The following is a 57,671-nucleotide window of genomic DNA, read 5'->3' as shown; positions in this document are numbered from 1 at the left end:
TAAAGAATTCCATAAAAAATATGGTCCTCGTGGTGTTATCCATTCATTTGCTGATGGAAAAATTGAAAATACGGGTTCTCTAACACGTAAACGCATGGAAACAGCTGATGAAGAATTTATCGCTGGTACTTTGAAGTTTATTGATAAAGCACACAAAGCTAAAAAGCCTTTCTTTATTTGGCATAGTGCTACCCGTATGCATGTATGGACACGCTTACAAGAAAAATATCGAGGTAAATCAGGCGTAGGTATAACTGCTGATGGTATGTTAGAGCATGATGATCAAGTAGGTATTTTACTCGATAAATTAGATGAATTAAAAATTGCTGACAATACAATCGTTATCTATTCTACCGATAATGGCGCAGAAAAGTTTACTTGGCCTGATGGTGGTTCATCACCTTTTAGAGGCGAAAAAGGAACGACAACAGAAGGCGGTATGCGTGTACCACAACTCGTTCGCTGGCCTGGTACTATTAAAGCCGGTAGTCGATTCAACAACTTAATGTCTCATGAAGATTGGATGCCTACGTTATTAGCTGCAGCAGGAGAGCCAAATTTAGTTAACAAACTTAAAAAAGGTTATAAAGCTAACGGTACAACATGGAAAATCCATGCGGATGGTCATAACTTCTTACCTTTCTTTAAAGGCCAAGAAAAAGCTTCTCCACGTACGAGTAAGTTGTACTTCAATGCTGCAGGTGACTTAAATGCTGTACGTTGGAATGAATGGAAAATTGCCTTTGCAGAAGAAGAAGGTGGTATCAGCACGGCATATCGTAAAGTTCCTGCATGGCCAACCATTACCAACTTACATGCTGACCCTTTTGAAACGGCTGCACAAGAGTCTGGAATGTACTTACGTTGGTATGCAGATAACATGTGGTTATTCGTCCCTGCTCAACAACAAGTTGCAGAATTCATGGCAACTATAGATAAATTTCCTTTCCAAGAAGGTAGTAGTTTAAGTGCTAGTAGCATTGGTTATAAAAGTATTAGAACTCAAGCTGCACTTAAAAAAATACAACAAATAAGTCCTAACCGATAATTGCGATTTTCTTAACGTTTTGTCAATAATGGCTAAAGCCCAATAATTATTGGGCTTTTTTATTTTCAATAACTATTGTAATAAACAATAAAAAACAACATAAATTCACATTACACATATTATTAAATCAAGTGAACTAAATAACTAAATAACTAAATAACTAAATACTACGTATAAGTTACTGTTAAATTATTGCATTTATTATGAAATAACATCATATTAATAACGTAATTCTACTAATTTATACGGACATTGTTATTTTTGCAGATTAAAAATCACATGTTTCTTTGGTGACCAAAAGGAAGACAAAATGATTAAAAATAAATTAAAAATGCTGATGATGGGTGCAAGCTTAATAGCGACTGCATCCGCAACAGCAGCGGAAAAGCCAAATATTTTATTTTTCTGGGGCGATGATATAGGACGTACAAACATCAGTGCCTACAGCCACGGTATAATGGGGTTTAAAACGCCTAACATCGATCGCATAGCTAAAGAAGGCATGATGTTCACCGATTATTATGCAGATCAAAGCTGTACCGCTGGTCGTTCAACCTTTATCACTGGACAATCAGGTTTACGTACCGGTATGACAAAAGTTGGTTTACCCGGCGCTAAAGAAGGCATTCAAGATAGAGACATTACCATTGCAGAGATGTTAAAAGCCAAAGGATATACCACAGGTCAATTTGGTAAAAACCACTTAGGTGACAAAGATGAACATTTACCCTCTAACCATGGTTTTGATGAGTTTTTTGGTAACCTTTACCATTTAAATGCAGAAGAAGAGCCAGAAGATCCAGATTACCCTAAAGATCCTGCTTTTAAGAAGAAATTTGGACCACGAGGTGTTATTCACTCTTATGCATATGGTAAAATTGAAGATACCGGCCCTTTAACTAAAAATCGCATGGAAACCGCTGATGATGAATTTGTCGCTGCAGCCATGAAATTCGTCGATAAAGCAGTGAAAGCTAAAAAGCCTTTCTTTGTTTGGGTTAATACCGCAGGCATGCACTTTAGAACACATATCAACCCTAAGCATGTGGGTCTTTCAGGTCAAGGATTCTATAACGATGTGATGGTCGCTCACGATAATCATGTTGGTTTGATGTTAGATCAACTGGATAAGTTGAAAATTACTGACAGTACCATTGTCATGTACTCTACCGATAATGGCGTGCATTACAATACTTGGCCAGACGCCGGTATTACTCCGTTTGATGGTGAAAAAAATAGCGAAAAAGAAGGAGCTTACCGTGTTCCTATGATGGTGCGCTGGCCGGGTAAAATTAAAGCGGGTGAAATTTCAAACGAAATGATGGCTCATTTAGATTGGATGCCAACTTTAGCTGCCGCTGCCGGTGATACTAAACTTAAAGAAGACATGCTTAAAGGCAAACGTCGTTTTGGTAATAAGCAATCAAAAATTCATCTTGATGGCTATAATATGTTACCCCACCTTACGGGTAAAACAGAAAAAAGCCCACGTAACATTTATCATTATTTAAATGATGAAGGTTTCCCTGTTGCCATTCGTGTTGGTGATTGGAAAATGGTTTATGCGGAAAACCGTGGTAAAACCTTGGCACTTTGGACTGAACCTTTCACTATGTTAAGAATGCCTAAAATCCTAAATTTACGTCGTGACCCATGGAGTAGAGCTGAAGAAAATTCTAATTCTTATTACGATTGGATGATCGATAAAGCGCCTTATATCTATTTAGGTTTATCAGAAACAGCTAAGTTTTTATCAACCTTTAAAGACTATCCACCTAGCCAACCTACTGGTTCTTGGTCAGTTGAAGTGGTATATGATACTTTTTTGAAAAAATCTGAAGGTAAATAACACACTCTTTATCTATACTTAAAGCCCAACTTTTGTTGGGCTTTTATATGTTTAAAATTACTTTTTGTTTTTATATAAAAAATTCAACAAACAATAATAAAAACAACTACTACGGATAAAAAACCTCTCTCATTAACAATAGATTTATCAAAAAATTTGTGTAATATTAGAAATGATACTAATTCGCATATTGCTCATTAAACGTTGAACAATATACTTATCCATTGTGAAAAGGAAAAGACATGGTAACTCAAAATAAGTTAAAGAAACTGGTTTTAGGTTTAGGATTAATAGCTGCATCAAGCGCTGTAATGGCAACGACTGATACCGCTAAACCTAATATTCTCGCAATCTGGGGCGATGATATCGGCCCATTTAACATCAGCGCTTATAACCGCGGCATTATGGGTTATAAAACACCTAATATTGACCGTATTGCTAATGAAGGGATTATTTTCACTGATTCGTACGGAGACCAAAGTTGTACCGCAGGTCGCGCTGGTTTTATTACCGGACAACATCCTATGCGTACAGGTTTAACTAAAGTAGGTTTACCTGGTGCAAAAGAAGGGCTTAATAAAAAAGATCCTACCATTGCCGAATTACTTAAACCTCATGGTTACATGACCGGCCAATTTGGTAAGAACCATTTAGGTGACCAAGATGAGCATTTACCGACTAACCATGGTTTTGATGAGTTTTTCGGTAACCTTTATCACTTAAATGCAGAAGATGAACCAGAGCATCCAGATTACCCTAAAGACCCAGCCTTTAAAAAGAGTTTCGGTCCTCGTGGTGCTATCCATTCCTTTGCCGATGGTAAAATTACCGATACCGGCCCTGTGACTAAAAAACGTATGGAAACTATCGATGAAGAGTTTTTAGGCGCCGCACTTAAGTTTATCGATAAAGCTCACGCCACTAAAAAACCATTCTTTGTCTGGTTCAACTCTACCCGTATGCATGTTTGGACACGCTTAAAGCCTGCCTCTGATGGTGTTACTGGCCAAGGTTTATATGCTGACGGCATGGTTGAACATGACGGTCATGTAGGTCAATTACTGGATAAAATTGATAAACTAGGTATCGCAGAAAACACTATTATTATGTACACCACAGATAATGGCGCTGAATTAGCCTTATGGCCTGACGGTGGTTACACCCCCTTTAGAGGTGAAAAAAACACCAATTGGGAAGGCGGTTACCGTGTTCCTATGATGGTTAAATGGGCGGGTAAAATTAAGCCTAACCAAGTATCTAATGAAATGATTTCATTAATCGATTGGATGCCGACTATATTAGCTGTTGCTGGTGATACAAACATCAAAAGTAAACTTAAGAAAGGCACGAACGTTGGTGGCACTAAATTCAAAGTCCATCTTGATGGCTATAACTTTTTACCGCACTTCTTAGATACAAGCAAAGAAGGTCCTCGTAAAGAGTTTATCTATTCTTCAGATACTGGTGACATTGTTGGATTACGATATGAAGATTATAAATTCGTTTTTAAAGAACAACGAGCACATGGTTTAGAAGTGTGGCAAAACCCATGGACTACCTTACGTGCACCTAAGATATTCAATTTAAGAATGGACCCTTATGAACGTATGGATCATGAGTCTGAAGGGTATGGTCAATGGTGGGCTGAGCACATGTTTTTAATGGCCCCTGCTATGATGAAAGTTGCTCAATTTAAAGCAACTTTTAAAGAGTTTCCTCAGCGTCAAAAACCAGGAAGCTTCGTGCCATAAGCTGTTTGGCAACTAAATGATTTTTTAAACACTTAGTTATATTAAAGTCCGCAGAGCAAAGCCATCGAATATTTTGATGGCTTTAATTTTCTTACTTTATAGCTGTTCACTGACTGTTATAAAGTAAGACTTTTTTCATTAAAATAAATAATTTCTCATCCACTTTACTAAGTAAGATTTCACTGCTGTTATGAATAAACCTTATAAATTTTCACAGCCTTCACTGCGCGCTTTGTTACAGTTATCCATCATTACTAGCTTGTTCTCTGTAAGCTTACTCGGTCATTCAAAAACCATAGAAGCGTTAATAAAATCACCTGTGGCTAAAGTGGAAAATGTAGATAAAAAACAACGAGTATTTTCTTTATCTAAGCCAATGATTGATGAGTTGATGAATAACATGGTACTGGTTGAAGCAGGCACGTTTGCGATGGGCTCTAACTCACCTTTAGCGAGAAACCGTGAAAAACCTGTCAGGCAAGTCAGTCTTGATGCTTTTTACATTGGTAAATATGAATTAACTCAAGATGTTTTCGTGCAAATTATGGGGTGGAACAATAGCTTCTTCGCCTGTGATAAGTGTCCGGTAAATAACGTGAGTTGGTTTAATATGGTTTTATTTATTGAACGATTAAATAGTGCTACCGGTAAAGAGTTTAGTTTGCCTACAGAAGCTCAATGGGCATATGCTGCAAAAGGTGGCAATAAGTCTCAAGACTATAAATACAGTGGTTCTAATGATATTAATGACGTTGCTTGGTTTGCTGACAACGCAAAAAATAAAAGCCACCCTGTTGGGCTCAAAAAGCCTAACGAGCTGGGTTTATACGATATGACGGGGAACTTATGGGAATTTTGTCTTGATGACATGAGCCGACAAGCTTATACCTTCACAGAGAGCCATAACCCTTTTATGGGTGATAAAGAAAACCTTAAACGTAAAGCGATGAAAGTTATTCGCGGTGGCGGTTATGAGTTTTCCGCGACTGAAAACTTAGTTTTTATGCGTGATGGTGCGACCAACAATGTACGTATGGCAGACATCGGGTTTAGATTAGTCATGAGTAAAAAATAAATGTTAAATATTTTCCTGGAGCAATATTACCACATGACAAAATCACCAAAAAACATCTATTTAGGACTACTTTTTTTAGTACTTAATACTTTTATAGGTCAAAGTTTTGCTCAAAGTTTTGTCGGTTCAAAAGCCTGTATCAGCTGTCATGAAAAAGCCTACCAAGACTGGCAAGGCTCTCATCATGATATGTCAATGAAACATGCTGATAGCAAAAGTGTTTTAGGTGACTTTAATAACGCCACATTAGCTTATCAAGATAAAACCTCTGAAAAACTGAGTACCTTTTTTAAAAAAGGTACTCAGTTCTGGGCCAATATCAAAGGTGATGATGGTAAGTTTCACGACTATCAGATTAAATATACCTTTGGTTATGAGCCACTGCAGCAATATATGGTTGAGTTTGATGATGGTCGAGTTCAGCTGATACCTTTCGCTTGGGACTCTCGTGCCAAAGAAGAAGGAGGACAACGATGGTTTAACCTCTACCCTGATATGACTGAAAAGCATCAAGAATTCTTCTGGACCAATACCGGTCAAAACTGGAACTACATGTGTGCTGACTGTCATTCAACCAATGTAGATAAAAACTTTGATATTAAAACAGACACCTACAACACTACTTTTAGTGAAATCAATGTCGCTTGTGAGAGTTGCCATGGGGCCGCCAGTGAACATTTAATTTGGGCTAAAGAATCTAAAAACAAATCTGAAAAAACTAATAAAAGCATGCCATTGAATGACAAAGGTTTTACCCGAGATTTATCAAAATCGGTACAAAACTGGCAAGTAAAAGACAACAACAAAACCTTAACACCAAAAAGTATTGAGCATAGCCAACAAGTATTAGTGTGCGCGCAATGTCATAGCAGACGAACTCAGGTAAGTAATAACGATCATGTTAAAGGTAATGCCTTTGGTGAGCGTTATTTACTTGATTTAATTTCAAGCACGAATTATCACCCTGACGGACAAGTTTACAACGAAGATTTTGTTTATGGCTCATTTTTGCAATCTAAAATGTATAAAAATGGCGTGGTATGTACTGATTGTCATAATCCGCACACTGCTGAATTAAAACTGCCAATAGAAACACTTTGTTTGCAGTGTCATCAAAGTGATAACTACGCATCAACACAACATCATAAACATCCTGAAAACTCTACGGGCGCACAATGTGTTAATTGCCATATGCCAGAGACTACTTATATGAAAATTGATGCGAGGCGTGATCATGGCTTTCATATACCAACGCCTAACTTAACGCAAAAATTAGGAACACCTGATACCTGTTTAAGTTGTCATGATGATAAAGATAGCCAATGGAGTTCGAGCAAGGTTAATGCTTGGTATCCAAATTCATCAGTTGAAGCGGAAAAGGATTTTGTCGCAGTTTTTTCAGCTATTAACTTGGCATTAAATGAACAACAACTACAAGGTGTTTCTTCTGAGTTATCTCGCATTGCACAAACTACCAGTTATGCTGGCATTATCCGCGCCTCTGCATTAACTAAGATGGCTAGCATATCTAACACCAATACTATTATCGCTATTGCCAGAGCCGTTAAAAATCCAGATGAGAACATTCGATTAGGTGCAATTGAAGGTGCTCAAAATATGGCAGGCGCTGAAAAGTGGCGTATTTTATCACCTTTATTAAAAGATAAAGTCTTAGCAGTAAGGGTCAATGCTGCTTTTGCCTTAACCAGTTTGTGGCAAAACTTATCAGCACCACAAAAAGAACAATTAACGCCCGCCCTTAATGAATATATCGCGAGTCAGCAATTTAATAATGACCGTAGTTTTTCTCATTCTAATCGAGGAATTATTGCCGCCTATCAGGGACAATACGATCAAGCCATTAAAGCCTTCAAACAAGGCATAGCAATAGAAAAACATTTTGCACGAACTTACCTCAATTTGAGTCAAGTTTATTATCAACGAGGCGAAAACCAAAAAAGTATTGAAATATTGCAGCAAGGAAAATCAGCAAATCCTGATGATGCTAGCCTGCCCTATAATTTAGGACTCGCCTATATTAGAGTGAAAGACAAAGTAAAAGCAGCACAAGCATTAGCTATTGCCACACAACTTGCACCACAAAACAGCCATTATTTTTATGTTTATGGTTTAAGTTTAGAGCAGCATAAACCAAGTGCAGCTTATGGAGCTTTGTATCAAGCATTTCAACTGAGTAATAACCCGCAACATTTATACGCGCTATGTGACATGCAAGTCCGCCATAAAAGTGGCTTAGCAAAACAATGTTTCGCACAACTTGCCCCGTTAGTGCCCAGTAATGTGATTCAAACGCTTAGGCAACAGCTAAATCAATAACGTATCAGTTAAGTAAAACAGTTAGTTATCTATTACCTAACTGTTAGAAATGAGCTAATTAAAGTTAAAATAAAAAAGGATTGTTTTATGAGTAACAAAATGAATGACCAAGTGAGTGATAAGTCTAATGCGCTAGCGCAGTTAAAATTATTAAAAGCACAAATTGAGCAATCGGTTATTGGTCAGTCACATGTTGTAGACTCGCTGCTCATTGCCCTTTTAACTAATGGTAATATTTTATTAGAAGGCTTACCCGGCACGGCAAAAACCCGCTCAATTAAAACCTTAGCTCGCTCTCTTGCCGTAGATCTTGGTCGGGTACAATTCACGCCCGATTTATTACCCTCTGATGTCACGGGTACAGAGGTTTACCAAGAGGTTAACGGCAAACCCGTGCTTACTTTTCAACAAGGTCCTATTTTTAATAACCTGTTACTTGCTGATGAAATCAATAGATCGCCTGCAAAGGTACAAGCTGCGCTCTTAGAGGCGATGGAAGAAAGACAAATCACCGTTGCTGGTAAAACCTACAAATTACCTGAATTATTTATGGTATTAGCAACCCAGAACCCCATTGAACAAGAAGGCACTTACCCGTTACCTGAAGCACAAATGGATCGATTCATCATGAAAATCAATCTTGATTACCCTGATGATGCTGCTGAGGGTGAAATCATCAAATTAGTACGCAGCGAAGAAAAGAGCGTACAAGCTGTTGAGAATATTAGTCCTGATCATATTTTCACTGCCCGAGATGAAATTCATACAATTCATGCTAGCCAAGCCATCATCGATTACATTGTTGCCATCGTTATGGCAACGAGAAAGCCTGAACGATATCCTGATTCACCATTGCAACAATGGTTAACAGTTGGCTCAAGTCCAAGAGCGAGTATCGCCATTGATAAATGTGCCCGTGCGCAAGCCTGGCTAAACGGAAAAGACTTCGTTGACCCTGACGATGTTCGCTCTGTGGCACATTCCGTTCTACGCCATCGTCTAGTACTCAGTTACGACGCTTTAGCTGACGGTATTACTGCTGATGCGGTAATAGATGAAATACTTAAACAGGTGGCTGTAGCCTAAGGGGTTCATATGAGCACCAACACACCTGCTAATAAAAATAAGTCTGAAGATGGCTCTAAAGATAAGTCAGCGATTTACGTTGACCTCAATGAATTACGTCGGCTAAAGTATTTAGATAAAGGTTTTTCGTTTACACCCAATCAGCCAGCAAACAGTGCCTTAAGTGGTAAAAATGTCTCTAAACTTCGTGGTCGAGGGCTCAATTTTGAAGAGCTGCGCCATTATCGCCCAGGCGACGATATTCGCTCTATGGATTGGAAAGTCACGCAAAGAACCGGAAAACCCCATATCAAGGTGTTCACCGAAGAGCGAGAGCGCAATGTGTTTTTAGCCATAGATCAACGTATGACGATGTTCTTTGGTAGCTCAAATAAAATGAAATCAGTGATTGCCGCTGAACTTTCCGCGTTAATTGCTTGGCAAATAAGTGATAGTGGTGATCGCATTGGCGCAGTTATTTATAATGATCAACAAACTAAAGTAATACCCGCTAAACGTGGCAGACAACATGTTGTCAATTTACTCGCGGAAGTATTGAAGAAAAACCACGAGCTATCCATCGACAATAACGATCATCTACACACTGATGATAGTGAGTCCTATAACAAAATGTTGGCTACCTTAAATAAAGTCTCAAGCCATAATGGTTTAATTATTTTAATTGGTGATGGTCATGGCTTTAACGATAAAAGCACCGATTTTGTTAAGCAATTAAGGCAACATAATGAAGTTATTGCCTGCCACATTTTTGATCCCTTAGAGCAGACCTTACCCAAAATGTCACAAATGATTGTCAGTGATGGTGTGCAACAGATCCAGTTTTCTTCAGAGAAAAAGCACGTTCAAAAAAATTATGAAGCTGAAATAGCTCGTCAGTTAGAGAGTTATGTCAAAGCGGCTAAAAAGTATCGTATTCCGTTAATTGAAATAGACACTATTTCCCCTGTCGAGCAGCAATTGCGCAAAGCCCTTGGTCACAAAGCAGGAAGTAAAACTGGTGCTAAAGCAGGACATAGCACAGGAATTAAGTCATGAGTTTTGAAAAACCTTGGGGTAATTATTTACTCGAGGCCATTGTCGAAACAAAAGCACCTGACATGATTAGCTTTTGGCCTCAAACAATTGCTTGGCAACTACTTTTTATATTTATGATAATGCTTATTCTCAAAAAAATTTATCAATCATGGAAAAATTATCAAGCTAATGCCTATCGCCGCGAAGCCCTTGTTTGGCTTGCTCAATGCTCTCTTTCTAATGAAGAAGATATTAGGCAATTACCTGCATTAGTTAGAAAAACGGCTATCCTCGCCAATAATCGCCAATTGAAAGAGAGTAACTATTCTTCTAATAACAAGAATAATGGCGTAAATAAAAGTAGTGATAATATTGGCGAGAATAGTAATGAATTTTTTGCGATAAAATGCAGACAAGAAATTACCGAGTTAAGGGGAATAGCTTGGGTGAAATGGCTCGACCAACATTGTAATAAATGTCATTTTCATGAACAAGATGCACCGTATTCCTCAGACTATTACTCTTGTGAAAGGTTATTGGCTCAACTTCCCTATATGGCCAAAATAGACCTTAACAATGCTCCGTTTAATAAAGGGCTAATACAACTGCGCCAACAAATCGAGTTATGGATAAAGCATCATGAATTGCCCGTTGAGACTAAGTTAGCAGCAGGTAGTAATGGTACAGATGGAGTTGCAACATGATCGAGTTCGTTTATCCCTGGGCGTTTGTATTACTCATAGTCCCTTTTGTTGTAACCCTGTTTGCACCTGCTTATAAAGAACGAAAATCATCAATTAAGGTGCCCTACTTTGCTCGTCTGGTTGATGTAACCGGTGAAAAACCACAAAGTGGTGCGGTATTACTTAATCGCAATAACCTACAACGATTCATTGTTGCTTTCTCATGGCTGTGTATTATCACTGCTATCGCTAAACCCGAAATGATTGGTGCACCGATTAATCAAGAAAAGTCCGCGCGTGACTTAATGATAGCAGTCGATTTATCCGGCTCTATGTCAGTCGAAGATTTTACCTTACCTAACACTGCCAATGTGTTAACGAATAACACAACAAATGACACTGATACTAGTGCAACAAAAAGCAATACAAACGCCATAGCCAAAGGTGAGCAAGTTAATCGATTAGTGGCGGTTAAACATGTACTCAATGCCTTTGTTAAAAGTCGCGAACATGACAGATTAGGACTTATCCTTTTTGGTGATGCCCCATATCTGCAAGCCCCTTTTACTGATGACATAGCTACTTGGCAAGCTTTGCTTAACGAAAGCGATATCGGCATGGCTGGTCAAAGTACCGCTTTTGGTGATGCCATTGGTCTAGCCATCAGTGTTTTCCAACAATCTGACACCCAAAATCGTGTGTTAATTGTATTAACTGATGGCAATGATACTGCTTCAAAAGTTCCGCCAGTAGAAGCCGCCAAAGTTGCTGCAGCACAAGATATTAAGATATATACCATCGCCATTGGCGATCCAAGTGCTGTTGGTGAAGAAAAGGTAGATTTAGAGGTTTTAGAAGCTATGGCAGATATTACCAAAGGTAAAAGTTTTCAAGCATTAAATAGTGATGAATTATTAGAGGTTTATGCTGAGATTGATAGACTTGAACCACAGCAGTTTGACTCACTATCATTTAGGCCAAGAGTCAGTATACATCATTACCCTATCGTATTATTTGTCAGTATTTATCTGCTGGCTTTATTTATTGTCAATATTCGAATCCGCCTACAGTTAGCCAAACAACAAAGAGCTAAATTATGATTGACGATATCTCACTATTTTTTGATAACATGCAGCACTTTCACTTTCTGCGCCCTTATTGGTTACTAGCATTCATCATAATTGTTTACATTATTCGTGCCTTTTCATTACGCGATGATAGTTTAGCGCAATGGCGGTCTTTAATGTCTGCTCAAGTATTGTCGCACTTAACGGTGAGCGGTAATAATAACAACTGGTTGTCTCCACAAAAAATGTCCTTAATCCTAGCGATCCCGCTTTGTATTGTGCTAATGGGACCGACTTGGCAACAACAATCCTCACCTTTTAGTGAGAATAATGCACCACTTATCATTGCGCTTGATGTATCTAAAACCATGGAACAAGGTGACGTACAACCATCAAGGTTATTACGCGCAAAACAAAAAATCATCGAGTTACTCGAACTCAGGGGCGATAGTAAAACGGCTCTCATTGCCTTTGCTGGCAGTGCGCATGTAGTAATGCCAATAACCAATGACAGAGAAATGATCCGCCACTTTCTTGATGCATTAGATGAAAAGGTTATGCCTGTTTCCGGCAAGTTACCTGAAACTATTATCCCTTTAGCCGATAATTTATTAGCTACTTCTAGCGTGCCCGGCACGGTTTTATTAATAGGTGATGGCGCAACCAGTAATACAGTAAATAGCTTTAAAAAGTTTTTTGACAAACAAGGGGCGCAGTTGCTTGTTTGGGGCATAGGTAAATCAGCACAATCAGAGGAAGGGTCAGCCGCATTAACTACTGATATCATTCCTTTGCAACTTGAGCAGTTAAAGGCATTAACGAATGAGAGTAATGGTCGTCTGATATTAATGAGTAATGACAACAGTGATGTTAACAGGGTTAATAACTACATTAAGCACAATCTTGTCATTGTTGATGACAATAGTAGACCATGGCATGACTCGGGTTACCCTATGGTATTTGTTGTGGCGGGTATTTTCTTGTTCTGGTTTAGAAAAGGATGGACTCTGCAATGGTAAAATTAATAACAACACGGTGGTTTAACTTTTCCGCACAAACCAATCAACGAAGTTATCTTAATAAACGCTACGTTAATAAAAGTATGTTAATTAGCATAGTTGTCATCGGAAGTTGCCTTTTCGCCTACGTGAAACCACAGCAATTTGCTGACTTTTGGCTTACCCGTGATCAACGTGGACAAGTGCTGTTTAACTTGGGACATTATCAGCAGGCTAGTAACACATTTAAAAACACTCAATGGCAAGCCTATAGCAGTTATGGCGCAGAGCAATATAAAAATTCAGTTAACCTTTATGGTCAATTTACTGATGTCGAAAGTCAAATAGCCAAAGCTAATGCCCTAGCCCATGGCCGTGAATACATAAGTGCACGCAACTTATATCAACAGATATTAACAATTGAGCCACAAAACCTAGCCGCTAGCACTAACATAAAAATCGTTCAGGCCATCATTGATGAGGTAAACCGTTTATCTGCTAGTCAAGCACAAGAAGACGGAGAGTCAATAAAAGAGTTAGGTGACGAACCTCAAACAGGGGATGGCGCTGAACGTGAAGTAGCTCCCAAAGAGCAAGAAATAGAACAGCTCAGCGCAGAACAACTTCTTCTCGACCCTAGTCTAAATGATATGTGGTTGAGACAGGTACAAAAAAATCCAGCGTATTTTTTATCTCAAAAATTTTATATGCAACAAGAGATTGTTAATCAAGAAAAGAATAAAAAAATAACAACTGATAAAGATAATAGTAAAGATGGGAACAAAGGAGTTAATGATGAATAAAAAGTTTATTTCCCTACTCACATTTATTGTTCTAATTTGTCAGCTAACGGTAATACCAACCGCGACAGCGGCACAAAATATAGAGGATTTAGTTACTCAAGGTAAGTTAACGATTAACTTGCAGGTCAATCAAAAAGAGCAACAAATAGTCGGACAAGCTCTAATACTGGCTATCGAAGTATCAACAGACCGATGGTTTGCTACAGGTAGTCAAATTCAGCATTTCACCTTAAAAAATGTCGTAATGCAGGCAAACAATATTACAACAATAAATGGTAGCAAACGCATCAATGGTCAAACGTGGGCAACACAAACCCATGAAATTACACTATATCCTACCGTATCCGGCGCTTATCAAATTGATCCAATTAATGTCGATATCTCCGTTAATACAGAACACCATGGCATAGTCAGCGGCGAACTTAGTACCCAAGAAAGTAATTTTACTATTGAATTACCTAAAGCGCTTGAAGGTATTGAAAATTTCATCGTGTCGCCACAGGTAACACTAACCGTTGACGGGCAGTTCGATGAAGATAAAAACTATGCGATAGGCGAAGCCATCACGCAGACTATAACAATTACCGCCGATGACACACCGGCAATGATGATAAAGCCAATTAACTTCGTAGCGAATAATTTAGTGACGGCGAGCCTAACAGCTAATGATAAACCAGCGGATAATAAGGTGGATAATGAGAAGGTAACGTTAGATGGAGTCAGTATTTATCACAAACCCGCACAAGTCTTTGATAAGTCTAATCGTGGTACGTTATTAGGTACTCGCGTAGAGTCTTTTACTTATATTTTTGAAAAATCTGGACGTTATGTAATCGATGAGCAAGTTATCTACTGGTGGAATAGTCAAACCAACACACTTGAGCGTTTGTTGATTCCGTCATCCACATGGACAGTTTCTGACGGGGGCTTAAGCAAAATTAGTACAGCTAGTTCTTTAAAGTCGTTTAACTTCACTATTAAATCAGTAATAAACTCAATCATCGTCATAGTGTTACTAATACTTATCTCGCTAGGCTTCATAAACCGTCATTATTTATCCGCTTTATATAACAAACTCACTAAGCGAGAACAAAGGTTACTGCGTAGTGAATTTATAAATGCAGTAACCAGTAAGAATTACTTAATTGCAACGCAATACCTCTATCAATATGCCTTATTAAAAAATAAGCAAGCTTACACAGCAGGCTGCTCGCAATCTGCTACATTAAATCAATTGGCTTTCAATGAAAGTAACACAGAAAACATACCGTTAAGCTTTTCTGTAAGCGATGCTAAGGTATTAATTAGTAAAATTGATGCTAGTACATCTAAAAAAGAGGATACAGCTAATTTTACTCCTAAAGAGCGTATTAATCTTAACAGTGATTAAAGGCGTTAATAAATCATAGTGAATTAATTAACGAGTGGTGCTCCACCTTTTAGCTTTATTTTATCCATAAAAAACCCGTATTAGCTTCCACTAATACGGGTTTTATTATTTTATTTCAGCAAGTACTGGATCACCTACAGAATAAGGAAGTAAAAATGAATAATAAAATTATTCAGCTTAAATTAGCGAAATTAACATTCCTTATTTTAGTCGCTATATTTATTTAGTCACTATTTCCGTCTTCTACACGGCTTTTCAGTTTTTGGCCTGGTCTAAAGGTAACCACTTTACGGGCAGAGATTGGAATATCTTCACCCGTTTTAGGATTACGTCCAGGACGCTCGCTTTTTAAACGTAGGTCGAAATTGCCAAAACCTGAAAGCTTAACTTGATCACCGCTTTCTAAAGTTTCGCGAATTTCTTCAAAGAAGATTTCAACCATGTCTTTTGCGTCGCGCTTGCTCAGCCCAACTTTTTCAAATAAATGTTCTGCTACTTCTGCTTTGGTAAGCGCCATTGCTTAGTCCCTCAGTGATGCATTTAGTTCTGTTTTTAATGTTGCAACAACTCTATCAATGACATCAGTGATGTCTTTTTCTTCAAGAGTTTTACTGGTATCTTGTAATACTAGGGCGATAGCTAGACTTTTAAAACCGTCATCAATGCCTTGACCTTTGTATACATCAAATAAGTTTAGATCAATTAAATAATTTCCGCCAACCTTTTCAATAAGTTGTAACACATTTTTTGCATCAACATCCTCTTTTACTACTATCGCTAGGTCGCGGCGATTGGCAGGAAAGCGAGATATATCGCTGGCTTCAGGGATTTTTTGCACTAAGACTTCAGACAATAATAGTTCGAAAATTAATGTTCGACCGTTTAATCCTAATTTTCTTTCTAATTCAGGATGTAAGGTTCCAACACAACCGACAAAAACGCCATTTTTAGTGATTTGTGCCGTTTGACCCGGATGTAAAGCATCAACCTCAGCTTTTGAAAACTCATAACCTTGTGCGTCACAAGTCAGTGCCAATAAAGCTTCAACATCACCTTTAATATCATAAAAGTCAGTTGCCGCTTTTTCCATGCTCCAATGTTCATCAACACGAAGACCACTAATAACACCGGCGATCATATTTTGCTGACGAACACCGTTTTCTGCATTTTCATCTGGAACAAAACGCAAGCCAGTCTCAAATAAACGAATTCGACCTTGCTGACGATTTTGATTGTAAACCATCGACTGTAACAAACCGGTCCATAAACTTAGACGCATTACCGACATTTCAGAAGAGATTGGATGTGGTAACGTCATCACCTCTTGTCCTGGATGCAATAAGGCTTGTACTTTCGGATCAACAAAACTGTAGGTGATCGCTTCTTGGTAATCACGATTAACTAAAGCTTGTTTCAGATTTGATAAAGAAAGATTAGCTTCTTTTTGCTCACACATTTTCAAGGTAGCTTTTGGTGCAATATTTGGAATATTGTTATAACCAAAAATACGGGCAACTTCTTCAATTAAATCAACTTCGATTTTAATATCAAAACGGTAAGCTGGCACAATTACTTGCCATACTTTAGCTAGGCTTTCACCTGTAGTAGTTACAGTAAAACCAAGACGCGTAAGAATTTCACTCACTTGTGCATCTTCAATGTGATGACCAATTCGACTATCTAACATTTTACGACGTAAGTTTACGTCTTTTGTTTGTGGAATATCTGCATCAGATTTAGCTTCAACAACTGGACCTGCTTGACCACCAACAATTGTAAGTAATAATTCAGTCGCTCGCTCCATTGCATCATGCTGTAACGTTGGGTCAATACCACGTTCATAACGATGTGAAGAGTCTGTATGTAAGCCGTATTGACGTGCTTTACCTAAGATAGCTAACGGTGCAAAAAATGCACTTTCTAAAAAGATATCAGTGGTGTTATTGGTAACACCTGATTCTAGACCACCAAAGATACCTGCCATGGCTAATGCTTTGTTCTCATCAGCAATAACTAAAGTACCTTCTTTTAACGTCACTTCGTTTTCATCTAATAACGTTAATTTTTCGTCTTTATTAGCGAAACGTACGTTAATGCCACCTTCTAGCTTTGCTAAATCGAAAGCATGCATCGGATGACCCAATTCAAGTAAAATGTAGTTAGTTACATCAACAACGGGGTCTATTGAACGAGTGCCACAACGACGAAGCTTTTCTACCATCCAAAGTGGCGTCGTTGCTTTAGAGTTAATACCCTTGATAACACGACCCAAGTAACGAGGACATGCTTCGTTTGCGTCAATATTAATCGTAATAGCATCATCAATTGTTGGCGTTGCTGCAGTAATTGTTGGCTCGGTAACTTCTAAAGAGTTCAACACACCTACTTCACGAGCTAAACCTTTAAGGCCTAGACAATCACCACGGTTAGCCGTTAAATCAACGTCAATAGTCACGTCATTTAAATCTAAATATTCACGGACACATTGACCTAATGGCGCATCATTGGCTAATTCCATAATGCCATCTGAGTCATCGGCTAAACCAATTTCAGATTCACTACACAACATACCAAAAGATGGAACACCACGTAATTTTGCTTTCTTAATTTTAAAGTCGCCGGGTAATACTGCGCCGACTGTTGCAACCGCAACTTTTAAACCTAGACGACAGTTTTTAGCACCACAAACGATAGTAACTAATTCGCCTTTTTCTACCGTAGTAGAACTGTAATCGCCTAAACTAATTTTTGTTACTTGCAACTTATCAGCATCAGGATGTGGTCCACATTCAACCACTTCACCAATAACAACGCCACTAAACTCGCCTGCTACCGGATCAACACCGTCAACCTCTAAGCCAGCCATTGTTATTTGATGCGCTAAATCATCAGAAGAAAGTGCAGGATTAACCCATTCACGTAACCAAGATTCACTAAATTTCATTATGAGTTTTCCTACTTGAACTGTTTTAAGAAGCGAAGATCATTTTCAAAGAATGCACGTAAATCATTTACGCCATAACGCAGCATAGTTAAGCGTTCAACGCCCATACCAAAAGCAAAGCCTGTATAAACTTCTGGGTCTATACCAACACTACGTAAAACATTTGGGTGAACCATGCCACAGCCTAATACTTCTAACCACTTACCATTTTTACCCATGATATCTACTTCAGCAGAAGGTTCAGTGAATGGGAAGTAAGAAGGACGGAAACGAATTTCTACTTCTTCTTCAAAGAAATGATGCAAGAAGTCATGCAAAATACCTTTAAGGTGAGTAAAACTAACGTCTTTATCTACCATCAAGCCTTCAACTTGATGAAACATCGGCGTATGCGTTTGGTCATAATCGTTACGGTATACTTTACCAGGAGAGATAATGCGCAATGGCGGCTGTTCAACTTCCATAGTACGAATTTGAACACCAGATGTTTGAGTACGTAATACTAATTTAGGATTAAAGTAGAAAGTATCATGGTCTTGGCGTGCTGGATGATGCTCAGGAATATTCAACGCATCAAAGTTATGATAATCATCTTCTACTTCTGGGCCGGCTTTAACTTCAAAACCTAAATCACCAAAGAAACTTTCAATGCGCTCAATAGTGCGAGTTACTGGATGCAAACCACCAATTTGTGTGCCACGTCCAGGTAGAGTGACATCAATAGACTCCGCCGCTAATTTTTCTTTAATCTCTTGTGCACGTAATAATTCACCACGCTCGGTCAGTAATTTTTGTACCGCTTGTTTAGCAATATTAATTACTTGTCCCATTTTAGGTTTTTCTTCTTTCGGTAATTTACCTAAACCTTTCATTTGCTCGGTGAATAAACCTTTTTTCCCTAAAAAGTTAACACGCACTTGATCAAGTGCTGTTGGGTCTGATGCTTGTGCAATGGCAACTTCAGCCTGCGCTACAATGCTATCTATCGTGGTGGTGTCTAAGTTCATGATTTCCTCTAAAACGGGGTAAATAAACGACTTTAATTAGCTTTTCTTATGAAAAAAGGCCAGCTGGTTAAGCCATTTACCAATAGACTAAGTTAAATAATAAAAATGCGATTGATTTTACACGAAAACTTAGCTTTAGGTAGCAGTAATAACGGCTTTTTTAATGATATATAGTCAAACTACATAAGGATGGAGGTTTCAACAGGAATTATAAACGCTTTTAGATAGGAGTTGATTGAAGATATGCTCGAAATCGGCACACAAACGCAGTATGACCTTTAGTATGCCTTTAACAAAATGTCTTCATACAGAATAAATAAAGAGGTATTAATTATTACGTTCTCTTTATTGATTTTTTGCTTCGCTTTCACGTTTAACTAAAAGAAAGGTCAGATACATTTTTGTCGGTAAGGAAAATACCAAGCCAAAGGCAATACACATAGCACTAATAATAATGCCTGTTACGCCGAGTGACTCCATATAACCACTAAATGAGTGTAAGTAAATTCCTAACAGAATCAGAGATATTCCAATGCAAATAGAAGTTTTTAATAATAGAACTAAGCGTTTTTCTGTCATAAATTACTCTGTAAAAATTAAAAATAATAAAAATTTAATACAAAGATAATATATCAACATTAAACATCATCACTTATTGAGCAAGATCATTGTCTTGTACAATAAGTGACTAACTTTACTTTTACCCTTACTTTTAGCTTAAAGAATCCAATATAGCTTCTACAGGATGTCTGGCTTTCAAATCACTAAAACGCTTCACTTGTGAACGACAAGAAAAGCCAGTTGCCAATACTTGTTCGCTCGCTAGAGTTTCTAGCTTTGCCTGCCAGCTCAATTCAAATAAACCTTTAGAATTATCTACATTCGTTTTTTCATGTCCGTAAGTGCCTGCCATTCCGCAACAACCGACACTCACTTTTTCTAAGGCTAAACCGAAGTGGTCAAAAATAGATTGCCATTCATTTTCACTATTTACTAAAGCAGTTTTTTCTGTGCAATGTGAGAAGAGTTTGAAGACCTTCCCTTTTGGATGTTCTGTTAAGGCCAATGTCCCCTTAAAAGCAGTATCTTCTTTAATAAAAGTTAATAACCATTCATGGGCAAGCAATACCGAAAAGTTACCGCGTTTTTCTTGCAACGTTTTAGCGTACTCATCGCGGTAACACAGCACCATTGAGGCATCCATTCCCAACATAGGAATTTCAAGTGCCGCTAGTTGATTTAAAAAATCACTGCTTGATTTTGCTGTTTTAGCGAAACGTGCTAAAAAGCCTTTAACATGTTGCGCTTTACCATTTGGCTTGAAGGGCAATAAAATAGGCTCTAAACCCAACTTTTTAATCAGGCTCATCATACTTTCTACCGTGGTAGCATCATAAAACGAGGTGAAAGGGTCTTGTACTATCAGTACATAACCTTTGCGTTGTTGCGTGGTTAATCCCTGTAATTTACTTAAATCAAAACCAGAAAAACCCGCTTTTTTCACTTGTTTTTTTAAGGTAGGTACAGATAGTAAAGGCGTATTAACATAACCAATCGTTTTGGCTGATAGCTTGTCATAGATCTTAGTGTTAAGGACCGCATTAACAATTTTAGGCGCTTTAGCCATTAATGGCGCAAGTATCTCCACGTTAGCGACAAGGTGATCTTTTAACGGTCTGGCATAACGAGAGTAATATATATTGATAAAGCGTGACCTAAAATCAGGCACATCTACTTTGATAGGACATTGGCTCGCACATGCTTTACACGCTAAACAACCTTGCATTGCATCCATTACTTCATGAGAGAAATCACCATTACCATTTTCATCTTGTTGCGGTTTACTAATAAAATTAATGCGAAGTTTATCAGCGGCATTCGTTAATATCTCTTTAACCGACCAAATGCTTTTAGATGCATTAATGTTATCTTCTAGTTTAAGAATATCAACACCCTGTTTCTCTAATAAACGTAACCATTCACGCATTAATCCAGCACGACCTTTGGGAGAGTGACGTCTATCACGGGTAATTTTGCTCGATGGGCACATTGGGCTATCAGCATCATAGTTAAAGCACAAACCGTTGCCGTTACAATCCATTGCGGCAGTAAATGACTCTTTAACCGTCACAGGGATTTGTCTATCGTAATAACCGCGCTTGGTATCATCAACGCTTACTAATTGCTCACTTGAGTCAATTGGCGTACAAATTTTACCAGGGTTCATTTTATTAAGCGGGTCAAACACCGCTTTTATTTTTCTAAGTTCGTTAAACAGGTGCTCACCAAAAAACTCAGGGCCATATTCACTGCGATAGCCCTTACCGTGTTCACCCCACATAAGACCACCGTATTTAGCCGTTAGTTTAACGACCTCATCAGAAATGGTGCGTAATAATTTTTCTTGCTCAGGATCGCACATATCAAGTGCTGGGCGTACATGTAACACCCCAGCATCGACATGACCAAACATGCCATAATTTAATTCATAACCATCTAATAGTGCACGAAACTCAGCAATAAAATCAGCAAGATTTTCTGGCGGTACCGCTGTATCTTCAGCAAAGGCTAGCGGTTTTTGACTACCTTCCGCTTTACCTAACAGACCAACCGCTTTTTTACGCATGGCATAAATTTTGTTAATACTGGCAAGATCTGAAGTCACTTGATAACCAATGACGCCACGACTTTCTGATGACTTATCTAATGAACCATCTTTGCTAATTAAAACATCAAGGCCTGAGGTGAGTTCTGCAACCTGAGCAGCTAAACCTTCAATGCTATCGCCGTTATATTCAACAACGTTAATGCCATCCATCACTTTTCCTGGCACATCAGTGATTAAATCACTGACACTGTGCCAAACAATATCTTGCTTCGCGAGATTTAATACCCTTGAATCTATGGTTTCTACTGACGTTGCTTTGGCTTCAACCAACGCAGGGGAATGACGCAGTGCAGAGTCAAAACTATCGTATTTGATATTAATCAGTGTTTTAGCAACACGAATAGGATTAATGTTTAACTTTGCTTCGCATACAAACGCTAATGAGCCTTCAGAGCCAGTGATCAAGCGTGATAAATCAACGCCAATAATGTCACCATCATCGTTTGCTTTTAATACGTTCTCTAAATCATAACCCGTTAAAAAACGATTTAATCGTGGAAATGTCTTTAACACTAATTCGCGATTTTCAATACATGAGTCAATTACTTGCGCCATAATCCTTGCATGAGAAGTTGAATGAGAGCTTGCAGCAGTGTCTCCATGATTATTGCCCTCAATAGTACTTTGCTCAGCTAAGTCCTTTGCTTGCGCTAAAGTCATTGGCTCTGTATTCAATACTTCACCATTAACAAGTACCGACTCTAAGGCTAAAACATGGTTAGACGTTTTTCCATAAACTAACGAGCCTTGTCCAGAAGCATCAGTATTGATCATACCGCCAACAGTGGCTCGGTTCGAGGTAGATAGATCTGGGGCAAAGAAAAAACCATGAGGGCGTAAATAATCATTGAGTTGATCTTTAATCACACCGGCTTCGACACGTACCCACTTTTGCTCAACATTGATCTCTAATACTTTATTCATGTATTTAGATAAATCAATCACAACACCCGGTGTTAAGCTCTGTCCGTTAGTACCGGTACCACCACCACGTGCGCTGAATTTTATACTAAGATATTGCGCATTACTGGCTGTTTTAGCCAGTAACACAATATCGGCTTTAGAACGTGGATGAATAACCAATTGCGGCAACTGCTGATAAATGCTGTTGTCGGTTGCGACTGATAGTCTCGCACTGTAACTGGCATTAATATCACCAGTAAAGTTTTTGTCTTTTAATGAACTAACAAAATCGTCATATAAAGGAGGAAGATGATTTTTATGGCTAATATGGGGAAGCATAACGACTTAACTTTTTTTAAAACAGGACAGTATTTCGAGTATATCATGTTGAAAATGAATTTTTACTCCATTTAGACGCTGATATTCAATAATATTAATGAAAAATGAATATTTATTTGAAAAACCAACTCGACACTTCTTTAATGCAGCAATGTCCATTATTCAACAAATTATTACACCAACCGTTAACTATGAGTAGAGCAAAGAGGTAATTTTCAATCACCCTTTGCTATGTCTCGTGAAAATGTACAACAACTTCTGGTAAAAAACTGATCTTAAAGTAGATATTTTAATAGCTAATAATAATATTTTCTCTGAAATAACTTACTTATATAGGAACTTTATTTGTAAATAAATCGTGCTTTTATTCTTAGTAACAAACAACTCTGATTTGAGTATTATTCAATTAATTGAATTCATATCACAAAAAAATAAAAAAAATGAAAGATAAAGGCATAAACGGCTATCTATATGCTTAATCGTTAATATTAAAAATTTAAGAGAAACTTAACATGAGTTTGATCATTAGAAATCTTACAGCCTTTACCTTTATCAGTTGTTTGTTGTTATTTACCACAAGTGCCCATGCTGAATCTGAAATATATACCGAATATTTCAGTGACCTTGCTGTTTCGGGTTACGACGCTGTCGCTTATTTCAAACAAGGTAAGCCGGTTAAAGGCGATAACGACTATAGCTTTGAATATAAAAAAGCAACTTGGCAGTTTAGTTCTCAAGCTCATTTAGCACTTTTTAAAGCTAATCCAGAAAAGTATGCACCACAATACGGTGGTTATTGCGCTTGGGCTGCCGCAGATGGCCGTACCGCGAGTGGTGATCCTCTTCAGTGGACCATAATCGATAATAAACTTTACTTAAACTATAACGCTGCAGTTAAAGAGGATTGGTTAAAAGACGCTGAACAATTCATTATTGATGCCGACAAACAATGGCCTGGTATTTTAAAATAATCACATCATAGCTACTTAATTGAAGTAGAAGATACAGAGAGAAATTATGAAAAATCGTATTATCCCCATTTTTAGTTGGGTAGTTGTTGCATGGACTTGTAAGGTGTTTTTATCATCATTGCCTTATAAATTTTCTGGTCACCCTGATACCCAGCATATATTCGGCACTATTGGTGTTTGGATGCAAGAAACGATAGCTCCTGGCCTTGGTCAGTGGTTTGTAGAACATGGCGCCGTTGCCGTTGGTATGTTCGAACTGTTCGCATCGTTATTACTGTTATCACCGATTGCCTTTTGGGCAGTAAAAAAGCTCAACCTAGTGAACAAAGTACCATCACGTGAATTAGTTCATACCCTTGGTGGTTTGTTATCAGCTGGCGTAATGGCTGGCGCGATGTTTTTTCACTTAGTAACACCATTAGGCATTGAAGTATTACATAACGGCGTAAGCGACGGTGGTTCACTGTTTTACGCAGCAGTATCAATATTTATTTTAGGGCTTGTTTTAGCGGCAGTTAATGGCGCAATTGTTCGTCGTCAACACAATGAAAATAACCACTAACATTCACAAATAATATTCACTAATAAATAGGGGCCATAATTAGATGTTCATCCGAATCTTACTTATTTTAAGCTATGTCGTGTCATGTATTCGATTGTGCGTTAAACCCTGGTATTACTTTCGATTAAACGCCCCTTACTTCAATGAAAATAAAGGGCTGTTTTCTAAATTAGATATCGATAGGCTAATCCCTAATCAGTGGCGCGTGGAGCAATGGGTGGATGACGGCACGAGGGAGCCGACCGAGTTTCCTGTATTTGTTAAACCTGAATGGGGACAAAATTCGCGGGGGATTTCTCGTGCTGACAACTTGATGCAAATTCAACAATTACGTCTACAGCGCAAAACGAGCAACATGCGTTATTTAGTTCAAGAGGCGGCGCGTGGTGCGATTGAATTTGAAATATTCACTATTGCCAGTCATCATGATTTAGCCAAACACGCCGTGTTATCTGTTACTCAGGTTAATAATAGCAGTTCAGATAAATTCCCCATCAACGGGATTTACAACAAAACAACGCAATACCACGACATTACGCCAGAATTGTCTCGCGAGCAGCTTGAAAAAATATCTCTACACGCCAGCGCTATTGGGAAATTTAAAATTTCTCGGTTGGGTGTTCGAGCAGACTCAATAGCAGCGTTAGTGGCCGGGAAATTTGAGGTAATAGAAATTAACTTATTTGTGCCCATGCCACTTGTCTTATTGTGTCAGCAGCGCCGAACAATTGATAACATACGTTTTGTTTTTAACGCTATGTATTCTCTGGCTAATGTCACTAAACGAATTCCTAAAAACCAGCCTCATAAGGCAATATTTTTTAGAAAACTAGGGTTGATGCGTCAACATACGATAAAAGAAAATGAGGTTGGCAATGAAAGCCATTAAGAAAATTATATACGCGTGGATCAGTCAAAAATTCATGGGTGGATGCAGTAGTTACAATTCGTTAGAAACACGCAAGGGCTGTCGCTCGAAAGAACAAGCGCGCGATGTTTTTTCAAAAGGTAGTATTCCTCATGCCCAAGGTAAAATATTCTTTAACCCTTGGGTCGCTCATCAATTTGCTAAAGAACATGGATTTCCATTAGTTATTAAACCCAATGTAAGTGGTTTTTCGCGCGGTAGTCATTTTCCTATTACTAACTTTAGACAATTATATAAGGCCATATTTTTGGCGAAACTGTGGTGGCCATCGACGGTTGTTGAACAATATTTACAAGGGAAGAACTATCGCGTCGTGGTCATTAAAGGCCAAGTGATGTCGGTGATTGAACGTTTCGCCCCCTTTGTAATGGGCGACGGAAAAATGACAATCCATGAGCTCATTGATCAAGAAAATGTTGTGCGTGAATCGATGGAATTATTTCCGTGTATTTCACCTCTTAAAAAAAATGCCACAACGGTTAATTTTTTAAAGAAGCAAAATTTAACTATGGATGACATTCCCGCTGAAGGTGATGTGATCACTTTATTTTATCGGATTTCATTAGCACCAGGTGGTGTTGTTAAAACGATCGATAAAACAACTATATCGATGAAAAATACAGCGTTATTTTTAAAAGTATTAGACTTGTTTGACGCGAATATATTAGGTATTGATGTTATTTTTGAACAAGACATTACCAAAGATTATACCGAGCAAAAATGCATATTTTTAGAAGTGAATTCACGTCCTTATTTAAAAATGCATGATTACCCTCGCTTTGGTAAGAAAGAAGATTTAACACCCTATTTCAGACAGCTTGAACAGCTTGATATTAGTCAGGCAGATATTTTTTAATGAAGGGAATTGCTCGACTATTTTATCGCTTTGCTGGCATTCATTCACTATTAATAGGTTTGTTACCGTTTTTCATTCCCGTTTTGTTATGGCAGCAAGGTTATCGATTAACTGAAGTTAGTTTATTTATTGCCCTGACGGGTGTTGGTTTTATGATAGCTCTAGCAGGCTGGAAAGCACTATATGATCGCCGCCATTGGCGCGCTATTTTAATTGCTTCTTTTATCGCTGAATTAGCATTGGTTGCTAGTTTAATTCTTGCAACACTTTTGTTTGAACGCAGCGTGACACTATTTATCTTGGCTGCTTTGCTTAATGGTATTTACAATTGTTTTTATTGGATTACGCAACGCACCTTATTTAGCGCAATGACCCAAGCTCAAACCGGTAATCAAACATAGAACAAAACAGGAAAGCAATTCGGTAACTTTCAAATTGTTATCGTTATATTTTTAAAAATAGGCATATTAATGGGCGGGTATTTTCTCGCACAGCAACAAGCACTGTGGTTGTTGGTGATTAGTACTTTACTCTCTGTAGCAGCGTATTTTGGCTTATGTAGACAGGCTAACTATAACGAGAGTCAGCTAACGCCAATTGACAAAGCAGCCATAATCGATTGGCGGCAAAAATTGGTCTTTACAATCGATGGTGTTTTTCTGTTTTGTGAGAGTTATTTTTGGGTATTAACGCTATTTTTTATCACCAATAATAACGTGATGGATCTGGGTTTGTTAGTGGTTGGATTAACGGTCGTACTAAGCATCATTTTTTGGGGAATTAAAAACACCATAGATAAGTTAAATCAACGCTACGTGTTCTACTCCGCCATCGTATTATATGCCGTATCCTGGGTTATTAGGGGCAGTGTTACCAGCCAGACCGAACACTATATTTTGTTGGCTAGCATTATTGTTATTGCCTTTTTAACTACTTTTTTTAGGTTAAGTTTTAATAAACAGTTTTTTGATGATGCTAATGCACAGCAACCCTTAGCATTTATCATAAGGAAAAGTTATTTGTCCCAACGGGGGCTTGTGGTGTTTTTTGCGTTGTTATCATTGGCTTTAATGATAATGGGTGAATCAGCTAACACATTACCTTTATTTTATTGGTGTTTAGCGCCAATAGCAGTGTTGTATGGAATATATCCCTTACGACATCAAACACATTTGCAGTCGGAATTGAACAATGAATAAAATTATTAACGGTAGCATCGAATCATTAGAGCAAATGATAGATTTTATCACTGGCCTCAGTGATGAAGCATATATGATGGCGCCTAAACCATTATTTAATAGCTCTATTGGCCAACATTTACGTCATATTCTCGACGTTTATCTGGCATTAATGAACAGTGATAATCTAGAAAAAATTAATTACGACATCCGCCGAAGAGGGCTAGCGCTTGAGACTGTTCGCAGTGAAGGCCTTATCGAATTAAATGTAATACACCAGTGGCTTGTGACATTTGATATAGATTTGCTCACCCTGCCAACTACCGTTCAAAGTGAGGTATCGGTGTGTAGTGAGCAATCAGCACAAATGGCGTCATCTATGGGACGTGAATTATGTTTTGCTTCAAGTCATTTAACACATCATTTAGCGCTGATGGCAGCTATTGCTAAGTTTTTGGGGCATCAAGTTAACGATGAATTAGGCGTGGCACCTACCACTGCCACTTTTTTACGTAGCCAACAGCAAAAGAGTGATACATGTGCACCGTAAGTTGGCTAGTTGAGAACAATGATTATCATGTATTTTTTAACCGCGACGAACAACGAACTCGCAGCTTGGCCATAGCACCCCAGTCAATCACCATAAATAGTAGCACAGCCTTAATGCCGATTGATCCCGATGGAAACGGCACTTGGATAAGCACTAATGAGTTTGGCTTGAGTTTATGCCTGTTAAATTACTATCAAGGCATTAAACCTCGCGGGACTTTGGTCAGTCGTGGCTTATTAGTTAAAGCATTGTCAGCGAAAAAAACGGTACAAGAGGCGCATCAACAACTGCTGCAATCAACACTTAATGATTATGCATCATTTAGCTTATTAGCCTTTGGTTACGACGCTAGTGGCCAATTTGTGCAACAAACATGGCAGTGGAGCGGAGAACAGTTAACGCAAAAACAACTGAACAGTCCTTTTACTTCATCATCGGTTAAATTTGAACAAGTCAGTGCATCTCGTCATGCCCTTGCAAACCGCATGAAAATGAACAATGTGGCTGATCTAGCACGTTATCATCAAAGTCATCAACCTGACAAAAGTCACTTGTCTGCTTGCATGCACCGCACTGATGCCAAAAGCGTTAGTGTTAGCCATATCCATGTCAGTGAAGAGAAGAGCTTTTTTCATTATAAAAATGCATCACCCTGTTCTAATCAACCGTTTGTGACAACTGAACTAGAACGTTAAAAAACGTAAAGTACCAAGTCATTGAAATAACCATTGACCATTTTCACTAAGCTCAATGACAACAATGGATAGGTGGCAGAACCCAAACGATACAATACCGTTCCCAAGCCACTGAATACACAGCCCATAAACTATCGACGTAAAAAAACACGTTATCTCCAAAGAGGCTAACGTGTTTTTAATGTACTCGAGAAACAATATGACTATTGCTTCTCTTATTGAGTTTTACTGCTTATTTAAGCTAAGTGCTAACTAAGCTTTCTTTGCTAATTGCTCAGCAAGGTATAACCATGTTGGTAATACTGTATCTGGGTTTAACGAGACGCTATCAATGCCCTGCTCTACTAACCAAGCAGCAAAGTCTTCATGATCTGAAGGTCCTTGACCACAAATACCCACGTATTTACCACGTGCTTTACAGGCTTTTATCGCCATCGCTAATAATATTTTTATCGCAGGATCTCGTTCATCAAATAAATGCGCGATTAAACCTGAGTCTCTATCTAAACCAAGCGTTAGCTGAGTTAAATCATTTGAGCCAATAGAGAAACCATCAAAGTAATCAAGGAACTGATCAGCCAATAGCGCATTTGATGGTAATTCACACATCATAATAATGCGTAAACCATTTTCGCCACGTTTCAAGCCATGCTCAGCTAAAATATCAATAACTGCTGCTGCTTCACCTAAGGTACGAACAAACGGTATCATTACTTCAACATTGGTTAAATCCATGTCGTTACGAACACGTTTTATCGCTTCACATTCAAGGGCAAAACAATCTCTGAAATCTTTAGAGATATAACGCGCTGCACCACGATAACCAATCATAGGGTTTTCTTCGTGCGGTTCATACGCTTCGCCGCCAACAAGGTTAGCGTACTCATTTGATTTAAAATCAGACATGCGCACAATCACTTTCTCTGGTGAGTATGCTGCAGCTAACGTTGAAATACCTTCAGTTAGCTTAGCAATATAAAACTCAACAGGGCTTTCGTAACCCACGATAATATCATTAATTTCGTCTTGTAATTCAGCAGGCTGAGTATCGAAATTAAGTAGTGCTTTAGGGTGAATACCAATCATTTTATTGATGATAAACTCTAAGCGCGCTAAACCAATACCAGCATGAGGTAAACGGGCAAAAGCAAAAGCTCTGTCTTGGTTACCAACATTCATCATGATTTTAAGTGGCAACTCTGGCATATCATTAATTTCAGAAGTCTTCACTTCGTAATCTAACTTACCACGGTAAATAAAACCGGTATCACCTTCAGCGCACGAAACGGTTACGTTATCGCCAGCGTTAATAAGCTCAGTAGCATTACCACAACCAACAACAGCAGGAATACCCATTTCACGTGCAATAATAGCAGCATGACAGGTTCTTCCACCGCGATTAGTCACAATCGCTGAAGCGCGTTTCATGATAGGTTCCCAATCAGGGTCTGTCATATCAGTAACTAATACATCGCCAGGCAGGATTTTATCCATTTCAGATAGTGACGATAAAACCTTCGCTTCACCACTACCTATTTTGTGACCAATTGAACGCCCTTCACAAACAACTGTTAGGTTATCGTTAGTTTGTAGTTGGAACTGCTCCATAACATTGGCATTCTCACGACTTCGAACTGTTTCAGGTCGTGCTTGAACAATATATAACTTGCCATCTAAGCCATCTTTTGCCCATTCAATATCCATTGGATGACCATAATGTTTTTCAATAATTACCGCTTGTTTAGCTAGTTCTTCAACTTCGCTATCGGTTAATGAAAAACGGTTAGAATCAGCTTCATCAATATCAACAATCTCAACTTGCTTAGAATGTTCTTGGCTATCTGAGTACACCATTTTAATAGCTTTGCTACCAATATTACGACGTACTACAGCAGGTTTGCCTTTAGCTAGTGTTGGTTTGTGAACATAAAACTCATCAGGGTTTACCGCGCCCTGTACCACCATTTCACCTAAACCAAAGCTTGACGTGATGAAAACAACTTGGTCAAAACCAGACTCAGTATCAATAGAGAACATAACACCTGAAGCAGAAATATCACTTCGTACCATTTGCTGAATGCCAGCAGATAGTGCAACACCACGATGGTCATAGCCTTGATGAACACGGTATGAAATAGCTCTGTCATTAAAAAGCGATGCAAATACATGCTTAATAGCAACCATCACTGAATCAAAACCGCGCACGTTTAAAAAAGTTTCTTGTTGGCCAGCAAAAGAGGCATCAGGCATATCTTCTGCTGTGGCAGAAGAACGTACCGCAAAAGAAGCATCTTCTGAAAAGTCACCGGCAAGTTTTGCGTAAGCAGCTTCAATATCAGTCTGCATTTGAGGGAGAAATGGGGTGTCAATTATCCATTGACGGATAATAGCACCACATTTACCAAGCGCACTAATATCGTCTACGTCTAAATCATCGAGGAGTTGGTAAATTTTTTCATTAATGCCGCTTTGCTCTAAAAATTCATTAAAGGCAAACGACGTGGTAGCAAACCCAGTAGGTACTTGCACGCCAACATTCGCTAAGTTAGAAATCATTTCACCAAGCGATGCATTTTTACCGCCTACGCGGTCTACATCGTTCATGCCTAAGCTTTGATACCAAAGAACATTTTCTTGCACGTCACTTCTCCAATTAAAAAATAAATTTGATTATTTGTTTATCTATTTATTTGTCGCTAAATACATTCTACACTGCCAGTTGTACAAACTAAAAGACTAAATAAAATATAACTTAAAAGTTTTCATTATACCCATCACCAATCAAGATGTAGGTTTCAGAGTGCTTGAGCTATTTCAATTCGAGGCGCTGGGAATGGCAATGGGATATAACTTTCAAAACGACACTAACATTTATAAATAACGATTCAATAAGAAGAATTAATTATGCGATCAGCTTTTTACATTTCCGATGGTACCGCCATAACTTCAGAAGTTTTTGGTCACGCACTACTATCACTTTTCCCTACTGAATTTGAGCACCATACCATTTCGTTTGTTGAAACCACCGAGAAAGCGCTTGCTACAAAAGAGCGGATTAACAAAGCAACCAGCCGCGGTGGTAAACCTGCATTAGTTTTTCATACCTTTGTAAATAATGAGGTTCGAGAAATCATTGAGAGCTGTGATGCCGTGCTTTATAACTTTTTAGAACCCTTTGTTGCTCCACTTGAAAAAGAGTTAGCGATACAAGCCAAACCTAAAACGCATAGAACCCATAGCATTCATGAAAACAGCTATGATTACCGAATTGAAGCAGTGAACTATGCCTTAAACAATGACGATGGCTCAAACGTCACTAACTATGAAGAGGCAGATGTTATCTTAGTCGGTGTTTCACGTTCAGGAAAAACGCCCAGTGCGCTTTATTTAGCACTTCAATATGGCATAAAAGCGGCAAATTACCCTTTTACAGATGATGATATGGAAGAACTTAAAATTCCTAGTTTCTTGAAACCTTTTCATAAAAAGCTGTTCGGTTTAACCATAGATGCACAACGCCTAATCGATATCAGGGATGGCCGAATGGCAAACAGTAAATATTCCTCAGCAAGACAATGTCGTATGGAAGTTAGAGAAGTAGAAAAACTCTATAAAAATGAGAAGATACCTTTCATCAATACCACCAAGCTTTCTGTAGAAGAAATCACTGCTAAGATACTGACTGAAACAGGCTTACAGCGTTACAAATATTAAATTAAATAACGAATAACAGTCTTAAATCAATTTATCAGTGAGTTATTCAGCTTTTATTACTTCGAATGAGTAATAACAGTTCACATTAGCGACTAATTTAGCTATGTTATCGCGCATAAATTACTTTATGTATGCGCGATATGCGCGGCCTTCTGTTAGCCCATAAAGAAGCCAAAATAAACCAAACTTAATCTAACGATATATTAGAATTTCATGACAATTAAAACTGATGAATTACGCACCACGCTAATTGAAAATTTAGTCTCCCCTGCACAGCTTGCTGAAGAAATTCCTTTAAGTACGGCAACTGCAGATTTTATTATGCAAAGCCGCAAAGAAATTGAAGCGGTCATTAGTGGTGAAGACAAACGTTTATTAGTCATTATCGGCCCTTGTTCTATTCACGATCCCACCGCTGCAATTGATTACGCTAAAAAACTCACCGTATTACGTGATAAGTATAAAAATGAATTACTCATTGTTATGCGCGTTTACTTTGAAAAACCACGTACTACCGTTGGTTGGAAAGGCTTAATTAGCGACCCTGATTTAGACAAGTCATTTCATGTTGCCAAGGGATTAAAACTTGCCCGTAACTTATTAGTCGAAATTAATGACTTAGGACTACCTGCAGGTACTGAATTTTTAGATATGGTTACCGGTCAGTATATTTCTGATTTAATCAGCTGGGGCGCTATTGGCGCACGTACTACTGAGAGCCAAGTTCACCGTGAATTAGCTTCTGCCCTGTCTTGCCCTGTTGGTTTTAAAAATGGCACTGACGGTAATGTTAAAATTGCCCTTGACGCTATTCAAGCATCAAGCGTTCCGCATGTATTATATTCACCAGATAAAAGTGGTCAAATGTGTATTTACCAAACCCATGGTAATCCATTTGCTCACGTAATTTTACGTGGCGGTAAAGTACCTAATTACCATGCTGCAGATATTAAAGATACGCGACAGCGACTTGAAAAAGCGTCATTACCACAAAGTATTATGGTTGATTGTAGCCATGGTAATAGCTATAAAGATCACAATAAACAAATTGATGTTGCACGCTCTATTGCTGATCAGATCAGCCAAGGTGAAGACAGTCTTTTTGGTGTAATGATTGAAAGCTTTATCGAAGAAGGTAATCAAGCAGTTAAAGCTGGCACACCGTTAACCTACGGAAAAAGCATTACCGATGCTTGTATTGACTTAACCGTCAGTGAAGATATTTTAGCGTTGTTGGCTGATTCAGTAAAAACACGCTTCGAATAAATTTAAGTTTATTCAAATAAAAAACCTTAGCCAAAAGCTAAGGTTTTTTTATTTCGATGATATGTGGTGATAAGAGATCGTGCGCAGATTTATATTTTTTCTAATAAACCATCACTTGCTGCTTCAACTAAATCAAGTACATAATCAAAACCTTTAGCGCCGCCATAATACGGATCTGGTACCTGATCTTCTTCATGTTCGGTAGCAAAATCTAGCATTAAATGTATTTTGTCTTGCATTGCTGGTGGCGCTACTTTTTTTAGCTCTTCAATGTTGTCATAGTCCATTGCTAGAATGAGATCAAAGTCGGTAAAATCTTGCACTGTAACTTTACGTGCTTTAATGCCATCAAAAGAATAACCGCGTGCAACACCCGCTTTTTGAGCGCGATGATCGGGTTTTTGTTTGGCATGTGCTCCTACAGTACCCGCAGAATCAACTTTTAATGTCAAACCTTTTACTTGCATTTTATGTCTAAAAACAGCTTCAGCACTGGGTGAACGACAGATATTGCCCATACACACAAATAATACACTACTTATTTCTTTATAATTCATAAACTTAGATACCAATTTCCATGTATTTAACATGTGATTCCAAAGCGTTTTCACACTAATGAAATCAATGACTTATGTTTTCTTTTGATAATTTTTATAAAACTATTTTGAGCTGTTTTAATAAAAAGGTAAAGGATAATTTTCTGTAGATAGTTACTTTGCATCAAACTAAAGTAATTAAATAAAACTAACGAACAAATTTTTTGATCATACAAATGAAATCGAGTGAGTTTTTAGTCTTTAAAATAATAAATACTTTACCTTTTATGGGGAGCTGGATTTCAATAGTCAATTTTTCTATAGCTCGTCCATATAACCACGAATAAAATAGTAAAGTGCGGTCTTCTGACAGAAACTGCCAATTATTTAAAAGAATTATTGCTTTAATCTAAGTTGTTGCCTAGATCAGAGATCGCGTTTATTATTCTTATACTTTTTGGATCTAGCTATAGTAATAGTTACGTTTTGAGTGAGTTAACTATCGTGTTAATAAAATATATCCTACCAATATTTTTACTATTATGGTGTGCAATATCCATTGCAGTGCCTACTTCAGACTGGAAACAAGTCGTTCGCGATACCCCGTATTCGTTTAGCAAGGGGGCGTCCTATAATTTAACCGAGTTACGCCGATGGGTATTACTGTCGAATGGTTATTGCGAACTCCCTGATCGGCATGTATTTTTTGATCAGCGTGGTCGATTTTTAACCTGGATGGATAATGAAGATACAGGTATAGCAACACAGGAAAAATTAAATAAAATTCGTTTTCAATTACACAAGAATAATAAGGTTAATCGATGGGTTGAAGGTAGTGTATCTGCCGTAGGTTACCCCTTTGCTTTGAGTTGTGACCAGCCATGGGTTGATATTCGTGCCTCTATTGATCGAGTAAAAGGCATTGCGCCGGAATCGAAAGTATGGGGCACTTGGGACGGTGTTAAAGCAGGTACCGAGTCAAACCCTATTAGTTTGGAGGCATTGGTCGGGTTAATGTTTCAACACCGCAGTTCGCAGCTGTCTGAGCCATTAGACACATTGTCATTGAGGTTGTTTGTCGCCCAGTTAATTATTGAAAGCGGAGCCAAAAAAAATGTTCGTTCAAGCGATAATGCTTTGGGTATGCTGCAGTTGAAACCTGAGGTTCTGAATGACTGCGGTATTGATAAGCGCTTCTATCAACATCGTATGGCACAGGTAGATTGTGCTGTGCGGTTATATGTTATGATTAGAAGAAATCTTCAACCAATATTTTCCTCGGTATTTGGGCACCTTGATAAGACAAAACAACAAGCACTCTTCGATATACTCTTAGTTCAATCTTACCACTCAGGGATTGGCGCTATGAAAAAATTACTGACTGACACCACTATGGGAAAAGCTACCCGATACTTTGCTGAAAACGAGCAACAATTCTCTGCGGAAGATATTGCTACTGGTATGATATTTCATAACTTAGGTCGCCAACCTTGGGGTTGGGAGTCACTTTATTATGTATTGGATATTATGGTCGTGTCTAAGTCCTTATCCGCGCACGAGAGTTAATTTCTTTTTACGTGCTTTCCACCTGTATAGAACATAAAAGGCGACAACAGCTAACACTGCAGTGCCTAGTCCTGAGAAAAAATTTACAATAGTTGCTAGCTCAGTCACTGAAAGAGTTGTTATTTCAGTTACTTTAGATGTTACTTGCATCGAGATAATCCTTTAATATAAGAGAGCATAATACTTTTATAATCAGCACCAATTAACAGTGCTATTTTTTCCTTGTTTTTCATACGTATATTAGTTACTAAATATTTTCGGCATACTATAAAGATAATTATCTACCGTTAAAAGACTGTTTTGGTGAAACGTTGATTGAGATCATTAACAACCAAACAATTAACTAACTTAATTGATAAAACCTCGATAAACTTGTCCATCGAGGTTTTCTGTAGTTATGCATGCCACATCATTTACCTAGGAGCACTTAGTGCCAACATCTTCACTTATATCAGCTGCGACAGACAAAAATATTACCGCCCCAATAGCTAAAAAAATCCCTCATAAAATGGAAATTCATAATCATCATCGTGTAGATAATTATTATTGGATGCGTGATGACGAGCGTAGCGATGAAGCAATATTGGCACACCTAAATGATGAAAATAACTATGCTGATGCTATGTTAGCTGAGCAAAAATCATTACAAGAGTCATTATTTGATGAGCTTAAAGCGCGTATCGTAAAAGACGATAATACCGTGCCAGAAAAAGACGGTAAATATTGGTATCACAGCGAAATTAATGGTGAACAAGAATATTCAAATTATTATCGTTCAACCAGTTTTTCTGGCGAAAACAAAACACTATTATTGGATGTTAATGACCGAGCTAAAGACCATGAGTTTTATGATTTAGGGGATTTATCAATCAGTCCTAATGATCAATTAATGACGATATCAGAAGACATTGACAGTCGTCGTATATACACCATTTACTTTAAAGACCTTAACAAATCATCAGAGTCAGAAGACGCTTATTTAGCGGATATTCTTATTGAAACTGAAGGACAAATTGTTTGGGCTAATGACAATAAAACCGTATTTTATGTAAAAAAAGATCTAGAAACCTTATTAGGTACGCAAGTTTACCGTCATAAATTAGGGTCACCACAATCTGATGATGTTCTCGTTTATGAAGAAGACGATCACAGTTTTTACATGAGTTTAGATAAGAGTAGAGATGACTCTCAAATTTATATTTGTTTACATGCTACTGAATCAACCCATTATTTGGCGCTCAGTGCTGATGAGCCTGATGGCGAATTTGCCGAGCTCTTTGAGTATCAAGAACAACACGAATACCACGCTGATAAAATGGGTGAACACTTTTATATTGTGACCAATTTTCAAGCTAAAAACTTTAGGTTAATGAAAGTCGCTATCGGTCAAGTTCATGATATAAATAACTGGCAAGAAGTGATCCCTCACAGAGAAGATGTGCTGCTAGAGGGTATTGAATTATTCCAAAACTTCACTGTGGTTACCGAACGTGAGCATGGCCAAATTCGTTTTATTGTTCACACCACTCAAGGTGAAAATGCAGGTTATCAGTATCCTTTGTCTTTTGATGATCCGTGTTATTTTGCTTGCCTTGATGATAACCCAGAGCCGAAAAGTACCACCGCAAGATTATATTATTCAAGTTTAACCACACCAGGCTCTTTATTTGAGTTTGACTTAGCAACTGGTGAGCGAAAGCAGCTTAAACAACAAAAAGTATTAGGTGACTTTACCAAAGAAGATTATCAATCCGAGCGCTTATTTATTACCGCACGTGATGGCATAGAAGTACCTATATCTATTGTTTATCGTACCGATACTTTTCAAAAGGATGGCACTAACCCGCTATTACAATACGGTTATGGTGCGTACGGCATAACCATAGATCCTGATTTTTCCAGTCAAACGTTAAGCTTACTCGACCGAGGTTTTGTTTATGTTATCGCCCATGTTCGTGGCTCAGAAATGTTAGGAAGAGAATGGTACGAAACAGGTAAAATGGCGCATAAACAGAATACCTTTAACGATTTTATTGATGTTACTAAAGCTTTAGTTGAACAAGGTTATGGTGCTAAAGATAAAATATTTGCCTCAGGTGGTAGTGCCGGCGGTTTATTAATGGGAGCTGTGGTCAATCAAGCACCTGAGCTATATTTAGGTATTGGCGCACATGTACCCTTTTTAGATGTGTTAACGACTATGCTCGATGAGAGTATACCGCTAACCACGAATGAATATGACGAATGGGGTAATCCGAACGAAGTACAGGCCTATCAAAGTATTTTAGCTTATTCACCCATTGATAATATTAGTGCTCAACACTACCCAAATATACTTGTCACCACGGGATTACACGACTCGCAAGTTCAATACTTTGAACCCATGAAGTGGGTAGCAAAAATGCGGGAGCTTAAAACAGATGACAACTTGCTGCTATTTAAAACCGATATGGATGCCGGCCATGGTGGTGCATCGGGACGTTTTAAAAGCTTAAATGAAAAAGCCTTGGAGATGAGCTTTTTTATCTCATTATTACCAAAGTAGAGTAGCAGAATAAACGTAACTAAATTAGCTACGTTTTTATTAAGCTTAACTTTTAATAAGTCCACTCAATAAGTCATTAACGTCTAATTTTTTACTTTGCTTGGGTAGTTATTGTGAGGGAGTAATAAAATTTCACACAAGGTTTTCACGATTTATACAGGAAGTGCAACAAAGGCTGATAATATTGGCCTTTGTATGATCACTTTGTGCGCACTATGCATTTCATCTCTCGCTAAGTATTCTGATATGGTTAGTTTCATATAAAGGGGACTTTATCCCGTGTTAGACAAATGAGCTCTTTTATCCCAAAATTAAATTAATCGAATACACTAAAGAATACCTTGCTAAAAACTAGAATGTTTATTGTTCTTAAACAACTTTAAACCAAAGTAATAATTTTATCCTTGGTTTTATTCTTAGTTTTTGTTATTGCTAAACAAACGAATTAACGTAAAGGAATTACTTATGGTATTGCCACAAACAGATACAATGACTGCGGTTGATAAACAACAAATTAAACAGGCATCTAATGCTGCACTTGCTTCAATTTTAAACCTCACTTTTTTGCCAGGTATTGCCTTTATTTGGTTAATACTCGCTATCAAGAATATGACACCAACCAGCATAAGTTATTATCATGCAAAATTAGGCATCAAAGTCAATCTTGTTGCTTTTATCGCACTAGGTGTTGTTTCAGTATTGATGGTAATCTTAGGGGGCTTTGATTCTGCTTGGACTTGGGTTTATGTTATTACTTACTTTACCTTTGTACATACCACATTTATTATTTTAGCAGTTTGGGCACTTACGCGTGCTTGGTCTGGATTAAAATTAAGATAGTTAGAAGTCCTCGTTTCTTACTTAGCTAAGTCACTAGTAGCATAATGATTGGGGATACTATCATCTCGATAGCCCCCACTTTAAATGGCTAACGTTCTTCTGGATTTCTTTGTGAGTAACATTACCAATGTTGACACACTCTACCTCGATATATATGCGCATATGCTGAACAGCTATCGAACCTATTAAGAATGATTTTATTACCACTTATACTCTAAGCTGAATACTAGAGCTTCACCTAATAAAGTAATTCTAGGTCGTGTATCGTAAATAGTTAAAATGACACCTACTCCAAAAACACTACAAAGATCCCCTAACTCCAAAATACAAATACCTCCAGTATCTTGGTAACCCGTAGCGACTCCTGCCAATAAAAAAATCTTATAATTTTGATCATGATTCTCGATATAAACGGATTGAGTATACATCACTGATTGTTTGTTATATGAGTTCTCAAATGTGCTAAGACTATACCCAATATTATCATTAATATACTCAACACCGAGTAACTTGTGATTTGCATTCATTTTTTCGCTACTAGTCGGGTGATACGATACGGCATAAAACTGTGTAGTGAAATCGCCCGCATTGGCTGTAAACATGGCACAGACTAATGGTAATAGTATCTTATTCATTATTTTAATCTCTTATGCGATATATTCATTAGATATTAACGGAGGTGATATTAGCTCACTTACGGGGTTTTGATTGACCGTTCAGTATCATGGGATGACGCAAAAACTTTACATATATAGAATATGGAACAAAAAAACGGTCTTCTTAATCCCTACAATCAAGAAAAAATGGCAAGCTGATGTTGCCATTTTGAGAGCTGATAATTGCAGAATAACTTACATCGACAAATCTTCACGTAATACGTAAACGTTATAAGAAATCGATTTAAAGTGCGATGACCAACGGTTTAGCAATTCTTTAGCCTTTTCTTTGCTACTTAAATGTTTAGCTAACATTTCACTAAATTTAATTTCTGGAGGTGCCATAGCTCCATAGGTCATATAGGGGATAGCAAGACTCATTTCTAATTTTCCGTTGATACTCTCATCCCAAAACCAATTATATGGCCAATTCTCACTTTTAGCGGCATCACTGAGAGTTTTCTTGTCTTTTGCTAACGCCTCGCTGTGTCCTAATTTAAGTTGGTAGGTGTTAACACCAACATACTTATATTTCACATCTGCCGGCCAATTACTATTTTTAAAATCTGCTTCAGAGCGATTGCGTTCGAAATGGGCAACATATTCACTCACATTTTCACGCCAGTTTTCAGAGGCTTTTGATTTTGTATTCCATTGGCGGTAATCATCAAGATCCGACCAAGAATCACAACATGCACGAACTATGTAAGCATTCATCTGTGACCCCATTTCGGCCTGATACACTGACCAAGTACGAGGATCATCCATAGACTTACGGTATGCAACGTGTTTTTTGAACGCTTTTTCAAAATCTGCTGATTGCCCTGCTTTAGGGACAAACATCCACATATTAGAAATGTTTTTTTCTAACTTTTCTTCTTCTGCATTGACAGGCACAGATACCCAACTCATCAGGAAGATGAACAGCGAAAAATAAAATGATATAGTTTTTAGTTTTTTAGTCATGGTGGCTTCCTTTTTTTGATTATTTATCCATGACAACTGCCAACAACTAAATGGGATATGGATAGGAATACGAAGTGATCTTATTTTTATTTCAACGTCTAAAAATAGTAGTAAATTAATTAAATAAAAGCCACTTGTAGTAGTGATATTCATACAGTACTAGTGTGTTTTTTAGGTGACTGATACTTTTAAACGCCTTGCAATAGTGGTCAAACTATTGTGATTTCACTGTAATTAATTCGCCTAAGGGGATACACCATGAAGAACAGAATCCAGTACTATAAATTAGTACCCATAATCAGTTCGCCATAACACACAGTACCACTTCATATTTCAAAGTGAATAGTGCTGATAATCTGAAAGAGCGAACTATATGGCCCTTAACAATATCATTACATTATAACTTAGCGGGTTGACCAAAATAATATCCCTGTCCATAACTGATGCCTGCACTTATACAATGATTTATTTGTGAGTGCTCTTCGATGCCTTCTGCAAGGACTTTTGTTCCATTGCTTTGACACCATTCACTGAGTGCTTTAATAATACTTTGTACGGCGCTTTCATTTATTCTATCGGTTACAATTTTATCGAGTTTAATAACATTGGGCTGAAAGTCTATCAATGATAAAAGACGAGCAGCACCGGAGCCAAAATCATCAAATGCTAGTCGAAAATTAAGTTCTTTTAATTTTTGAATTGCCTCTGGTGGACAATTACATAATTCACCACGCTCTGTTAATTCTATGACTAAACGATGAGAAAGCTTCTCAGCTTCAAACCTTTGTATTACCTGATGCAAATTAGCGTTATCAATATCTTCAATTTCAAAATTAACAGAAATATATTTATCATCAGACACTTGTGACATTTTATCCAACACAAGTTCTAACATATGTTTAGTTAACCGTTCAGAGCCATTATCTTCTGATAATATCTGTGGTAACCATTCAATCGGGGCCTGTACTTTTTCTGCAATAACTTTTCTTGCAAGCGCTTCATAGCCAACTATTCTTTGATTTTCAAAGGCAACAATAGGTTGGTAATAAGCAATAATATCTTTAATAGGTGTTTCTCTATCAACCTTGTTTAAAGCCTTTCTTTTGTTAATTGTCATAATATAATCCTTTACCTATAAGTTTCATCAAATATGATGAAACGACACATATAACCCACTAAAACGGTTATTCGCCTATGTATATAAGTGTGAAACGCTCTTAACAACTAACTATGCTCTCGAGCATTACACACATTTAAATTTACTTAATAGGATAAACATATTTTATCCAGCTCATCATGCGAAATAAAATTTTTCGCACCATAGAAGTATGTAAAAAATCACCTTTGGGATTAAAAGCTACTGCCTGGCCTTGAACACCGCGTGGTAAATTATAATCATCCAAGTTTTCTTCTAGTTCTATTATCGCAATGGTAAAACCATGTTTTGCTAAGCTTCCTGCACCTATTAGTACTCCATTACCTTGGTATTCACCTTCAGCCATTGCCGGTAGAATTTCAACGACCTTACCTTTAAAAACATGCCCAGGCACAGCATCTAAAATAACTTCGGCGTCTAAGCCCTTCTTCAAGCGTAATAATGAATTCTGCCAAATACGGGCCGCAAATCTACGTTTTTCGGTTGGAATAAAACTCATCACTGGACGCAGTGCTAATATACCGGCACGCATTCCTGGTCTAAGTGCTACTTGGGTGGGCATGCCATCAACTGGAGCGCGAACAAAAGTACGTTCAAAATCTAACTGAGCTTTGTTTTTAACTGCCTTTAATTGAGCAACTTGCGTGTTTTCACCCAAAATTTTAGACTCGGTTAACAAGCGTACTTTTCTTTGTGTTGCTTTTGCTGAATCTAAATTTGCCAACGCGCCTTCATAAAACTCTCTTCTATTATCTAATTCTTGTTGAGTAAAGGGTGAGCTTGCACCAGCTTTCAAGTGCCCTTCCATATAACGAAAATAACTAGCATGCGTTCTGTCTCTGTTTGCATCCGCTTTGGCAACTTGCCCTATAGCAGCAAGCAATGCTTGGTCATTTTGCAGCACTTGATTTTTTGCTTGCGCTAACGCGGCCTCTGCTTTTTCTAAGGCTATCGTTTGTTCTTCGTTATATAAGGTAAAGAGTACATCGCCTTTTTTCACTTCAATATTGGCAATAACATCGACAGATTTAATATTGCCCGCGACTAAGGGTGTAATAGGAATAGTCGCAAAAACTTCCTTACCGTATTTAGCATAAGGGTGTAAATAGTTCATAATAATCATAATGGAAGACAGTAACACTACGCCGCCTAAAACAGCGGTCGGTACTGACCATTTATTTAATGGGATCTTAAACATTTTGAAAATAGCGACACATAAAGCGGTGTACGTTAAAATAATGAGCATATCCATGATTATGTTTCCTTACCGACTTCAGTTTGACGACTTGCTAAGATATTTACTTGTTCTTGCAATGCTTTGATGTCGCGTTCTAATTGACTATTTTTTACTTCAGCTTGATCATCTATAGAGTTGTTAACCATGCCCCAGCCTATTCCTGGTTTGTACAAGGTCGCCCAAATCCAAAGAAATGGCCAAATAGCGCCTAATGTAAATAAACTGATCCAACCAGCAACATGAATTGCATCTTGATGAGGGTGTTGACGATGAACGGCAATCTCGTAAGGAATATCGTGCACTACGATTATTCCGTAAAACAATACTAAAATAACAAAAAACACTAAAAACAATGCAAAATAATCTAACATTTGATACTCCTTATTGAGCCTTTATACTTGATGAAAATTACTCATTTACCTTAATATTTATTATTAAAGTCCTTATTTATAGGTCTATGGTATTTGTGTTGGGCTCGTTTTAGAAATGAATAAAAGCAATGGCACTATAAGTTCAATTGATAGTTAGGGTTACTTTGTATAAGCCACAAAAGGTCTATTTTAATGTAGAGCGCATTTATTTTTCATCTACAGCTTGTCTAAAGCTAACCTAAAACCAATATCTGGCATACGAACATTACTCGTTGCCCCATCACGTTTATAGACTTCTGATTCATTAGCAGGAAAATCATATCCACTGCCACGAATAGCTTTCATTGAAGTCGTGTTAAAGTCTTTATTGGGTGCATGAAGTGGGTTATATCTTGGGGCTTTGCTATAGATGGTACGACTCATATCGTCCATGCAAAACTCCCATAGGTTTCCGGTCATATCGTATAAGCCGAGTTCGTTCGGCTTTTTCATCGCAACAGGGTGATTTTTATGGACTGAATTACCCGCATACCATGCGACGTCATCAATATTATTCGAGCCACTATAGGTATAACCTCGTGATTCATTACCGCCTTTTGCTGCATATTCCCATTCAGCTTCTGAAGGCAAGCGAAATACTTTTCCCGTTGCTGCATTTAAACGTTTGATAAATTCTTGTACATTTTTCCAGCTGATATTATTAACAGCGCATTCATCACAGGTAAAGTAGCTATAGTTCCAGCCCATCACTTCTTCCCATAATTTTGAAGTCACTTCAGTTTTCCCCATATAAAAACCATTAAGGGTTACTTTGTGCGCTGGCTTTTCTCGGTTTCTTGCGTTTTCTGAATCATTGCCCATGACAAAGTCGCCGCCCTCTACCCAAGCCATATTAGCTAATAATTCCTTTTGGCTTGTTAATGATAAAGTGCGCTTATTTTTAACTTCGGACGTAGGGATTTCTTGGCTCAATGCTCCACCAATAGACAATAAAATCAATAGAGTGGTTAAGAAAATTGGACGGGTTATTTGATAACTTTTACAGAATATATTCATATTATGAATGCTCTTAAAACTATAATTGCTTGAATAAAGATTTAGGCTGGTTTTTTTTATTGCGATACCCTTGAAAGATAAATAGCTGTGTGACTTCACTATCGTGCCCTGCAATAAATTTATGTTCGTTTACACAGCAACTTCATTAGGAAAATAGCTATTGTTACCAATAGCTATTTTTTCTCATTTTACTTAACGCTTATCATAGGTTATGACCTAAGGAACAAAGCTGCCTGGTTTCATACGTTGAGGGAACTCAATAAAGGTTTGTTTAAAAGCGCCTACCTTAAACATTGACGGTGCAATTAAGAACATATGTTCCGCGTACCATGCTGCATAACCGTGTCCTTCAATATCCATACGTTCAAATGGGTCCATTCTTAGGTTAAACATTTTAGGTGCTCTTAATACACTCCAAGGATTCATCCACGTTTCTAATCCATGGGCTTTCTGTGCTCTGAAGATCATTTTGTAGTCACCATCACGAATGGCAACAACCTCACCGGTATCTGAACTATAAATAAACTCTTTACGTGGGCCTTTTTTCGACGTATCTAACAAATGTGGTAAAAAGTTATAACCATCAAGGTGTACTTTAAATTTAGTGCCACCAACATTTTTACCTTTTTTAAGGTCTGCTTTAACATTATTATCTCCCGTCGCAGCTAAAAAGGTAGGCATCCAATCTTGCAATGAAATGATTTCATTTGAAACTTGGTTTGGCTTAATTTTATTTGGCCATTTCACTAACATTGGCACACGGTAACCACCTTCCCAGTTTGAATTTTTTTCACCTCTAAATGGCGTATAACCACCGTCAGGCCAAAGCATTAATTCAGCACCATTATCTGTGGTGTACAAAACAATGGTATTGTCTGCTATTCCTAAGTCATCTAATTTATCGAGTAACTGTCCAACATGGCCATCATGTTCTGTCATGCCATCGGCGTATAAACCTTGGCCAGTAACACCTTGAGATGCAGGTTTTAGACGAGTCCAAATATGCATACGAGTAGAGTTAAACCAGACGAAAAATGGTTTTTTTGCCGCATGAGCTTTATCGATAAACTTTAGCGTTGCGCCTAAAAACTCTTCATCAATAGTTTCCATACGTTTTTTAGTCACGGGCCCCGTATCGGTAATTTTACCATCAGCAAATGAGTGTATAGCGCCACGAGGACCAAAACGTTTTTTAAACGCGGGGTCTTGCGGGTAATCAGGATGCTCTGGCTCATCTTCGGCATTTAAGTGATACAGATTGCCAAAAAACTCATCAAAACCATGGTTAGTCGGTAAATGTTCGTCTTGATCGCCTAAATGGTTTTTACCAAATTGGCCGGTCATGTAACCATGGGGTTTAAGTAACTCAGCAATGGTTGGGTCCTTTTTGTTAATGCCTTCTTTTGCACCGGGTAGGCCAACTTTGGTTAAACCTGTGCGGATAGGATGTTGACCCGTTATAAAACCAGCGCGACCAGCAGTACAACTTTGATCGCCATAAGAGTCGGTAAATAAAACCCCCTCATTAGCAATTCTGTCAATATTAGGTGTGTTATATCCCATTACTCCCCGGTTATAAGCACTAATATTATAGGGTCCAATATCATCACCCCAGATAGCTAAAATATTGGGTTTACTTGTATCCGTAGTTGCTAGTGATGTTGCAGATACAGTCAACATTCCTAATGCAATGGCAAACTGTGTAAATTTAGTATTAATTGTCATAAGTATTCCTTTAGTTAAACCTTCAAATCTATTAAAAAATGAATATGGAGCTAGCTTAAATACATATGCTTATCTTTAGAAATAAAACAAAATGACAGGACTATAAGTATCACTTATAGTAGCTTGTAGTTGAGAGGTAACATTGACCTAAAAGAAGGGAATAACTGCGATGGCTAGGTATTTAAGGAACGTAGATTTAAATCTACTGTCAATATTTACGGCATTAATGCATGAAAAAAACATTAGCCATGCAGCTGAAAATTTGGGCATGACACAGCCTGCTGTTTCACAGGCACTCAAAAGATTAAGGTCGCTCTACAATGACCCCTTATTTGAGCGTAAAGCAGGTAAAATGATGCCGACACTCAAAGCGGATGAAATCTACCCTATCATCAATAAAATACTCGCGGATGTGTCATCAACCTTACCTGATACCGGTGATTTTTTACCAGAAACAGCCAATCTAAATTTTCATATCAACATTTTAGGCGTGGGTAACAGTAATTATTTAACCAAACTAAGCCAATATTTAGCGCATGTAGCTCCGAACATTTCACTCACCGTCAGTACTGATATGCTAATTGATGCAGAAAAATCATTAAGGGATAAAGAATACGACCTGCATCTTGATTATTTAACTATTGATGAAATAGGCTGCCACCACCAAGAATTATTTGACGACAAACTGTTTGTCATTGCAAGGAAGGAACACCCTAGCCTTAACAATAAAACTAACTTATTGCTCTCTGAATATTTGGCAGAAAAACATGCGGTATTAGCCCCGAGAAAAGGTAATGTTTATCCACTTAGTTTAGCCATGCAAGATTTTAGCTACAACCGAGAGATAAAATACACCAGTACAAGTATTGAAAATATTTTAGAAATTGTGAGTGCTACTGACTTAATTTGTATCATGCCAGGCACTGTTTTACAGTCTATGCGTAATGTAGATGATTATATTTGGTTTAACCCGCCTTTTAAAACTAAACAAATGATAGCTTACATGAATTGGCACTGGAGCATGGAACACGTAAAGTCTCACCGTTGGCTAAGAACTATCATTATTGATATTTGTAAAAACATGCAGTCACTACCCGCCATTCAATAATACTGTTATTCAATGATTAATAATTACGTACACAAAAAGCCCTGATTGAATACCTCGTTTAATACATATAATGCCAATTGAGAGAGGTGTTTACCTTCATGAATATGTGGGGCTGACATATATACTCCCCCGCTACATGCTGAAATTTGATAAGAGAAACCATCAAAAAATTGTAAATAATATGCTTTTAGTCATTTCACTTTTTTTCAAAGTATACATATTAAGACAATGACATATTTAGGATTAGGTTGAGCTATTAACGAAGCGTTATTTTTGAACTTTTAGCTGGTTTATCAAATGGTCCGAAAAATTCAGACACAGCCTTTGCATCGCCATCAATGTGAATATATCTACCTTTCGCTGCCTGAACAAATCAACCTAACCCACTAGCAGTCCTAATAAAACAGGCTTAGTTAATTTAACAGTGACCTTAGGGCTGCCTTGGTAGTTTTTATGGAGCTGAGCTTGCTCCATAAAAATGGATACTAATCAAGAATGTTACCTTCCGCTTAGCGCACTTTCGAGACATGATCACTTTTGCCACAGACTGTGTGAAAACCTTTTGATCACCTTTTCGTATAACTACCTGATAGTTATGATCAATCGGTCTTAACCTTCTCCACAAACATAACGCACGTTTGCTATACTTATCAGTAAGTTAATCTTTATTGGTAAGTGTCATGTCAGGCTTTATTAAAGGTATTAACCGCTCCCAATCTACACTCTTTCCTGAATCCCTCAATGACTTTGTTCATGCTGAAAATACCGTCCGAGTCATTGATGTGTTTATTGAAGCATTGGATTTAGCTGAGTTAGGTTTTACGGGTGTGTTCACCAAGTCTACTGGTCGTCCTAAGTATCATCCTGCGGTCATGTTAAAGCTCTATCTCTATGGCTATCTAAATCGAGTCCAATCCTCTAGAAGATTAGAAATTGAAGCAAATCAAAATATTGAACTCATGTGGCTACTTGAACGACTTGCTCCAGATTTTAAAACCATTGCTGATTTTAGAAAAAATAATGCTAAGGGTATTAAGCATGTGTGCCGGACATTCGTTGAGCTATGCAGGGAAATTCACATGTTTGATGAAGGCGAGATTGCTATTGATGGTAGTAAATTTAAAGCCAGCAACCACAAAGATAACAATTACACCCCAAAGAAAATGGCCTTTCATATTGAACGTGTTGAAAAACATATTAGTAACTATTTAGAAAAACTAGACCGTGCTGATGAAGAGCAACATAGCCCCCAAACAATCAAGGCAACTCAAGAAAGCATTAACAATTTAAAACAGAAACTAGCTGAATTAAAAACACTAGAAAAAGAAGTGAAAGCTCATCCAGAAAAACAAATATCCACAACCGACCCAGATTCAAGGTTGATGAAAACACAAGGTATGACGAGAGTTGTCAGCTACAACATACAAAGTGCTGTTGATACCAAACATCATCTCATCGTTGCACATGAAGTAACAAATACGACTGATCGAGGCCAACTCTGTCCTACCGCGGTTTTAGCTCAACACGCGCTAAAAAGAAAAGACCTAACAGTTATAGCAGATAAGGGTTACTTCAGCGGCCAAGATATCAAAGACACACAAGATGCGGGTATGACACCACTTGTACCAAAGGGAGATACCTCAGGTAGCGATAAAAAAGGCATATTTAATCGTTCTAAATTTACCTATGATAAAGAAAAAGATGTTTATATTTGTCCCAACAACAGTCAATTAATGCCAGGTAAAACCAGAACCAAAGATCGTGATTTATATTTGATGCATTACCGAGCCAGAGTCAAAGATTGCCGACATTGTAGCTTGCAGCCACAATGTACTAAAAGTGCAACACCACGAAAAATATCGCGATGGGAGCATCAAGACAGAATAGACAATATGGATAAGTTAATGAAAAAACGGCCAGACTTGATGCTAATTAGAAAGCAGAGTGTCGAGCACCCGTTCGGTACGATTAAGTGTTGGATGGGTATGACACATTTACTCACTCGTCGATTTAAAAATGTTCGAACCGAAATGAATCTCCATGTCCTGGCTTATAACTTCAAACGAATGTTAAACATAATGGGTAATCAAGGCTTAATAAACGCTATAAAGGCCACAATATAAGGCTCTAGCCTTATCTTTCTATTTTAAATTCGACTCTCATCCAAAATAAACAAACTAAACGGTAAAATGTTTTTGAAATTTATATAAACAACAATGAGTTTTTACACAGGCTGTCCAAAAAGCCGACCCTTTTCATGAACTCAAACCATCGTTTCTAATGATCACTTTGATACGATAGCGGACGTTCCACACAGATATAAATATGCATTGTTTGATTATAAAAACCAAACTTGAGATTCGGAGGCGTTCATTAGATCATTACAAAAGCTGAACATTTAAACTGTTGCTTGAAGATTGGAGATAGGTTTTATTGGACTTGTAACAAGAGTACAAAAAATAAAAGTTAATGAAACATTAGTTTTCAACAGAGTAATGTTATTCAAGAAATACATCCGTAGATTGGTGGCTTATTGCTTCAATAAACAAAAGCCACATTTTAATCTGTCAGATAGTGAAAGAGCCTGCAATAAGCGCTACCCAAATTTGAGCTTAACTACTTAATCGCTTTAATGATGATATCAAACTTACTATCAATAACCGCTTGGGTAGCACCATAGTGGCGCGTAGTGATAGTGAAGTCTTTACCGTACGCTGAGGTATCAATGTTATTAATCGCATCATCACCACAGTTGAAAGAAACCGTAACCGTTTTATCTGCGTTCACTTCCCAAGAGTATGAGTTAATCGCCTTAGCACCTTCAATCAAGTATTTTGCTGAATCGTATGCAGTGATAGAGGTGAAAAATCTGTTCTTTGGATCTTCAAACGTGGTTGTTTTACATGTTTCACCACTAATGTATGGTGAGTTTACGTATTTATTACCTTCTAGCGGAACAGGAGAAGCTCCACCCCATCCCGCAGCATTCTCTAAGTTCCACTGAGTAAGGTCCGTCACTTCAGCAGGTGTTCTAGGGAATGTATAAGTGAATACACCATCACGCGCTACGATTGTATCAACATCTGCTTTGCGCTTATTTACTTCAGCATCAACTTCCGCAAAGTCATAATTTGGTAATGTGTAGTCAGTGGCAAAGTTGAACTTAGTTGTATCTACTTTTTTCAGTTGCGCTACTGCGTTAGCAATGCCTTCGTCAGTATTCGCACCCATTTCAATACCTGAGCGGTAAATTAAGAACGTTGTTGCCGTATTGGTAACAGGCAGTGTATGCACTCCATCTTCAACAACAAGGTACTCACCGTGACCATTTTCAGTAACCACTTGCACTGAGAAGTAATTGTTCGTTTTTGGGATATCAAAAGTGACCTTACCATCAACCGCATTAATAATAGCAATACCATAAAGCGTATCATCATTCATTTGAACGGTTGGCGCTTTATTACCGCGAGGTGGTAATTTTGGTAATATGGCAAATTGCTCATTAGCTTTACCACCAGCAATCCAATTACGATACATGCGAGCAGTTTCAGATTGAGCAAAGTTAGCTTCAGTGATGGTAATTGTGTTGTTATTTACCTGTCCCGTAGAAGCTTCTGTGTCATTAGTAGTTGCTGTACAAGCTGAAAGAACCGATACAATTGATAAAGCAATCAATGATTTTTTGATATTACTAGTCATGGTGGTATTCGTTCCTGTGATAGTCGATTTCATGTTAATTTCCTTTTAAATAGTTCAATGTTTACGTTATTTAACGACTTTAACCGTAGGCAATATTCTATAACCTTCATTTTTCACTTTATCTGATGGCTGGTAATGACGAATACCTAAGTTAAATACACCACTTTCGTTAGCTGTTTTAATATTATTTGGTGCATCACTACCACAACCAAAACTAACGGTGTAACGACCATCTTTATTCATTACCGCGGTATTTGAACTCACGTTAGCAGCATCATCAAACATGAAACCTTTTTTGTTATAAACCGTTATTGACCAAAAAGCTTTATTTTTAGGGTCTTCAAAGGTCGCCTGATGACATTGATCCATCGGGTAGTTTCCTGACACCTCGTAAATATTATCTACCATTTGTGCGCCCCCCCAACCTATTGCCGCACCTACTTGATATTTTTCATCGGTATATAACTTAGCAGAGTCACCTTTAACATCAGTAAACATACCCGTTAATGCATTAACACCGTCACGTTTAGCAATGCCCGCTATTTGTGCTTTTAATGAATTTTCAACTTGAGTGAATGACTGTTCGTTTACTGTAGGTGCTGTAAACTCAGTACTTGAATTTGCTTTCACCGACATTTTGTCTTGAATTTCTTTTGCTTGCGCTTCAGAGAACGTTGCGTCCAGACGAATAACCACATAAACATGTGAGCCCGTGTGTGTAGACAATTCAAATGTGCCTGCGCCATATTCCATTGCCTGAATGCGGTGGTCTTCCGTTACAGCTTGAATCGACATATATTTACCCGCTGGTATTTCTGGCATGGTGATCGATGCCCCTTTTGAAACATCAATCACGGCAAATGAATAATAGGTATCACGATTCATACGAACAACGGGTTGATTATCTGTTGGCGTTAATTCTCGTTTATGCAAAATATTATTCACACCAACTAAGTCCTGATTTTTAAGGATCTGATGTGATGTTTCAAGAGTTGGGTACATCGCTGGAGTAACGATCACGCCGCCGCTTTCAACAAAAAAGTTATCTAAGTTAGTAACATTTTGGTTTTCATTGGTCGTTGTAGTACAGGCTGACAGGACGGTAACAATTGATAAAGCAATCAATGATTTTTTGATATTGCTAGTCATAGTGGTATTAGTAGATTTGGTAATTGATTTCATTTTAATTTCCTTTTAAAACTCTAGTTAGAGCTTGAAGTAAGTTTTTAAGTTTGTGCTAAGTCATTGGAGATATATTAACTGGTCAGACAACATCCCGCCAATGACTTAATATCATAAACAATATGCACTAAACACATATTGTAACTTACGACATATCATTGTTAGTAATACTCATCACAACGCATTCAAATAAGCTTTGTAAGCCTTTAATCTAACGGTTGCTGCGCCAATAATGTCCATAAAGCCTAATATAGGTACCGGCTTAGTTGCTGATATCCAAGCTGAGCCAGTAGAGCCAATTGGTACGTTATAACCTTCAGGTTCAATAAATTCTATAACAACCGTTCTGCCATGTGCTGAGGTATTGTTGCCAACATGCTGTCTAACCTGTTGTTCTGAAGCTCTAGGCGAAATCATTGCCTCACCAGTACCTGCGGTAATACTGTGTACTCTCCCTCTAAATATTTCTCCCGGGTAGGCATTCACAAAAAACTCTGCAAATTGGCCTTTTTTAATATAACGGTAAGATTGGTCAGGAATACGCATTTCGACAAATTTTTTGCTGGTATCATAAATATGCATATTACCAATACGAGAGCCCGATGAAATATTAGTGATAGACACTTGTCCATCAAAGGGCGCTCTAATTTCCATACGAGATTGCTCAAAATGTGCTGTTTCTAAATCTGCTTCCGCTTTGTCTTTCATCGCCTCAGAATAATCTAAATCAGACTTTATTTTTTCAATATCGCGCAGAGCAAAAACACCAGGGGCATCAATACTACGTTGAATATCTCTTTTATATTGAGCGATAAGCTCTTCTTGTTGCGCCACTTGTGCTTCAGCACCTTCAATTTTAGCTTCAGAGTCGGTATCAACTAAAGAGTAAATTAACTCACCTTTTTTCAACACTTGATTATGAGTGACATAAATAGTATCTATTTGCTCCCCGATTAGAGGACTTAATACCGCATGAGGCGCTTTTACGGTTGAGCTATCAGTTAAATCCGCAGGAGACCAAAAGCGATGCGCGGTAAATAACATGAATGACATAAAGCAGCCTAAGCTAACAATATAAACCGCATTTCTTAAGTTCCATTGAATGACACCGAGCTTTACCAGTGTCCACATAATTAAAATGTAAGGTAGCATTATCTCTTTCATGCGTTCTCTCCTGCTGCTTTATTCTCTTTTTCTTTATCCTTCTGTTCTTTAGTAATGCCTTTATGAATCATGTTACTAATACTATTACCAATCGCTTCCCAACTTGTGAAAGCGATAATAATGGCTAATACCCACCACGCCTTATGAATAAATAATCCACATAACGAAAGTGCGAATATTAGCTGCATTTGCGGTGAGGAGCTTGCTTCAGCTTTATGCACAGCCACTTCATGTAGTTCCCATAATAGATAACCAACATAGGCAAATACTGATAGGGTGATAAAGAAAATTAACCCCATAAATACTTCAGAATCAAGTAAAGCTAAAATAGTTGGATAACCTCCAGAAAAATAACTTTCAGGTAAGTCCTTGCCGTGAATTGCGCCTAAAATAGCAAACGTTTTTGCGGCAACTACAGCCACCACTAAGAAAATAACCACCTTAGCAATAGCTTTAAATACGCCCATGATTTTACTAGAAGTCTTCGGGGGGTGCGCCGTTGCTTCCTCGCTTACTTGTTCAGCTTCTTGTTCTTTCATTTTATCCTCCCAAATTTGCCAGCACTGTTGAGTACCAATGCTGACAAGTAATTATAAACCCTATAAATAATAACTATTTAAGGTTATTTCTATTCAATAAAATAGCCTGATTTTCATGTTTTATCAAACCATTAATACTCTGATCCGTCTAAAGGAAATAATACATTGAACCTTTATTTGGCACAGTTTGCTCTTTACCAGCTAGCACTTTATGAGCAAAGTACATTGTTACACTACTCACTTTAGCTTTTTTCATGCCGCTCCCTTAGAATCAACCTCGCTAGTTCTTTGATCCGTTTCTAAAATTGAACGGGTAAAGTGGTCGTATACCATGAAAGACCAGAAATCACGTGCAATAATTGGAGCTGGTAATGTTAATTGTGGCATTTACGTTTTCCCAATTTCTGAAAAACCAAAGACATCAAATCCCCTTATTGTCGCAGGTCTATTTTTACAAACATCAAGCCATTGCATTAAATGAGTAAATGACTTCAGCGACAGTTGTTCTGATGCATTATAAAAAACATCAAGCCATATCACCCATGGAAAAATAGAAATATCGGCAATACTGTATTCATCACCAACAATGAAGTCTTGATTTTCAAGCCTTTCATCGATAATTTTTAGTAAACGTTTAGTTTCGTTAGCAAACCTTTCTTCTGGATACGGGTGATCACACGCGTCTTTACTGTAGGTATGAAAATGCCCAAAAGCTCCAAACATAGGACCTACCGCACTTGACTGAAAAAATAGCCATTGAATAGTTTCGCTGCGTAATACCGGATCTTGATACATCAATTTTCCAGACTTTTCAGCTAAATAAAGCAAAATAGCACCCGACTCCATAATAGAGTGACTTGAATTACCCGGCCCGTTCAAGTCAACTAATGCAGGGATTTTGCTATTTGGGTTTATTTTTTTAAAGTCATCATTATGCTGCTCACCCTTTAATATATCTACAGGGTGAACATCATAATCTAGCCCCATTTCTTCTAGCGCAATGGGTATTTTTATCCCATTAGGCGATCCTAATGAGTAGAGTTGAATCGTAGCCATGGTTAATTTTCCAATCGTGTTTGTTACGTTTATTTAATGGTTATGGGTTTGTATCTAAAAGGAGATTGTTATTGTGATATTGCTTAAATGTTTCTTATCACTCTTATTCTTCAGCTAGCAGTGGCATATCTTTCAGAGCTAAAACGGTCACTAAACAGGTGTTTAATTTATAAAAAAAGCGATAGTGAATGTTCAACTATCGCTTAATGGTTACCTAATCAAAGTAAAGTTATTTAACTTCGATGTAATCACCCGGTTTCCATGTTTTATCAAACCACTCTTGACCTGGACCGTATAAGCGAAGTAATGAATGAAAACCTTTTCCTGGTACTGTTTCTATCCAGTTTTTCTCTTGGCCTGCTGGTGCTTTAGGACCAAAGTAAATCGTTACACCACCGTCTTTATTTTTAAGCATTCCTGCTAAATTAGAGTCAACACCACCCGTTTTTTGGTCTGTTTCTAAAATGGAACGTGTGTGCGTATCGTATACCATGAATGACCAAAAGTTTACCGCTGGAACGGGGCCAGGTAATGTTACTGAATAAGTTTTACCACCATCTAGCATTACGCCGTGATTATCCATTGAGCCTACTGCGTATACAGAGCCTTGGCCTACCGCAGGTTTTACCATAAATGGTGTAATACCTGTTGCAAAAAAGTGCATACCAATACGGTCATCTAAACCACGAGCACCATTTTTATCAATAAACTCATGGCTGCCACTTGCTAATGGCGAAAACCATTTACGATCTTCGTAGAAGTACGCGTTAGGGTTACTAGGCTTGTACATTACGCCACGGAATGCCGCATTCGCTATACTTGATGCTTCAGTTAATATCTTCTGCATACGCGCATCAGGTTTGAACGCTTTCCCTTTTTCAATACCAATTGCTTTTGCTAAACCAAGAAATTCTGGGTCAGCGGTGTTAGCGGCTTCGTATTGAATAACTTCATTTAGCTCGTTATAGATGGTTGCATCTGTCGAATGAAGCGTATTGTACTGCTTACCCGAAATATCCATAAATTCCATTGGCTCTGGATTTTTAGCATCCGCTAATGGATAAATTTTAAATGTCTTTTTAAACTTAGTTAATGTTTGCTCTAAGGACTCACCTGGTAATTGGTAAGGTCGAGTAAGCAACCAATGACGGTAAGTATTAGTTCTATAAACAATGTAACCTTTAGGAATGTCACCTTTGTAGTCTTTACCTACAATAAGGTACTTACCACCTTTACCTTGATCTTTAGCATTACCTAAACCAATATCAGCCACATATAAAAAGTAAGCATCATCAAGAATCGAAATTACTGGGCTACCCACTTCAATAACAATAGGGCCATTTTTAACATCAATCTCAGCATGTGCATAAGGCGTTGTTGTATTTGGTGTTAACCATAATGATTTTGCGTCCATTAAGGTTTCAGTAATGGCGACAGTCTTATTCGGTTTAACACCAATGTCTCGATGACCTTTAAGCATGGCGTACATAGACGCTGTTGCCATACCTGATTCAAATAACTCAAAGGCACGCGCGGTATCGGTAAAATCATCTGCTTTTGCAATTGTTTCATCGGTTGGGAAACCATCTACAAAGGTCAGTTCACCTGCATATTTTGTATCTACAGAATCGGGAGTGATAATACCTGCGGGTACGTTAGCTTTATATTTAGGTGTATAGGTTGATGTACTATCTGCCGTGGCGGTACATGCAAGCGTCATGGTTGCCAAGGCAATCACTGATATTTTTTGCAATGAATATTTCAATTTTATTCTCCTGTAAAATTAATGATATTATAAACTTAGCTTTAATTTAGTTAACAAAGCTTGTTGGTGCAAGTAATAAATAATTAACTAGCTAAACTTCACTGTAGCTATACTATCAATATTGCTTTATTCCCTCAAAGGAATGATAATCATACCTGAACATGAACATATGGAATGTACAGGAATATAGAAAGATGATTGAGCAAAAGCTATCTCGGATAGATCTGAATTTATTGGTTTCTTTAAATGTTTTATTGAAAGAAAAAAGTGTCACTCGTGCCGCTCAAAGGCTTTTTGTTTCGCAATCAGCTATGAGTAAAACACTAAAACGTTTACGAGAAACGTTTGACGATCCTTTATTTTATCGTACTTCAGAAGGTTTAGTGCCATCAGAAAAGGCCAAACAAATAGGTAAAGTGCTATTCAATGTATTCGATGAATTACATGAGGTCATCAATCAAGATTTCTTTGACCCTTTAACTTCTCAAGCCAATTTTAGCCTTTCAATTCCTTCTATTCTTGGTACGGCATGCACTTTACCCTTGTTTAATGCGTTGGCAAGCAAAGCGCCTTTGATGAGCTTTACTGAATATGCTGCTAAAGCTAACCCTTTTCATATGTTAGAGAATAGCACGCTCGATTTTTCAATTTATTTGAGTGATGAACTGCCTGCCAATTTTACTTCAACTTATATCGGCGACGTACAATTAGCCATTTTTGCTAGAAAAGATCACCCCTTGAGTAAAGTTAAATTAGATAAAGCTAATGGGATTACATTAAAGGAATGTGTGGCTTATAACTTTATCAGCCTGATGACAGAAG

The 57,671-nt window shown here is 37.8% G+C and carries 49 protein-coding genes (2 of these 49 cut by a window edge); 28 read left to right on the top strand and 21 right to left on the bottom strand.

What is annotated here, in order from left to right:
- The 12 genes from ESZ36_RS16615 to ESZ36_RS16560 form a co-directional block, all read left to right on the top strand.
- Positions 1-1,048, top strand: partial view of an arylsulfatase gene (locus tag ESZ36_RS16615; RefSeq protein WP_146789928.1) — the 3' portion only. Its footprint begins 521 nt before the window's first position; 1,048 of the gene's 1,569 nt are visible here — the last part of the coding sequence; its start codon lies beyond the left edge, outside the window; the stop codon is at positions 1,046-1,048.
- Positions 1,049-1,358: 310 nt separating this feature from the next.
- Positions 1,359-2,897 carry an arylsulfatase gene (locus ESZ36_RS16610; RefSeq protein WP_146789926.1) on the top strand — a complete coding sequence of 513 codons (1,539 nt, stop codon included), beginning with the start codon at positions 1,359-1,361 and terminating at the stop codon, positions 2,895-2,897.
- 242 nt (positions 2,898-3,139) lie between these two features.
- On the top strand, positions 3,140-4,648 hold the full coding sequence (locus ESZ36_RS16605) for an arylsulfatase (protein WP_146789924.1): 1,509 nt from the start codon (positions 3,140-3,142) through the stop codon (positions 4,646-4,648).
- Between the two features lie 190 nt (positions 4,649-4,838).
- Complete coding sequence (locus ESZ36_RS16600) at positions 4,839-5,723, top strand: formylglycine-generating enzyme family protein (protein ID WP_146789922.1); 885 nt, start codon at positions 4,839-4,841, stop codon at positions 5,721-5,723.
- Between the two features lie 33 nt (positions 5,724-5,756).
- Positions 5,757-8,060, top strand: coding sequence for an ammonia-forming cytochrome c nitrite reductase subunit c552 (locus ESZ36_RS16595; RefSeq protein WP_246129142.1), 2,304 nt, complete (start codon positions 5,757-5,759; stop codon positions 8,058-8,060).
- A gap of 87 nt (positions 8,061-8,147) precedes the next feature.
- Positions 8,148-9,146: an AAA family ATPase gene (locus tag ESZ36_RS16590; RefSeq protein ID WP_211357805.1), complete on the top strand. Its 999-nt coding sequence runs from the start codon at positions 8,148-8,150 to the stop codon at positions 9,144-9,146.
- A gap of 9 nt (positions 9,147-9,155) precedes the next feature.
- Positions 9,156-10,181: a DUF58 domain-containing protein gene (locus ESZ36_RS16585; protein ID WP_146789918.1), complete on the top strand. Its 1,026-nt coding sequence runs from the start codon at positions 9,156-9,158 to the stop codon at positions 10,179-10,181.
- Positions 10,178-10,864 carry a DUF4381 domain-containing protein gene (locus tag ESZ36_RS16580; RefSeq protein WP_146789916.1) on the top strand — a complete coding sequence of 229 codons (687 nt, stop codon included), beginning with the start codon at positions 10,178-10,180 and terminating at the stop codon, positions 10,862-10,864. The genes ESZ36_RS16585 and ESZ36_RS16580 overlap by 4 nt, the downstream gene beginning before the upstream one ends.
- A complete protein-coding gene (locus ESZ36_RS16575; protein WP_146789914.1) occupies positions 10,861-11,943 on the top strand; it encodes a VWA domain-containing protein in 1,083 nt (360 codons plus the stop codon). Before ESZ36_RS16580 ends, ESZ36_RS16575 begins: the two co-directional genes overlap by 4 nt.
- A complete protein-coding gene (locus ESZ36_RS16570; protein WP_146789912.1) occupies positions 11,940-12,929 on the top strand; it encodes a vWA domain-containing protein in 990 nt (329 codons plus the stop codon). Before ESZ36_RS16575 ends, ESZ36_RS16570 begins: the two co-directional genes overlap by 4 nt.
- Positions 12,923-13,711 carry a hypothetical protein gene (locus tag ESZ36_RS16565; protein ID WP_146789910.1) on the top strand — a complete coding sequence of 263 codons (789 nt, stop codon included), beginning with the start codon at positions 12,923-12,925 and terminating at the stop codon, positions 13,709-13,711. Before ESZ36_RS16570 ends, ESZ36_RS16565 begins: the two co-directional genes overlap by 7 nt.
- Positions 13,701-15,101, top strand: a complete 1,401-nt coding sequence (locus tag ESZ36_RS16560; RefSeq protein ID WP_246129141.1) for a hypothetical protein — start codon at positions 13,701-13,703, stop codon at positions 15,099-15,101. The genes ESZ36_RS16565 and ESZ36_RS16560 overlap by 11 nt, the downstream gene beginning before the upstream one ends.
- A 223-nt stretch (positions 15,102-15,324) precedes the next feature.
- Here ESZ36_RS16560 and ESZ36_RS16555 read toward each other — a convergent pair whose 3' ends face one another.
- The 5 genes from ESZ36_RS16555 to ydiJ form a co-directional block, all read right to left on the bottom strand.
- On the bottom strand, positions 15,325-15,618 hold the full coding sequence (locus ESZ36_RS16555; protein ID WP_011043782.1) for an integration host factor subunit alpha: 294 nt from the start codon (positions 15,616-15,618) through the stop codon (positions 15,325-15,327).
- A gap of 3 nt (positions 15,619-15,621) precedes the next feature.
- On the bottom strand, positions 15,622-18,045 hold the full coding sequence (gene pheT / locus ESZ36_RS16550; RefSeq protein WP_146789909.1) for a phenylalanine--tRNA ligase subunit beta: 2,424 nt from the start codon (positions 18,043-18,045) through the stop codon (positions 15,622-15,624).
- An 11-nt stretch (positions 18,046-18,056) separates the two neighbouring features.
- Positions 18,057-19,052: a phenylalanine--tRNA ligase subunit alpha gene (gene pheS, locus ESZ36_RS16545; RefSeq protein ID WP_146789907.1), complete on the bottom strand. Its 996-nt coding sequence runs from the start codon at positions 19,050-19,052 to the stop codon at positions 18,057-18,059.
- Positions 19,053-19,397: 345 nt separating this feature from the next.
- Positions 19,398-19,631: a hypothetical protein gene (locus ESZ36_RS16540; protein ID WP_146789905.1), complete on the bottom strand. Its 234-nt coding sequence runs from the start codon at positions 19,629-19,631 to the stop codon at positions 19,398-19,400.
- 133 nt (positions 19,632-19,764) lie between these two features.
- Positions 19,765-22,962, bottom strand: a complete 3,198-nt coding sequence (gene ydiJ, locus ESZ36_RS16535) for a D-2-hydroxyglutarate dehydrogenase YdiJ (protein ID WP_146789903.1) — start codon at positions 22,960-22,962, stop codon at positions 19,765-19,767.
- A 512-nt stretch (positions 22,963-23,474) separates the two neighbouring features.
- Between ydiJ and ESZ36_RS16530 the strand changes: the two genes are divergently transcribed.
- From ESZ36_RS16530 to ESZ36_RS16495, 8 genes are all read left to right on the top strand, one after another.
- Positions 23,475-23,933, top strand: coding sequence for a YHS domain-containing (seleno)protein (locus ESZ36_RS16530; RefSeq protein WP_146789901.1), 459 nt, complete (start codon positions 23,475-23,477; stop codon positions 23,931-23,933).
- Positions 23,934-23,979: 46 nt separating this feature from the next.
- Entirely contained in the window at positions 23,980-24,495 is a 516-nt protein-coding gene (locus tag ESZ36_RS16525; protein WP_146789899.1) for a hypothetical protein, read from the top strand.
- A gap of 43 nt (positions 24,496-24,538) precedes the next feature.
- Entirely contained in the window at positions 24,539-25,384 is an 846-nt protein-coding gene (locus tag ESZ36_RS16520) for a hypothetical protein (protein ID WP_146789897.1), read from the top strand.
- Positions 25,371-26,279 (top strand): cyanophycin synthetase, encoded by a 909-nt coding sequence (locus ESZ36_RS16515; protein WP_146789895.1) that lies wholly within the window; start codon positions 25,371-25,373, stop codon positions 26,277-26,279. Before ESZ36_RS16520 ends, ESZ36_RS16515 begins: the two co-directional genes overlap by 14 nt.
- A complete protein-coding gene (locus tag ESZ36_RS16510) occupies positions 26,279-26,680 on the top strand; it encodes a hypothetical protein (protein WP_146789894.1) in 402 nt (133 codons plus the stop codon). Before ESZ36_RS16515 ends, ESZ36_RS16510 begins: the two co-directional genes overlap by 1 nt.
- A 69-nt stretch (positions 26,681-26,749) precedes the next feature.
- Positions 26,750-27,478, top strand: a complete 729-nt coding sequence (locus tag ESZ36_RS16505; RefSeq protein ID WP_146789892.1) for a hypothetical protein — start codon at positions 26,750-26,752, stop codon at positions 27,476-27,478.
- A complete protein-coding gene (locus ESZ36_RS16500) occupies positions 27,471-28,007 on the top strand; it encodes a DinB family protein (RefSeq protein ID WP_146789890.1) in 537 nt (178 codons plus the stop codon). Before ESZ36_RS16505 ends, ESZ36_RS16500 begins: the two co-directional genes overlap by 8 nt.
- Entirely contained in the window at positions 27,995-28,702 is a 708-nt protein-coding gene (locus ESZ36_RS16495; RefSeq protein ID WP_146789889.1) for an NRDE family protein, read from the top strand. Before ESZ36_RS16500 ends, ESZ36_RS16495 begins: the two co-directional genes overlap by 13 nt.
- Before the next feature lie 252 nt (positions 28,703-28,954).
- On the opposite strand, the gene ppsA is transcribed toward ESZ36_RS16495, so the two are convergent.
- Positions 28,955-31,342, bottom strand: coding sequence for a phosphoenolpyruvate synthase (gene ppsA, locus ESZ36_RS16490; RefSeq protein ID WP_146789887.1), 2,388 nt, complete (start codon positions 31,340-31,342; stop codon positions 28,955-28,957).
- A gap of 264 nt (positions 31,343-31,606) precedes the next feature.
- On the opposite strand from ppsA, the gene ppsR reads away from it, so the two are divergent.
- Together ppsR and ESZ36_RS16480 are read left to right on the top strand one after the other, a co-directional pair.
- Positions 31,607-32,416, top strand: a complete 810-nt coding sequence (ppsR, locus tag ESZ36_RS16485; protein ID WP_146789885.1) for a posphoenolpyruvate synthetase regulatory kinase/phosphorylase PpsR — start codon at positions 31,607-31,609, stop codon at positions 32,414-32,416.
- A gap of 213 nt (positions 32,417-32,629) precedes the next feature.
- Positions 32,630-33,682, top strand: coding sequence for a 3-deoxy-7-phosphoheptulonate synthase (locus ESZ36_RS16480; protein WP_146789883.1), 1,053 nt, complete (start codon positions 32,630-32,632; stop codon positions 33,680-33,682).
- Between the two features lie 89 nt (positions 33,683-33,771).
- Here ESZ36_RS16480 and ESZ36_RS16475 read toward each other — a convergent pair whose 3' ends face one another.
- The gene (locus tag ESZ36_RS16475; protein WP_146789881.1) at positions 33,772-34,239 is read right to left on the bottom strand and encodes a low molecular weight protein-tyrosine-phosphatase; all 468 of its coding nucleotides are present in this window, start codon (positions 34,237-34,239) and stop codon (positions 33,772-33,774) included.
- A gap of 483 nt (positions 34,240-34,722) precedes the next feature.
- Between ESZ36_RS16475 and ESZ36_RS16470 the strand changes: the two genes are divergently transcribed.
- Positions 34,723-35,784, top strand: a complete 1,062-nt coding sequence (locus ESZ36_RS16470) for a hypothetical protein (RefSeq protein WP_146789879.1) — start codon at positions 34,723-34,725, stop codon at positions 35,782-35,784.
- On the opposite strand, the gene ESZ36_RS22565 is transcribed toward ESZ36_RS16470, so the two are convergent.
- Entirely contained in the window at positions 35,764-35,934 is a 171-nt protein-coding gene (locus ESZ36_RS22565) for a hypothetical protein (RefSeq protein WP_170235867.1), read from the bottom strand. The two genes, ESZ36_RS16470 and ESZ36_RS22565, sit on opposite strands and share 21 nt — an antisense overlap.
- Positions 35,935-36,214: 280 nt before the next feature.
- On the opposite strand from ESZ36_RS22565, the gene ESZ36_RS16465 reads away from it, so the two are divergent.
- Together ESZ36_RS16465 and ESZ36_RS16460 are read left to right on the top strand one after the other, a co-directional pair.
- The gene (locus ESZ36_RS16465; RefSeq protein WP_146789878.1) at positions 36,215-38,329 is read left to right on the top strand and encodes a S9 family peptidase; all 2,115 of its coding nucleotides are present in this window, start codon (positions 36,215-36,217) and stop codon (positions 38,327-38,329) included.
- A gap of 465 nt (positions 38,330-38,794) precedes the next feature.
- Positions 38,795-39,169: a hypothetical protein gene (locus tag ESZ36_RS16460; RefSeq protein WP_146789876.1), complete on the top strand. Its 375-nt coding sequence runs from the start codon at positions 38,795-38,797 to the stop codon at positions 39,167-39,169.
- A gap of 200 nt (positions 39,170-39,369) precedes the next feature.
- Here the strand turns inward: ESZ36_RS16460 and ESZ36_RS16455 are convergent, their stop codons facing one another.
- The 7 genes from ESZ36_RS16455 to ESZ36_RS16425 all read right to left on the bottom strand — a co-directional run bounded on the left by ESZ36_RS16455 (position 39,370) and on the right by ESZ36_RS16425 (position 46,336).
- A complete protein-coding gene (locus tag ESZ36_RS16455; RefSeq protein WP_146789874.1) occupies positions 39,370-39,804 on the bottom strand; it encodes a hypothetical protein in 435 nt (144 codons plus the stop codon).
- 216 nt (positions 39,805-40,020) lie between these two features.
- On the bottom strand, positions 40,021-40,791 hold the full coding sequence (locus ESZ36_RS16450; protein WP_146789872.1) for a hypothetical protein: 771 nt from the start codon (positions 40,789-40,791) through the stop codon (positions 40,021-40,023).
- A gap of 397 nt (positions 40,792-41,188) precedes the next feature.
- Positions 41,189-41,908 carry an EAL domain-containing protein gene (locus ESZ36_RS16445; RefSeq protein ID WP_146789870.1) on the bottom strand — a complete coding sequence of 240 codons (720 nt, stop codon included), beginning with the start codon at positions 41,906-41,908 and terminating at the stop codon, positions 41,189-41,191.
- A gap of 142 nt (positions 41,909-42,050) precedes the next feature.
- The gene (locus ESZ36_RS16440) at positions 42,051-43,199 is read right to left on the bottom strand and encodes an HlyD family secretion protein (protein ID WP_146789868.1); all 1,149 of its coding nucleotides are present in this window, start codon (positions 43,197-43,199) and stop codon (positions 42,051-42,053) included.
- A gap of 2 nt (positions 43,200-43,201) precedes the next feature.
- The gene (locus ESZ36_RS16435) at positions 43,202-43,555 is read right to left on the bottom strand and encodes a DUF3302 domain-containing protein (protein ID WP_146789866.1); all 354 of its coding nucleotides are present in this window, start codon (positions 43,553-43,555) and stop codon (positions 43,202-43,204) included.
- 216 nt (positions 43,556-43,771) lie between these two features.
- A complete protein-coding gene (locus ESZ36_RS16430; protein ID WP_146789864.1) occupies positions 43,772-44,611 on the bottom strand; it encodes a formylglycine-generating enzyme family protein in 840 nt (279 codons plus the stop codon).
- A gap of 216 nt (positions 44,612-44,827) precedes the next feature.
- Positions 44,828-46,336: an arylsulfatase gene (locus ESZ36_RS16425; protein ID WP_146789862.1), complete on the bottom strand. Its 1,509-nt coding sequence runs from the start codon at positions 46,334-46,336 to the stop codon at positions 44,828-44,830.
- Positions 46,337-46,505: 169 nt separating this feature from the next.
- Here ESZ36_RS16425 and ESZ36_RS16420 point away from each other — a divergent pair, with 169 nt between their 5' ends.
- Together ESZ36_RS16420 and ESZ36_RS16410 are read left to right on the top strand one after the other, a co-directional pair.
- Complete coding sequence (locus ESZ36_RS16420; protein ID WP_146789861.1) at positions 46,506-47,444, top strand: LysR family transcriptional regulator; 939 nt, start codon at positions 46,506-46,508, stop codon at positions 47,442-47,444.
- A 680-nt stretch (positions 47,445-48,124) separates the two neighbouring features.
- Positions 48,125-49,567, top strand: coding sequence for an IS1182 family transposase (locus ESZ36_RS16410; RefSeq protein WP_146789859.1), 1,443 nt, complete (start codon positions 48,125-48,127; stop codon positions 49,565-49,567).
- Positions 49,568-50,060: 493 nt separating this feature from the next.
- Here ESZ36_RS16410 and ESZ36_RS16405 read toward each other — a convergent pair whose 3' ends face one another.
- The 6 genes from ESZ36_RS16405 to ESZ36_RS16380 form a co-directional block, all read right to left on the bottom strand.
- Entirely contained in the window at positions 50,061-51,176 is a 1,116-nt protein-coding gene (locus tag ESZ36_RS16405) for a DUF1254 domain-containing protein (RefSeq protein ID WP_246129140.1), read from the bottom strand.
- A gap of 33 nt (positions 51,177-51,209) precedes the next feature.
- Positions 51,210-52,325: a DUF1214 domain-containing protein gene (locus ESZ36_RS16400; protein WP_246129139.1), complete on the bottom strand. Its 1,116-nt coding sequence runs from the start codon at positions 52,323-52,325 to the stop codon at positions 51,210-51,212.
- A gap of 174 nt (positions 52,326-52,499) precedes the next feature.
- On the bottom strand, positions 52,500-53,489 hold the full coding sequence (locus ESZ36_RS16395; protein WP_146789857.1) for an efflux RND transporter periplasmic adaptor subunit: 990 nt from the start codon (positions 53,487-53,489) through the stop codon (positions 52,500-52,502).
- Positions 53,486-54,028, bottom strand: coding sequence for a magnesium transporter (locus ESZ36_RS16390; protein WP_211357804.1), 543 nt, complete (start codon positions 54,026-54,028; stop codon positions 53,486-53,488). Before ESZ36_RS16390 ends, ESZ36_RS16395 begins: the two co-directional genes overlap by 4 nt.
- A 387-nt stretch (positions 54,029-54,415) precedes the next feature.
- Positions 54,416-55,084, bottom strand: coding sequence for a glutathione S-transferase N-terminal domain-containing protein (locus ESZ36_RS16385; RefSeq protein WP_146789855.1), 669 nt, complete (start codon positions 55,082-55,084; stop codon positions 54,416-54,418).
- 229 nt (positions 55,085-55,313) lie between these two features.
- Complete coding sequence (locus ESZ36_RS16380) at positions 55,314-56,849, bottom strand: DUF1254 domain-containing protein (protein WP_211357803.1); 1,536 nt, start codon at positions 56,847-56,849, stop codon at positions 55,314-55,316.
- A 194-nt stretch (positions 56,850-57,043) separates the two neighbouring features.
- Here ESZ36_RS16380 and ESZ36_RS16375 point away from each other — a divergent pair, with 194 nt between their 5' ends.
- Positions 57,044-57,671, top strand: the 5' portion of a protein-coding gene (locus ESZ36_RS16375) for a LysR family transcriptional regulator (protein WP_170235866.1). The gene runs 329 nt beyond the window's last position; 628 of the gene's 957 nt are visible here — the first part of the coding sequence; the start codon lies at positions 57,044-57,046; its stop codon lies off the right edge, out of view.

Source organism: Colwellia demingiae, assembly GCF_007954275.1.
Taxonomy (GTDB): domain Bacteria; phylum Pseudomonadota; class Gammaproteobacteria; order Enterobacterales; family Alteromonadaceae; genus Colwellia; species Colwellia demingiae.
This window is presented reverse-complemented; position numbering and strand designations above follow the sequence as displayed.

Coding starts and splice junctions, on each gene's coding strand:
- ESZ36_RS16520 (WP_146789897.1), top strand. CDS start 24,539: ATGTTCATCCGAATCTTACTTATTTTAAGCTATGTCGTGTCATGTATT.
- ESZ36_RS16445 (WP_146789870.1), bottom strand. CDS start 41,908: ATGACAATTAACAAAAGAAAGGCTTTAAACAAGGTTGATAGAGAAACA.
- ESZ36_RS16385 (WP_146789855.1), bottom strand. CDS start 55,084: ATGGCTACGATTCAACTCTACTCATTAGGATCGCCTAATGGGATAAAA.
- ydiJ (WP_146789903.1), bottom strand. CDS start 22,962: ATGCTTCCCCATATTAGCCATAAAAATCATCTTCCTCCTTTATATGAC.
- ESZ36_RS16430 (WP_146789864.1), bottom strand. CDS start 44,611: ATGAATATATTCTGTAAAAGTTATCAAATAACCCGTCCAATTTTCTTA.
- ESZ36_RS16500 (WP_146789890.1), top strand. CDS start 27,471: ATGAATAAAATTATTAACGGTAGCATCGAATCATTAGAGCAAATGATA.
- ESZ36_RS16455 (WP_146789874.1), bottom strand. CDS start 39,804: ATGAATAAGATACTATTACCATTAGTCTGTGCCATGTTTACAGCCAAT.
- ESZ36_RS16405 (WP_246129140.1), bottom strand. CDS start 51,176: ATGAAATCGACTATCACAGGAACGAATACCACCATGACTAGTAATATC.
- ESZ36_RS16400 (WP_246129139.1), bottom strand. CDS start 52,325: ATGAAATCAATTACCAAATCTACTAATACCACTATGACTAGCAATATC.
- ESZ36_RS22565 (WP_170235867.1), bottom strand. CDS start 35,934: ATGCAAGTAACATCTAAAGTAACTGAAATAACAACTCTTTCAGTGACT.
- ESZ36_RS16530 (WP_146789901.1), top strand. CDS start 23,475: ATGAGTTTGATCATTAGAAATCTTACAGCCTTTACCTTTATCAGTTGT.
- ESZ36_RS16510 (WP_146789894.1), top strand. CDS start 26,279: ATGAAGGGAATTGCTCGACTATTTTATCGCTTTGCTGGCATTCATTCA.
- ESZ36_RS16390 (WP_211357804.1), bottom strand. CDS start 54,028: ATGAAAGAACAAGAAGCTGAACAAGTAAGCGAGGAAGCAACGGCGCAC.
- ESZ36_RS16600 (WP_146789922.1), top strand. CDS start 4,839: ATGAATAAACCTTATAAATTTTCACAGCCTTCACTGCGCGCTTTGTTA.
- ESZ36_RS16565 (WP_146789910.1), top strand. CDS start 12,923: ATGGTAAAATTAATAACAACACGGTGGTTTAACTTTTCCGCACAAACC.
- ESZ36_RS16440 (WP_146789868.1), bottom strand. CDS start 43,199: ATGGATATGCTCATTATTTTAACGTACACCGCTTTATGTGTCGCTATT.
- ESZ36_RS16435 (WP_146789866.1), bottom strand. CDS start 43,555: ATGTTAGATTATTTTGCATTGTTTTTAGTGTTTTTTGTTATTTTAGTA.
- ESZ36_RS16595 (WP_246129142.1), top strand. CDS start 5,757: ATGACAAAATCACCAAAAAACATCTATTTAGGACTACTTTTTTTAGTA.
- pheS (WP_146789907.1), bottom strand. CDS start 19,052: ATGAACTTAGACACCACCACGATAGATAGCATTGTAGCGCAGGCTGAA.
- ESZ36_RS16525 (WP_146789899.1), top strand. CDS start 23,980: ATGAAAAATCGTATTATCCCCATTTTTAGTTGGGTAGTTGTTGCATGG.
- ESZ36_RS16395 (WP_146789857.1), bottom strand. CDS start 53,489: ATGAAAGAGATAATGCTACCTTACATTTTAATTATGTGGACACTGGTA.
- ESZ36_RS16590 (WP_211357805.1), top strand. CDS start 8,148: ATGAGTAACAAAATGAATGACCAAGTGAGTGATAAGTCTAATGCGCTA.
- ESZ36_RS16495 (WP_146789889.1), top strand. CDS start 27,995: ATGTGCACCGTAAGTTGGCTAGTTGAGAACAATGATTATCATGTATTT.
- ESZ36_RS16560 (WP_246129141.1), top strand. CDS start 13,701: ATGATGAATAAAAAGTTTATTTCCCTACTCACATTTATTGTTCTAATT.
- ESZ36_RS16480 (WP_146789883.1), top strand. CDS start 32,630: ATGACAATTAAAACTGATGAATTACGCACCACGCTAATTGAAAATTTA.
- ESZ36_RS16450 (WP_146789872.1), bottom strand. CDS start 40,791: ATGACTAAAAAACTAAAAACTATATCATTTTATTTTTCGCTGTTCATC.
- ESZ36_RS16570 (WP_146789912.1), top strand. CDS start 11,940: ATGATTGACGATATCTCACTATTTTTTGATAACATGCAGCACTTTCAC.
- ESZ36_RS16585 (WP_146789918.1), top strand. CDS start 9,156: ATGAGCACCAACACACCTGCTAATAAAAATAAGTCTGAAGATGGCTCT.
- ESZ36_RS16575 (WP_146789914.1), top strand. CDS start 10,861: ATGATCGAGTTCGTTTATCCCTGGGCGTTTGTATTACTCATAGTCCCT.
- ESZ36_RS16460 (WP_146789876.1), top strand. CDS start 38,795: ATGGTATTGCCACAAACAGATACAATGACTGCGGTTGATAAACAACAA.
- ESZ36_RS16410 (WP_146789859.1), top strand. CDS start 48,125: ATGTCAGGCTTTATTAAAGGTATTAACCGCTCCCAATCTACACTCTTT.
- ESZ36_RS16605 (WP_146789924.1), top strand. CDS start 3,140: ATGGTAACTCAAAATAAGTTAAAGAAACTGGTTTTAGGTTTAGGATTA.
- ESZ36_RS16610 (WP_146789926.1), top strand. CDS start 1,359: ATGATTAAAAATAAATTAAAAATGCTGATGATGGGTGCAAGCTTAATA.
- ESZ36_RS16540 (WP_146789905.1), bottom strand. CDS start 19,631: ATGACAGAAAAACGCTTAGTTCTATTATTAAAAACTTCTATTTGCATT.
- ppsR (WP_146789885.1), top strand. CDS start 31,607: ATGCGATCAGCTTTTTACATTTCCGATGGTACCGCCATAACTTCAGAA.
- ESZ36_RS16505 (WP_146789892.1), top strand. CDS start 26,750: ATGGGCGGGTATTTTCTCGCACAGCAACAAGCACTGTGGTTGTTGGTG.
- ESZ36_RS16475 (WP_146789881.1), bottom strand. CDS start 34,239: ATGAATTATAAAGAAATAAGTAGTGTATTATTTGTGTGTATGGGCAAT.
- ESZ36_RS16425 (WP_146789862.1), bottom strand. CDS start 46,336: ATGACAATTAATACTAAATTTACACAGTTTGCCATTGCATTAGGAATG.
- ESZ36_RS16555 (WP_011043782.1), bottom strand. CDS start 15,618: ATGGCGCTTACCAAAGCAGAAGTAGCAGAACATTTATTTGAAAAAGTT.
- ESZ36_RS16580 (WP_146789916.1), top strand. CDS start 10,178: ATGAGTTTTGAAAAACCTTGGGGTAATTATTTACTCGAGGCCATTGTC.
- pheT (WP_146789909.1), bottom strand. CDS start 18,045: ATGAAATTTAGTGAATCTTGGTTACGTGAATGGGTTAATCCTGCACTT.
- ESZ36_RS16420 (WP_146789861.1), top strand. CDS start 46,506: ATGGCTAGGTATTTAAGGAACGTAGATTTAAATCTACTGTCAATATTT.
- ESZ36_RS16515 (WP_146789895.1), top strand. CDS start 25,371: ATGAAAGCCATTAAGAAAATTATATACGCGTGGATCAGTCAAAAATTC.